Source organism: Ochrobactrum sp. Marseille-Q0166, assembly GCF_014397025.1.
GTDB lineage: Bacteria > Pseudomonadota > Alphaproteobacteria > Rhizobiales > Rhizobiaceae > Brucella.
Genome location: NZ_JACJUO010000001.1, coordinates 1 through 57,671 on the forward strand (window position 1 = coordinate 1; position 57,671 = coordinate 57,671).

The window sequence follows — 57,671 nt, forward strand, 5'->3', positions numbered from 1 at the left end:
TAAACGTCGGCGCGCACGTTCTGCTTCTGCGAGCCGAGGCCTTCGATGCCGAGTTCGACAACGTCGCCAGCCTTGAGATAACGCGGTGGTTTCATGCCCATGCCAACGCCCGGAGGCGTGCCGGTGGAGATGATATCGCCCGGCTGCAATGACATGAATTGCGAGAGGTAAGAAACCAGATGACGAACGCCATAGACCATGGTCTTGGTCGAGCCATCCTGCATGGTTTCGCCATTGACCTTGAGCCACATTTTGAGATCCTGCGGATCAGCAACTTCGTCCTTCGTCACCAGCCATGGGCCGGTCGGGCCGAATGTGTCGCAAGACTTGCCCTTGGTCCACTGGCCGGCACGTTCGATCTGGAAAGCGCGTTCTGAGACGTCATGCAGCGTGCAATAGCCAGCAACATAATCAAGCGCGTCCTCTTCCGAGACGTATTTTGCGGTCTTGCCGATAACGATGCCGAGTTCGACTTCCCAGTCGGTCTTTTCAGAGCCGCGCGGGATCAGCAGATCATCATTCGGGCCGACGATGGCCGAGGTGGCCTTCATGAAGATGACCGGCTCCGGTGGCACAGCCATGCCGGATTCTGCTGCGTGATCGGCATAGTTGAGGCCGATGCAGATGAATTTACCAGTACCTGCAACGCATGGGCCAAGGCGTGGATTGCCTTCGACCTTTGGCAGCGCATTGACATCCAGCGAACCGAGCTTGGCGAGTGCTTCAGGGCTGAGAACGGCACCCGACAGATCGCTGACATGGGCAGACAGATCACGGATATTGCCGTCGGCATCGAGAAGGCCCGGCTTTTCCTGACCGGTTTCGCCATAGCGAAGAAATTTCATGAGTTTACTCCTTGTGGGGATGCTGAATTGGTAACGATGGGGCGAATGAGGGTGGTTGAGATTCTGGTTATGGCGTGCCGAAAATGGTGTTTTTCGAGAACCGGAGCGGAGTGTACTTAAAGGTACATGAGCCTAGGCAAGCGAAGAAGAATACCGTTTGCAGGCCGCCAGAGCCTGAATATCCACTACCCTAGATCGTCCAGCCACCGTCGATATTGTATGCCTGACCGGTCGTATAAGTTGCACCTGCGAGATAGACCGCGAGGTCGGCAATTTCTTCCGGCTGACCGATACGGCCAATTGGCTGACGCGCGATGAAGGCTGCACGCTGCTCTTCATAATCGCCCTGCGCGCGCAGACGGTCCTGCAGCGACGGGCTTTCAACCGTACCCGGGCAGATGGCGTTGCAGCGGATGCCTTTGGCAACATAATCGGCAGCAACCGCCTTGGTCAGACCGATGACAGCCGCCTTGGTGACGCCATAGGCGAAACGGTTCGGCACGCCCTTCACGCTCGATGCAACGGAAGCCATGTTGACGATGGAGCCGTCCTTGCGCTCCAGCATGCCCGGCAGCACAGCGCGGATGGTGCGGATCATTGCCTTGACGTTGAGATTGACGGCGAAGTCGAGGTCTTCGTCCTTCATTTCGAGGATGGAACCACCATGAACGACGCCTGCGCAGTTGAACAGGATATCCACCTTGCCGATTTCGGCTACAAGTGCATTCACTTCCGCCTCATCAAGCACGTTGAGCTTGCGAGTGATGATACCCGAAACGCCTTCGAGTTCCTTCAGCGCTGCTTCGTTGATGTCGGTCGCATAGACCTTGGCACCTGCTTCTGCAAAAGCCAGTGCACTTGCACGGCCAATGCCCTGAGCGGCCGCCGTCACCAGTGCGGTTTTTCCATCAAATCGTATCGTCATAGTCATGCCTTCCGTTCAACAAGCAGGATGTGGTCGCAAGCCAGCACCACTTCGTCCCGCTGATTAAGCACTTCGCACCGCTCCGTAACGCGGCCCAGATTTGTCCGTTTCGGGTCGTCTTCTTTTGCGCTGATCGTCACGCGCGCGCGGATCGTATCGCCGATATGCACCGGACGCACGAACCGAAGGCGGTCATAGCCGTAGGAAAACGCAACAGGGTTAATCAGCGTTGCCGTGAGGCCGACGCCGATTGCAAAGATCATCGTGCCATGTGCAATACGCTGACCACCCGGCAGGGTTTTTGCAAATTCCGCATCCATGTGGTGCGGAAAAAAATCACCCGTATGACCGGCGTGAACCACGAAATCCGTTTCAGTGATCGTGCGGCCATAGGTTATGCGCTGGTGGCCCAGCTCATAGTCTTCAAAATAGATCGCCTGTTCAGACATGATCAAAACTCCGGTTTTGCAGCAAGCGGCATGGCGGGCGCAGCGCTCGACTGATAAGCGGCTTCAACCAGCGCCATGGTGTGCCATGCATCTTCGACCGAGCCGATCAGCTCTGCATCTTCACAGCAAGCGAAACGCTGCAATTGCGCCATGCGGTTTAAGAATGCGTCCGGGAACCAAGCGCCTTCAAGCGCGATCTGCACCCAATCGTCCCCGCCCTTTGGCTTGATCCAAAGCTCGTCCGGTTCGCCGCGTGGATAGTCGAGATTGACGCCGAGTTTCACATAGGCAGCCCCTTCGGTGCCGCAAATGCGGAACTCGCAGGCCTGAAACTTGCGGCCAAAATCATGGTCGTGATTGATCGACAGTGCACAACGCACGCGGTTGCCATAATCGAGGATTGCGGCCGTGCGGGTCTGTGCGACTTCATGGTTCGGATGGCCAATGGTCTTGGCGTGAACGCCTTGCGGATTGCCGAGCAGACCACGCACGAAATCGAGATAATGGATCGAATGCATGGCGATCTCGATACGCGGCAGACCTTTCAGGAACGGCCACAGACCCCAAGGGGTTGCCAGCGCCAGCCATGCGTCGAAATCCACCACTTCGCCAAGCAAGCCTTTATCGACGGCGTCGTAAAGTGCCAACATCATCGGCGCGAAACGCAGCTGGAAATTCACGGCAGCTTTCAGATTGCGTGCACGGCAGACTTTCAGTATTTCTGTCGCGGCTGCCAAATCGCTGCCCATCGGCTTCTGGATCAGAACAGCAGCGCCTTCGGGCAATTTCGACAGGATCGAAGCATGGGCTGAGGGCGGTGTCGCCAGATCGAAGATCGGGTCTTCAACGGCAAGTGCCTCTTGCAAGTTTGCGAAAGCTTTCACGCCCCATTGAACAGCAAGCGCTGAAGCCTTGTCCAGATTGGGGTCGAAAATGCCTGCAACCGGAAAGCCGCCCTGCTTATAGGCTGGCAGATGCGCATCGCCGACAATGCTGCCCGCGCCGAAGATAACAATCGGCTTTGGCTGCGTGGGCTTCGCCCACCATTGGCGCAGGCTTTTCGGATCGAAAGCTTCAGTCATGATGGAAAACCTCCTCCATCATGGCCCACCACTCACCCTCTTTACGGGTTTCAAATGGCTTCTGGCAAGGCATACAGACTGACCACCATTCCTGATTTTTAGGATTATCGGCCATCTTCTTCATGTCAGCTCCAAAGTCCGTGCCGACATATTCCCATGTGCCAAACAGCAGGTTTTCAGGCTCTTTGAGAAAGATCGTGTAATTGGTGATGTTGCACTCGGAAATGAGCGCAAGAATCTCCGGCCACACGCTCGCGTGCAGCTTCTTATATTCTGCGATCTTCTCAGGCTTCAGCCCGATCACCATGCCCATTCTTTGAACCATTACGACCTCACGATCTCGCGCGTGAATTCAGCGATGGAACGGGCGCGCACGGCATCCCAATCCCACGCAATACCAATGCCCGGTTCCGATGGTGCAATGGCGTGGCCATCACGAATTTCCATTCCCTTGGTGGTCAGATCATCAAGCTGCGGAATATATTCGACATAGCGCCCGTTCTGCACGGCACAGGTGAGGCTGACATGCAGTTCCATCAGGAAATGCGGGCAAACCGGAATGTCGAAGGCTTCCGCAGCGTGCGCCACTTTCAGCCATGGCGTGATGCCGCCGATACGCGCCACATCGACCTGCACGATAGAGCAAGCGCCCTTCTGCATATATTCGCGGAAATGGCGGATCGAATAGATCGATTCACCCACTGCAATCGGCGTCGGGGTGGAACGGGTCAGGCGGATATGGCCGTCGAGATCATCCGCCGGAAGCGGTTCTTCGATCCACGCCAAATCAAGCTCTTTCAGGCGCTCGGCACGACGGATTGCTTCGTCCACGCTAAAGCCCTGATTGCAGTCGGTCATGATTTCAAAGCCGTCACCTACGGCTGCACGAACAGCTGAAAGGCGCGCATAATCTTCCGAACCATGTGGCTTGCCGATCTTTGCCTTCGACCCGGAGAACCCCTTGGCCTTGGCAGCTAGCGCGTCCTCGACCAACGCTTCTTTCTCGATATGCAGCCAGCCGCCTTCGGTCGTGTAAAGCGGGCACCGGTCCTTGGCACCACCTGCAAGTTTCCATAGAGGCAGGTTTTGTTTTTTCGCACGCAAATCCCAGAGGGCTGTATCGATTGCGGCAAGCGCTAAGGCCGTAATCGCACCAATGGTTGTGGCGTGGGTCGCAAATTCGAGCTTACGCCAGATCGCCTCAATGCAATCTGCATCCTCATTGATAATCAGCGGCACGAGATGGTCGCTCAACAGGCGCATGACGGACGAGCCACCAGTGCCGATGGTATAGCTATAGCCCGTACCCACCGCACCATCACTGTCGGTGATGGTGACGATTGGCGTTTCCTGACTGACGAAGCTCTGGATCGCATCGGTACGCTTGACCTTCGGTGGAAGGTCGACCATGCGCAGTTCCACTTTTTCAATCCTTGCCATATCTACACCGCCAGACTTTTACCGCTCACCGCATCAAACAGATGCGCCTGCGAGAGATCAAAATGCATGGAGATCGCTTCACCGGATTGAAGCTGACGCGGGTTGAGCATCCGTGCCACCCATTCCTTGCCGGCAAATTCGACAAAGACCAGCGTTTCATTGCCGAGCGGCTCGGTGATCGAAACAGTCATAACCTGCTCATGCGATGTACCGGCATCACCCGAAGACAGGCCGTGGCCGGTCGGAAAAAGATCATCTGGACGCAGGCCGAATGTGACCTTCGCGCCATCCGTGACCTTTGCTTTGAACTGTGCAGGAACTGGCAGACGGTCGCCATTGGCAAAGACCAGTTCCGAACCCTGCACCGTTGCCTCAGCCATATTCATCGGCGGCGAGCCAATGAAGCCAGCGACAAACTGCGTTGCCGGACGTTTGAACACTTCATCCGGTGTTCCGACCTGTTCAATATGGCCATCGCGCATGATGACAATACGGTCGGCCAGCGTCATGGCCTCGACCTGATCGTGTGTTACATAAACAACGGTGGACTGCACCTTGGCATGGAGTTTCTTGATCTCGGTGCGCATCTGCGTGCGTAGCTTCGCATCGAGGTTGGAAAGCGGCTCATCAAACAGAAACACTTCCGGGTTGCGCACAATAGCGCGGCCCATGGCAACGCGCTGGCGCTGACCGCCCGAAAGCTGTGCCGGACGACGTTCCATCAGTGCTTCAAGGCCAAGAATGCTTGATGCTTCATTGACGCGGCGGTCGATTTCCGCCTGTGGCTGCTTGGCAATTTTGAGCGAGAAGCCCATATTCTCACGCACCGACATATGCGGATACAGCGCATAGGACTGGAACACCATGGAGATATTGCGATCGCGCGGCGGCAAATCGTTGACTTGCTTGCCGCCGATTTCGAGCGCGCCGTCGGAAATGCTCTCTAAACCTGCGATCATGCGCAGCGTCGTGGACTTGCCACAACCCGAAGGACCAACAAGCGCTACAAATTCCTTGTCGGCGATTTCAAGATTGATGCCATGCACCACTTCGACAGAGCCATAACGTTTGACGAGATTTTTAATGGAAAGCTGAGCCATTTTATATCAACCTTTAACCGCGCCGAACGTCAGACCAGCAACAAGATGCTTCTGAACGATGAATGTGAGGGTCAGCGCCGGGATAATCATCACAACCGCCAGCGCGCACATGCCACGCCAGTCGATGGTGAATTCAGCGGTGTAATCGAGAAGACCGACAGGAAGGGTCTTGGAGTTGACGGAACGGGTGAGCTGGGAAGCCAGCGCATATTCATTCCAAGAGGTGAGAAAGGCGAAGATCCCTGCGGTCGCAATCCCGGGACCAGCCAGCGGAAACTCCACCTGCCAAAAAGCCTGCCAGCGGGTGCAACCATCAATCTGGGCTGCTTCCGCCAAGTCCTTCGGCACCTGACGGAAGAAGCCGTCGATCAACCAGATCGTGAAAGGCACATTGAGCGCCACATAGGTGATGATCAGGCCGAAATGCGTGTCGATGATGCCAATGCGCGAATAGAGCATGAACAATGGTAGCGAAAGCGCAATGCCCGGCACCGAACGCGTCAGCATCAGGCCGAGAAAGGTCGTCGACTTGCCCCAGAAGCGGAAACGCGCAAAGGCATAGCCACCCGAAACGCCGACGATCAACGCGATGACGGTCGATGTAACCGAGATAATCAGCGAGTTGCGGAAATAATCCCAGACCGGAATGCCGCCACCACCCGCGCCTGAGAACATCGCATAATAAGCATCAAGCGTGATTTCCTGCGGAATCCAGACCGGCGGTTTTGCCATAATTTCAACCGGCGGACGCAGCGAGGACAGCACGATCCACAGACCGGGCAGGCAGATGATCGTCATCGCGAGAAACAGGCCGATGAGGTACGCGACTTTCTTGACGCGGCGCAGCAGGCGATGCTGATCATTAGAGAGGGTTTTGGAAGCCATGATTACCACTCCGCTCCGATTTGTGCGCGTGCGGCTGCAAGCTTGCGGAAGAACATTACGGTGAAGAGGATCGAGAGCAGGATCGCGACATAGGCCATGGCATTGGCCAGTCCCATCTGCGCATCCGAATAGGCGGTGCGTCCGACCAGCGTCCAGATCAGCTCGGTTCGGCGTGCCGGGCCACCATCGGTCATGATTTTCACAATGTCATAGGCGCGCGCCACATCAAGCGAACGAATGGTCATCGCGATGAAGGCAAAGGGCATCAGATAAGGCCAGATGACATAGCGGAAGGTCTGCCATGGCGTGCAGCCATCAACCCGCGCGGCTTCAACCGGATCCTGCGGCATGGACAGAAGGCCGCCCAGAATGAGGATCGCGAACACCGAAGTCGACATCCAGACTTCCGCAAGCAAAATCGCGAACAGCGCGAGATTGCCATCGATCAGCCACGGGATAGCCTGATTGGTGATACCCAGCGATTGCAGTGCATTGTTCACCAAACCAATATTGTCATTGAACATGAACTTGAACTGGAAGCCGACGAGAACCGGCGAAAACATCATCGGGAACATCATCAGCGTACGTAAAACGCGCTGGCCATGGGTAGCCTTGTTGATGAGCAACGCCAGACCGAGGCCGAGCAGCATTTCCAGATTGAGCGCAATGGTCAGGAAGATCACTGTACGGATGAATGCAGCCCAGAACACCCAATCACCCATAATGCGCTGATAATTGCGCAGACCGATAAAGTTGAACAGACTGTCTGGGCGCGTCAGCCGGAATGGCGTGAAGCTTGAATAAAGCGAAAGTGCGAGGGGAAACAGAACCACCGCAGCAAGGATGATAAAAGCCGGAAGCAGAAGCAGAACCGGCGGGGAAATTCGTTTAAAAATTGTTCTTCCGAAGCGGGAAAACCAGCATCAAGGCGCGCGCATCTTGGCCAAAAAGCTGCTGTGCACTTTTTGGGATGTGCTTGGAATGACCCGCCCCTGTTCAGAACGGGTCATGAAATCACAGGTTTCAATCAGACGAAGCGCTTACAGCTCGCCGGCATCTTCAAGGATCTGCGTCGCCTTCTTGGCTGCATCATCAAGCGCCTGCTGTGAGGTCTTATCACCCAGAATTGCCGCTTGAAGTTCAGGATAAACAGCGTTGGAAATTTCGATCCAGGATGGGGTCTGTGGAACCGGAAAAGCGGTCTTTGCCGTTTCCTGGAATACTTCCAGCACTTCCTTCTTATAAGGATCGGAAGCGGCCTGTTCGATGACATAATCCCAGACAGCGGTGCGGGTTGGAAGCGTGCCGGCAGCCGATTCCTGCTTCTGCGAATCCTCGTTGGTCAGGAACCAGATGAGCGAAGCGGCTGCATCTTTGGTGCCGCAGGATTCAGTCACCGAGAAGCCATGATGACCAGACCAGCCTGTGCGCTTGCCAGCAGAACCTTCCGGAGCAACCACAACGCCGACATTGCCTGCGACCTTCGAGGACTTTGGATCGTTGAAATAGGTCGCCCAGCCCGGCCAGTCCAGATTGAGCGCAATGGTGCCCGATGCAAAGCCAGCACCCAGCTCATCCCAGAGATAGTTGGTTGTGCCTGCAGGAACCGCCTTGTCCTTGTAAAGATTGACGAACCAGTCGAGCGCTCGGACACCGGCTTCAGAATTGAAAGCTGGCTTGCCTTCGCTGTCGAGATATTCGCCACCTTCAGCGACCAGCATTTCATAGAAGCGGCCATTGATGGCTTCTTCCTTGCCCGCAAACTGCGTACCGTAGAAATTTGGCGGATCCGCAAAGAACACAGCCTGATCGGACACTTCTTTCCATGTCTTTGGCGGCGCCAGATCGTAGCCGTATTTCTCCTTGAAGGCCGACTTCTTCGCATCGTCTTCGTAAAGGCTCTTCTGATAATAAAGTGCCGAAACGTCATACTGCGCACGTGGAAGCATAACCAGCTTGTCATTCAGCGTTGAAGCTTTAATCACTGATGGAACGAAACCCTGGAGTTCTTCCTTCGGCAGCAAGCTATTAAGATCAGCATAAAGTTCAGGATATTGCGGCGCGAAAGATGAGTGGTTTGAACCAACGCACCAGTTGATGGAACCCGAAGCAATGTCCGACTTGATTTCCTTATCCAATTCGAAATGGTTCTTCTTGGACAGAATGTTGACCTTGGCACCGGTCGCTTTTTCCCAATCAGCAATGCGCGAATACAGCGCTTCGTACTGCTGGCCACCAATAAGCTTGGCATTGATGGTAACGCCTTCAAATTTGCCCGGAAGGTCAGCCGCCCCCGCGGAAACCATGCCAAATGCCAGCAGAGCAGAACCAGCCAGCACTGATGTCGTGAAATTCCTCATGCTTCCTCCTCATGACGGACACTCCCATATCCGTAACCGATTGTGAATTTTATATTTATATGCAAACATAATATTCACACAGGGTCAAGGCGATTTCGATGTGCTCCTGTCTTTCATCACCGGCGGTATTCGCATATAAATTGAAATATTCATAAGGGGATTGAACTTGGAATCAGACGATCGTTATCGCGCGCCCGCACTGGACAAGGGGCTGGATATTCTTGAATTGCTGGCAAGTGTTGATGGCGGATTAAGCCAGGCCGAAATTGCCAAACATCTCGACCGCAGCCCTAATGAGTTTTACCGGATGCTGGACCGTCTGGTGAAGCGTGGTTACGTGACCAAGCTCGAAGGCGACCGTTATTCGCTGACGCTCAAGCTATTTGGCCTGGCACATCTTCATGCGCCGGTGCGTCGGCTTGCTTCTTTCGCCACTCCCATCATGCGCGAACTTGCCGACCGCTCGAAGCAGGCCAACCAGCTTGCCGTATTTGACCGAGGCTCCGTTGTGGTTATTGCACAGCAGGAAGCCCCGGATTACTGGGGCATTTCGATCCGCGTTGGCTCACATATCAGCCTGTTCGACACAGGTTCCGGCCATGTGCTTCTCGCCTTCCGTACACCGGAAGAGCGCAAGATGATGATCGCCGAATATGTCAAACACGGCGAAAGCGGCAATCTCGATCAAAGCTTCTATGAGCGGCTCGATCAAATCCGTGAACGCGGCTACGAAATGATGCCCAGTGCACAGGTCGCCGGCGTCTATAATCTCTCGGCACCGATTCTCGGCCCTGACGGCTCCTGCATTGCAGCGCTCACCTGTCCTTATGTGACGCTCGTCAATTCAGCCTCCGCGCCCGACATCACACAGACCATCAGCCTGTTGCAAAAGACCGTCAAAGACCTCTCAAAGCTGGTCGGGTCCGATATTGGCACTGCTGATGAGGGTAAAGAATAAATTCGTATTTGAAAACTCTCTTCTTTTTTGAAATCATGTCATGGGAGGAGATTTTTATGATTATCGATACGCATCTGCACCTGATCGACAAAAGGGTGCTCAACTATCCCTGGCTTGGGGATGTGCCTGCACTCAACCGTGACTTTCTGTTTGAAAGCTACAAAAAACAGGCGGAACGCTGCGGCATTAAAGCGGCACTTCATATGGAAGTGGACGTTGCGGCGGATAATATTCAAGCCGAAACAAAACATGTTCAGGATATTTCGATTGCCAATAGTGGCTTCATCAAAGGTGCAATAGCCTCCTGCCGCCCTGAAGAGCCAGGGTTTGCCGCGTATCTCGAACAGAGCCTGCGCAATCCTTTTATCAAAGGCTTTCGACGTGTGCTGCATGTGGTCCCGGACGAACTGTCCGAAGGTGCTTTGTTCCGGGAAAATATCAAACGTCTGCAAGGCACTGGACTGACCTTTGATCTTTGCACGCTCCCGCATCAGATCGACAAGGTGCTTGCGCTGGCCGACCTCGCGCCGGACCTGCAATTCGTACTTGACCATTGCGGCGTGCCAGACATCAAATCGGGCGCTCTTGAAAGCTGGCAGAACGGCATTACCGAGATTGCGCAGCGGGATAATGTGGTCGCCAAGATTTCAGGCGTGGTCGCTTATGCAGAGCCTGCAAGCTGGACGGTGGAGACCATCCGCCCTTATGTGGAGCATGTCATTCAGTCATTTGGCTGGGATCGGATTGTGTGGGGCAGCGACTGGCCGGTCTGTACTTTAGCGAGCAATATCGATGCAGGGCTTTCCACATGGGTAGCGACAACCCATGCACTGCTTAAAGGATGCAGCGATGACGAAAAATCGCTGCTGCTCGCAGACAATGCAGCGCGCCTGTGGAAACTATAAAACTGGTTTGGCTGGCGGCAAATCCGCCAGCCAAACCATATTGATCAGAAGCTTTCGCGGAAAAGCCGATTGAGATCGGCGACAACATTTTCCGCCTTCTCGTTTTCCTTTAAGCCCTTATTGATACGCTCGGATGCCGCTTCCTGAAACGGCATATAGCCATCGTGACGCGGACGCACCCATGCGCCTTCCAGCGTCGCTCGGGTATCGCGATAAAAGCCCAACGTCGCAGCATTTACACCGTCATCTTCCCATGCGTCGGCATGTCCCGGCTGGCCGTTTGAAGCCGCGTAAAGCCCTTTCTGTACGGCGCCGCTTGCAATCCAGTACGCGAAATCAATCGCTGCTTCAGGATGTTTGCTGAAGGCTGAAACAGCAATGCCGGTGCCGCCCAATGCGGAGCCCGCAACACCGGATGCGCCCGATGGAATATCAGCAAAGCGGATCAGCCGATCCCGGAAGCCCGGCATGGCATAATTCACATAACCGTAGATCAGCGGTGAACAGGCGATTTGGGAGCCCGGCTCAGCCATTTCTTCAAACACGGCAATCGGGTCCATGCCGAAACATTCGGGCTTCACCAGCGAAGCAATCTCGCGCAGTTGCTCAAAAGCTTGTGAGCCATCCTCAAGCGAGATCAGCTCACCTTCCACCGAACATGGTGTTCCGGCATTGGCTACAAGTGTATAAAAGCACATTAGCGAATGTGGCGAGCGCAGTGGCAGCAGAACTTTGCCCGTACGGGCAAGACGCAGCACTTCGCCCCACGAGGTTGCTGGCTCATCCACCAGGTCCGGGCGCCATGCCTGAACCTGCGTTGCAGCATCCAATGGAAATGCCCATTGCCGCCCCTGCCAGTTGTAGCTTGAGAAGGATTGCCCCACAGAGCCCGCGGCAAGCGCCGCAAGTTCCGTTTCGCGGCCCGGCACATCAAGCGCCAGCAGACAGCCCTCTTTGGTGATCTGGCCGACATGCGGATGGTCGATCACGATCATATCGAAATTGCGCGCCAGTTCTTCGACCGGAAAGGTCTCGAAATCCTGTAGCGACCGCTTTTCCCACTCTATTTCGACGCCCTTGTCAGCAAGCCATTGCTGAGCACCCGCAACCATCGGATCATAGCCGCGCGGATGGCTCCAGGTCATGCCTTTAAGCTTGATCGCACTCATAGTCCGAATTCCTCGCGAATTTCCTTGCTGTTCTCGCCAATGCGCGGTGCGGCGCGGGCCACCTTCGGGCGCTGCCCGTTGATGCGCAGCGGCGAACGTGTGGTGGTGATGGAAACATCATCCGCGCGGGTGACTGTTTGCAACATGTCGAGGGTCGCAAACCCTTCGCTTTTGAGCAGTTCTTCCCAGTTGAGAACGCGGGCACACCAGATGTCGGCAGGCTCCAGAATGGCAAGCCATTCATCAACGGTTTTCTCTGCAATACGCGCCGCAATCAGCCGCTTGATCTCATCGCGCTTTTCGAATGCGGTCCTCGGATCGTCAATAAAAGGCGCAAGCGTATCTGTTTCAAGCAAGGGTGCGAGTTTTGCAATCGGCATCATGGCAATCGCCAGATAACCATCGGAGGCGGGGTAAACACCGTAGGGTGCGGCAAGATAGGCGTGGGCACTGCGGAACTCAGAACGTTTTGGCAGGCGACGACCATCGTTCAAATGAGTGGTCAGCACTTCAAACTGGAAATCGACCAGCGCTTCGAGCAAGCTGGTTTCGACATGCGAGCCTTTGTTGGTGATGCCACGGCGCACCAATGCTGCGAGAATACCTTGTGCTGCCGCTGCCCCTGCCAGCATATCCGCGACAGCAAGACCGAAAGGCACCGGCCCCTGCCCTTCATCACCATTGAGCCACATCAGGCCCGAACGCGCCTGCGCCAATAGATCCTGTCCGGGACGCCCGACCCATGGACCTTCTTCGCCATAGCCGCTGATCGATGCGTAAACGAGGCGCGGATTGATTTCTTTGGCTGCCTCGTAATCAAGACCAAGACGCTTGATCACACCGGGGCGGAAATTCTGGATCAGCACATCAGCCTGTGTGAGAAGCTTCTTCAATGCAGCCAGATCGTCGGGATTTTTGAGGTCAATCGCAAGGCTGTCCTTGCCGCGATTGATCGCATGAAAAATCGTGGAATCGCCGCCAATTTCCGTGTCACTCAGATAAAGTCTGCGGGAAAGATCGCCGCCATCGGGCCGTTCAATCTTGATGACACGCGCTCCAAGATCCATCAGACGCAACGAGCAATAAGGCCCCGACAGAAACTGGCTCATATCGACCACGACAAGCCCGCTAAGCGGCAGTTCGCTTTCCGACATCGGGAAATTCCCTCCTCATGAATTTCTTATGTGAATATAGTCTTCACATATGGATTTATAGAAGGCAAGGCTGAAATTGGGATCAGAATGCAAAAACGCCGCCCGGTGGGGCGGCGTTTTTAAGGAAATCGGATCAATCAGACCGTCAATTCGACTTCATTGCTGACCATCTCCAGCAAGGTCCACACATGATCCGCGAATGAATTCCAGACTTCGATGCGGTAATGATCGGCATCCCATTTCAACAAAATGATCTGGGCATGATCAAAGATGGTGCGCGCGGCACCCGGAGCCTTCATTTGCGAAAGGTCAAGCGGAGAAGCGGCATTCAACAACCATTCGGCCTTGGGACCGGAAATATCGATGCCGGTTTCGCGGTGACTGACCTCTGTCAGGCTATGCGGTTCGGTTTCATAAAGTTTCGCGAAAGCCTGCGTGATGGCGATGCCTTTGCTTTCGTCTGCCCAGATATACCATTCATCTGGTCCAAGACAGGCAACGGCAATATCATCCGTGCGGATAAGATCGCCGATCTTTGCCGGAAGTTTGGCGCCAAGCGCCTTTTCAGCCGAGCCAAGTTTTTCCGGTGCAATGCGCAGGATGAAACGCGCGGCATCTTCTGCCGCGTGGATTTCCAGACGACCGGGAATGACAACCTTGCGGTTCGAATAAGGTTTTGTCTCAACAAGCATGGTTCAATCCTTATCCGTTCAATTTCTTGCCTTCAGGGTCATAGAAGACCATGCCCGAAACAACCGCCTCGTGCACGCTGCCATCCGGCATCGGCATATAAAGCGTTTCGCCCATACGATCCTTCCCTCCTGATACCAGTGCCATGGCGATAGACCGTCCCAGCGCCTCACTCCAATAGGACGAAGTAACATGGCCAAGCATGGTCATCGGAACAGCTTGTTTTGGATCGGCGACAATCTGCGCACCTTCTTCCAGCACCAGCTTCGGGTCTTTGGTTAGAAGGCCGACCAGATGCTTGCGATCCTTTTTCAGCATGTCGGGGCGTGTCAGCGAACGCTTGCCGACGAAATCCGGCTTTTGCTTGCCAATAGCCCAGCCAAGGCTTGCATCGTCCGGTGTTACAGTGCCGTCCGTATCCTGACCGACAATGATATAGCCTTTTTCCGCGCGCAGAACGTGCATGGTTTCGGTGCCATAAGGCGTAATGTCATATTGCTGACCGGCCTCATAAAGCGCCTTCCACAGCGACAGACCATAACGGGCGGGCACGTTGATTTCATAGCCCAGCTCACCGGTGAAGCTCATGCGGAACAGACGCGCTGGCACGCCAAGGAATTTGCATTCCGCCACCGACATATGCGGGAAGGCTTCATCGGAGATATTCAGACCTTTAACCATTGGCTCAATCAGCTTGCGTGCATTCGGACCGTTGATTGCCACCACTGCCCACTGTTCGGTGGTCGAAGTAAGCCGCACTTTCAGGTCCGGCCATTCGGTCTGGAGATAGTCTTCCATCATATTGAGAACACGCGCGGCACCGCCGGTTGTGGTTGTCACATGAAAACGATCCTGTGTCAGACGACCGACAACACCATCATCGCGGATGAATCCGTCTTCTCCAAGCAACAGACCATAACGGCAGCGCCCGACACCAAGCTTTGTCCATGGATTGGTATACATGCGGTTCATGAATTCGGCTGCATCCGGGCCGACCACTTCGATCTTGCCAAGGGTAGATGCGTCGAACATGCCGAGCGACTGGCGGGTTGCCTTGCATTCACGCGCCACAGCCTGATGCATGTCTTCGCCAGTTTTCGGGAAGTACCATGCGCGACGCCACAGCGATACCGGCTCGAAAGCTGCGCCATGCTGCTCGGCCCAAGCGTCAATTGGCGTCTTGCGCGTGACATCAAACAATTTGCCGCGATTGTAACCGCAGAAAGCGCCAAAGGTCGTCGGCGTATAAGGCGGGCGGAAGGTCGTGAGGCCAACCTGCGGCGTTGGGCGCTTCAACGCATCGGCTGCAACAGCCAGACCGTTGATGTTCGAGGTCTTGCCCTGATCTGTCGCCATGCCATTGGTGGTATAGCGCTTGACATGCTCAATGGAGTGGAAGCCTTCGCGCACAGCCAAACGAATATCCTTCGCGGTCACATCGTTCTGGAAATCGATGAAAGCCTTGGCTTTGCCAGGATCGCGATCCGTTGGCAATTCGCGCACGCTCACACCATCGCAGACGAAATCACCGGCAACCGCATATTCAGATGCCTTGGCCTTATGCCCGGAATCATTGGCAGCAGCGGCACCCGCGTCCGCGCCCTCGCGAAGAGCGGCCTGTAGATCAAAGTTGCCATTGCCTGCGCCGGCACAGCGGCTTTCCTCGGTACGTTCGCCCGGCAGATAGATCTGGCGCGCCTCATCCCAGATTAGCGAGCCCTTTGTGTGCGAGAAAAGATGCACGCTCGGATTCCAGCCGCCAGACATCAACAGCACATCGCAGACGATCTTGCGCGCAGCACCGACAGAGCCGTTAGAAACCGGATTAGCCCGCACGGACGATACGCGGTGGCGACCAGCCGTGTCCGTCACAGTCCAGCCAATGAGCGTTTCAATGCCGAGCATTTTTGCGCGATTGATAAGGCTGTCGGCAACGCTTGAACGCAAATCGATAATGGCAGGAACCTTGACGCCGGCCACTGCAAGATCGAAGGCTGCAAGCCATGCGCTGTCATGCGATGTGACGACGACCGCCTGATTGCCGACCTTGACGCCATAGCGGTTGAGATAGGTGCGTGCCGCGGAAGCCAGCATCACGCCGGGGCGGTCATTGCCTGCAAAGACCAGCGGCTTTTCAATCGCGCCCTGCGCCAAAACCACCTGCTTTGCACGCACGCGCCACATACGTTCACGCGGCGCATTGGTGGCGGGCTTTGCCTGATGATCGGTCAGGCGTTCGCAAAGGCCGACCATATTCTGATGATAGTAGCCAATGGCCGTTGTGCGCGGCAAAAGCGTGACATTCGGATTGGCTTTGAGTGCAGCGATGGTCTCACTGAGCCAATCCCAGCTTGCGCGGCCATTGATAACCGGCTCTGGTTCCGACAAAAGCGAGCCACCAAATTCGGCCTGTTCGTCAACGAGAATGACTTTCGCACCACTTTTTGCCGCCTCTAAAGCAGCCGCCAGACCGGCAGGTCCGCCACCCGCAATCAGTACATCGCAGAAAGCATAGCGGCTGGCATAGGTGTCTGGATCGGGTTCGGATGGCGATTTGCCAAGACCAGCAGCACCACGGATGAAAGGCTCGTAGACCTTGTTCCAGAAGCTTTTCGGCCACATGAAGGTCTTGTAGTAAAAGCCTGCCGAAAAGAACATATAGAGCGCATCATTGATCGCGCCGACATCGTGCTTGAGAGACGGCCAATGGTTCTGCGTTTCGGCATTGAGGCCGTCATAGAGTTCCAGCACCGTTGCGCGGGTGTTCGGCTCGTAACGACCCGGCCCACGAGAGACGCCCATCAGCGCGTTCGGTTCTTCGGAGCCAGCCGAAAGAATGCCGCGCGGGCGGTGATATTTAAACGAGCGCCCGGCCAGATGTTCGCCATTGGCAAGCATGGCGGATGCCAGTGTGTCGCCTTCAAAACCGGAATAGGTCTTGCCGTTGAAGCTGAACCGCACGGACTTGGCCTTGTTGACACGGCCTTTGTTGTGAATGCGCATATCGGTCATTATTTCGTCTCCGCAGCCGGAGTTTCTGCCAAAGCAGGACGGGGTTCACCGGCCTTGTAGGTGGTGACAAACTTGTCGCTCACCGTATCGCGCACCGCATTGAAGAAACGGCCGCAGCCATTGATATGCCGCCAGCGTTCATAATGGGTGCCACGCGGATTGGAACGCGTGAATAGAAAATCACGCCATTCTTCGTCGGTGAGTGCCGATGGATCAGCCGGACGCGCAATATGCGCTTCGCCCGCATAGGAGAATTCCAGTTCAGGACGTTCCATCTCGCAATAAGGGCAACGGATAAGAAGCATTGTGTGTTTCCCCTATTTCTTTAGTGCGCAACAGCAGCAGCAGCCGCTTCATCGATCAGACGACCGGAGGTGAAGCGTTCCAGCGTGAACGGCGCGTTGATCCAGTGTGGTTCGTCGCGGGCAATCGTATGCGCAAAGACATGCGCTGAACCCGGCGTCGCCTTGAAGCCGCCTGTGCCCCAGCCGCAATTGACAAACAGGCCCGGAACCGGCGTCTTGCCAATGATCGGCGAACGATCCGGCGTAACGTCAACAATACCCCCCCATTTGCGAAGCATCCGCATACGGGTGAAGATCGGGAAGACTTCGCAGATAGCCGCCAGTGTGTGCTCGATCAGGGGCAGACCTCCGCGCTGGCTGTAGGATACATATTGGTCAGTACCGGAGCCGATCACCAGCTCGCCCTTGTCGGACTGGCTGATATAGGCGTGAACCGTGTTGGACATGACCACGCAAGGAAAGATCGGCTTGACCGGCTCGGATACAAGCGCCTGCAGCGGATAGCTTTCAAGCGGCATGCGTACGCCTGCCGTATCCATGACAATCGACGTGCTGCCAGCGGCAGAAACAGCCACCTTCTTCGCCTTGATGAAACCGCGTGGTGTATCAACACCGGTTACGCGGCCCGACGCATCGCGGCGAATGGCTGTGACCGGACAATTCTGGATGATATCAACGCCGCGTTCCGTCGCACCGCGCGCATAGCCCCATGCAACCGCATCGTGACGGGCCACACCGCCGCGCCGCTGCAAGGTGGCACCAACAACCGGATAGCGCGCATTGGCTGAAATATCGAGCGGCGGACAATATTCCTTCGCCTGTTCCCTGCTCAGCCATTCATTGTCGATGCCATTGAGACGATTTGCATTGATATGACGCTTGAAGCTCTGCACATCATGCACCGTATGCGCCAGCATCATCACGCCGCGCTGCGAGAACATGACGTTATAATTGAGGTCCTGGCTAAGCCCTTCCCACAGTTTCATCGCATGTTCGTAAAGATGCGCGCTCTCATCATAGAGATAGTTGGAGCGGATAATGGTGGTGTTGCGCCCGGTATTGCCGCCGCCAAGCCAACCTTTTTCGATCACCGCGACATTGGTGATGCCATGTTCCTTAGCCAGATAATAGGCGGCGCCCAGACCATGCCCACCAGCGCCGACGATGATCACATCATATTCGGCCTTGGGTTCGGCATTGGGCCATTGCGGCTTCCAGTTCTTGTTGCCGGTCAGCGCATTACCAACGATAGAAGCTAACGAAAAGCGGGACATATATAAACCACCAGTCTTACGGTTCATGCTCTCCTGTGACGCATGAAAACCTTTACCCATATTAGTATTGGGTAGCGCGCGAAATCGACAGCAGACTTGCGTCAAAAGACGACACAAATACGACATCGACACCATTTCGCGACATCATTATCAGGATCAGTAAGGCTGTCTTACAGATGTAATATCAGCACCAAGTAACATTAGAACAAATACAAAACATATCTGCAAAATAGGACAATATTGTTGTCCTTTTCTCTTTCCTTTTATTGCGTGAAGCGCTACTCAAGCGTTCATAAACCGCCCTTTAAAGAGGGCTAAAAGCAAGAAAGGTGATTTGATGACTAAGGAGAATCTACTCGAAAGCGCACTCGTTCGTCTGGACGAGGCCGCAAGCCACATCAATATCGATCCGGATGTTATCGAAAAACTCAAATACGCCCGTGAAACGATGAAAGTGCGCTTGATGATCCGTATGGATGACGGATCGCGCAAATCCTTTCTTGCATGGCGTTGCCGTTATGACGACACGCGCGGCCCAACCAAAGGCGGCATTCGCTACCACCCTGAATCCACCGCTGAGGAAGTCGAAACGCTTGCTTTCTGGATGACCTTCAAATGTGCAGTGATGAACCTGCCTTATGGTGGCGGCAAGGGTGCTATTCAGGTTGACCCGCGCCAACTCTCCAAGGCCGAGCTTGAGCGCCTTTCGCGCGCTTATATTCAAGCTTTCTCCGGCATCATCGGCCCGGACCGCGATATTCCAGCGCCGGATGTTTACACCAACTCCATGATCATGGGCTGGATGGCAGACGAATATTCGCAGATCGTCGGCCAGTCTTCACCTGGGGTCATAACAGGCAAACCACTGGCGCTAGGTGGCTCCCTAGGCCGAAATGATGCGACTGCACGTGGCGGCTTCTATCTTGTGCGTCATCTGTCGGAAGATCTCGGGCTTGCCTCAACGCTTCGCGTCACGGTTCAGGGTTTCGGCAATGCCGGCCAGTTCATTGCAAAGCTCATGGCAAGCGATGGCCACAAAATCGTTGCTGTATCGGATTCATCAGGCGCGGTTTACTGCGCAAACGGTCTTGATCTCGACGCGCTTCTGGACGCCAAGGCAAACAACAAGTCGGTTGTTTCCACGGCTGGCAAGAATGGTCATGAAGCGATTACCCCGGATGAACTGGTCGCAGCCGAATGCGACGTTCTCGTTCCAAGTGCTATGGAAAACATGATCCATGTCGACAATGCAGCCTCCATTAAGGCAAAGCTGATTGTCGAATTGGCCAATGGACCAATCACGCCAGAAGCCGACGAAATCCTGGCGAAAAACGGTGTCATCGTTCTTCCAGACATTCTGGCGAATGCTGGCGGTGTGACTGTGTCCTATTTCGAATGGGTACAGAATCGTCAGGGTTATTACTGGACGCTCGAAGAAATCCATGAACGCCTGAAGACCATCATGGAGCGTGAAGGCCGCGCAATCTGGAACCACGCCAAAGAGCACAAGGTCACTGTCCGCTCCGCGGCTTATGTGCACGCCCTGCAACGACTTGCGCAGGCGATCGAAGCCCACGGCACGCAGAGCGACTTCACTGCTTAACTAGAGGCCGTGCGCCCTCTTGGGCGCATAAAGGTCGCTCTAAAGCCTTAAAAGTAGAGCAAAAAGTACCGTTTTCGCCGGATTTTCCGGCGGAAACCTCTTTGAATGAATATCTCTCGTTCCTATATACGAAGCTCATAGTTTGCGAGGAACGGCATGAATATCGGCCAGGCAGCAACCGCATCAGGCATATCGGCGAAAATGATTCGCCATTATGAGACTATCGGGCTTATCGAGGCCGCCGACAGGACCAGCTCCGGCTATCGCGTTTACACCCAGAAAGATGTCGAAACGCTACGCTTCATCCGCTCCAGCCGCGACCTTGGCTTTCAGGTTGAACAGATTAAAGCGTTGCTCACGCTCTGGCGTGATCGCAACCGTGCGTCATCCGACGTGAAAAAAGTTGCGCTGCAGCATGTTCAAGACCTCGAAGCCAAAATGAAGCAATTGCAGAACATGGCCGACACGCTGCGCCACCTCGCCCATAATTGCCATGGCGACAACCGGCCAGACTGCCCGATCATTCATGAGCTTGCGAATAATAAAGATCATTCTTCATCGCCGCGAAAGGGCGAACTGCTGCACGGCAAGATTTAAAACCCACCAATAAAAACGCCGGGAAATTCCCGGCGTTTCTTTTTAACAAGCCAATTTATTTCCCAAGTTTGTAGGCAATCACGTAATCGCCCGGCTTGGTGCCAACCGAGCCATGTCCACCCGCAACCATCAGGACAAATTGCTCATCATTGACGGTATAGGTCATCGGTGTTGACTGACCGCCCGCAGGCAAGCGTGCTTCCCAAAGCACTTTGCCATTGGTGAGATCATAAGCACGCAGATAATCATCCACGGCTGCACCAAGGAACACTACACCACCAGCCGTAATCATCGGTCCTCCAATACCGGGAACACCAACTTTAAGCGGCAGGGGAACAGGGGCCATATCCTCAATCGTACCATTGCGATGCTTATAGGCGATTTTGCCAGTACGCAGATCAACACCCGCAACAAAACCCCACGGCGGTGTCTGGCACGGAATGCCCAGCGGGCTGACGAATGGTCCCATAAAGACACCATAGGGTGCGCCGTCATTACGATTCAGACCCTGTTCGCTCCCCTTTTCATCCTGACCGCGTGGCGGAACATCCGCACGGGGAACAAGCTTTGAGGTGAAAGCCAGATAAGTCGGCATACCGAACATAACCTGACGCACAGGATCGACCGCCACGCTGCCCCAGTTGAAGACACCGAAATTGCCCGGATAGACAATCGTGCCCTTTAAGGAAGGTGGCGTATACCGGCCTTCATAGAAATGCTGGCGGAAAGCAATGCGGCATGCCAGTTGATCAAACAGTGTCACGCCCCACATGCTGCTTTCTGTAAGCGGTGCCGGGCTGAATGTCAGATCAGAAATCGGCTGCGTCGGGGATGTATGATCTTCCGGGATTGCACCGGTCGGCGCCGGAATTTCACGAACCGGAATAATCGGTTCACCCGTGCGGCGATCAAGCACATAAATGTCACCCTGCTTGGTTGGTCCAACCAGTGCCGGAACGCCATTGATTTCAAGCAGCACAGGCTGTGCGGGCACATCCATATCCCACAGATCATGATGCACCGTCTGGCGTACCCACCGGGGCTGTCCGGTATTCACATCAAGAGCGACGATAGACGACGAATATTTCTCAACATTTTCGCTTCGGTTCATGCCGAGCTGATCGGGAACCTGATTACCCAGCGGGATGAAGATCAGACCAAGGCCCTCATCAACACTGGAAACCGACCAGCTATTCGGTGAGTTGGTCGTATAGTGCTGACCTTCCGGCAGCGGCGTGGTTACATCAGGATTGCCGGAATCCCAGTTCCACAGCAAATCACCGGTACGAATGTCGAAAGCGCGGATAACGCCCGACTGCTCTTCAGTCGAATAGTTATCATTGACCGCACCGCCAACGATAATCTTATCGCCGACAACTGCCGGTGGCGAGGTCGAATAGTAATAACCAGCCGGGTTGTACTTCATGCCATGACCGAGATCGAGCGTACCACCATTGGCAAAGTCGGTGCAGATTTCGCCTGTCTGAGTGTCAAGCGCGATCAGACGTGCATCCGAGGTTGGCAAATAGACACGTTCCGAGCATTTGGCACCGGCAGTAGCAGTTGAATCCTTCCAGTAGCTCACCCCACGGCAGGTCTGGTGCTGACGGTCGGTATTAAAACCGACCTTTGGATCGAACTTCCACTTTTCCTTGCCGGTCGCCGCATCAAGCGCAATAGCCCAGTTATGCGGCGTACATAGATAAAGCGAATCGCCAATTTTCAGCGGTGTGACCTGATAGGTCGTTTCACCGACATCTTCCGGCTGCTTCACATCACCGGTCTGATATTGCCAGGCAACCTTAAGCTTGGAAACATTTTTAGGTGTGATTTGCGTCAGCGGCGAATAGCGCTGCCCGTAAGGTGTGCGGCCATATTGATGCCACTCCCCATCGGGAACATTGCCGCCCAGATCAGGTGATGAAACCACTTTTTCGGTGGGCAGGTCACCCGAAATATTCCATGGATCCTGCGTCATCGAATAACCGGCGACCACCAGAGCTGCCAGAGTGGCAATAGTCAGCGGCAAGCCGCCGCCATTGAGCGGCTTTCTTATCCATGGCGTCAAGAGCCACAGGCCGAGAAGAACGATCACGCCGCCGGTCGAACCAAGGCCCCACCAGTCGAAACCGACTTCAGAGACAGCCCAACCAAGCGCGCCAAGAATGACGAGCGCGTAAATCCAGAGCGCAATTGCACTTCTTTTGAAAAGGAAGATGCCCGTCAGCAGAAAGCCAATGGCAGCAATGACGAAAAACCAGCTGCCGCCCAGTGTGACAAGGTAGATGCCCGCGGCACCGAGTCCAAGACCAATCAATAAAAGTAAAATAGCCGTCAGAGAAACAAGCAAGACATTACCCCCTTCGAGTAGTGACCATGGCCCTGCCGTGCATTGCAGTTCAGCTGCCAAAAGCCGCAAGGATAGAGAAAATCGAGGTATTCCTGAGTTTGGTGGAAATATTGCAGCAAACGGCTTCGCAAACAACAAAACACTGCCTGCTCAAACAAATAGGCGGCGAAATGAAAAATCCAGAGGGGTTATGTAAAAGAAATAAAGACGTATCGGCAATCAGGTGGATTGCCGATACGTGGTAAAAATCAAGCCATCGGGCTTTTGAACCCACGCAGTCGCAGCGCGTTGCTCAGCACAAAAATACTGGAAAGCGCCATGGCGCCGGCCGCCAGCACCGGCGACAAAAGCGTGCCTGTGAACGGATAGAGAATACCGGCTGCAACCGGGATCAGCGCGACATTATAGGCAAATGCCCAGAACAGGTTTTCGCTGATATTGCGAATGGTGGCTTTCGAGATTGCAATCGCATTGACCACGCCACGCAGATCGCCCGACATCAGCACAACATCCGCACTTTCAATCGCAATATCTGTGCCGGTGCCAATCGCGATACCCACATCGGCAGCCGCAAGTGCGGGTGCGTCATTGATACCATCGCCCACGAAGGCAATGCGATTTCCACCAGCCGACAGACGCTTCAACGCCTCGACCTTACCATCGGGCAGCACTTCCGCAACGACTTCATCAATGCCAAGGCGCTTGGCAATCGCCTGTGCAGTGCGGCGATTATCGCCCGTGATCATCGCCACTTTCAGACCCTGCTCATGCATGGCAGCAATGGCGGCAGGCGTAGTTTCCTTCATCGGATCGGCAACCGTGATGATTGCTGCAAGCTTTCCATCGATTGCGGCATAAAGCGGTGTCTGGCCTTCATCACCCAAACGGCTGGCATCATCCGCAAAGACTGAAACATCAGCCCCAAGCTTTTGCATATAGCGATCAGCCCCAATGGCAACTTCATGGCCGGATACTTTGGCTTTCAGCCCGAAGCCAGGGACGGATTCAAAATCGGAAACATCAGCAAGTTTCAGACCCTGTTCCTTTGCAGCGCTCACAATCGCATCGGCAATTGGATGCTCGGAACGCGCTTCCACCGCAGCAACCAGCGCCAGCGCTTCATCTTTATCGATACCATCAACAACAGCGAAATGCGCCAGAGCGGGCTTGCCCTGCGTCAATGTACCCGTTTTGTCGACCGCAATCACCGATGCGTCGCGCAAGGTTTGCAGTGCATCACCACGACGGAACAGAACGCCGAACTCGGCAGCCCGGCCGGTGCCGACCATGATTGAAGTCGGCGTTGCAAGACCCATGGCGCATGGACACGCAATGATGACAACCGCGATAGCATTCACCAGCGCGTAGCCCATCATCGCCGTACCGCCGATTAAAAGCCATGCAATAAAGGTGATGAGTGCAGCACCCAGAACGGCAGGTACGAACCAGCCGGTGACCTTATCGACCTTGGCTTGAATGGGCAGCTTGTCGGCCTGCGCATCCTCAACCATCCGCACGATCTGCGAGATGACCATATCGCGCCCAACTTTGGTTGCGCGGAAGGTGAAAGCACCGGTCTTGTTGATCGTGCCTCCGACAACTTCTGCGCCTGCTTCCTTGGCAACAGGCACAGGCTCGCCGGTAATCATCGATTCATCCACGTAAGACGAGCCTTCGATCACTGCACCGTCAACCGGAACCTTCTCGCCCGGACGGACCTGAACGATATCACCTGCGCGAACATCTTCCAGCGGCACATCGATTGTTTCACCATTACGCATGACGCGTGCTGACTTTGCCTGCAAGCCAACGAGACGGCTGATTGCAGCCGAAGTGCGCCCCTTGGCGCGCGCTTCCAGATAGCGGCCAATCAGGATCAGTGTGACAATGACGGCTGCAGCCTCAAAATAGACATTGACGGTTCCTTCAGGCAGAATGTCAGGCCAGAAAGTCGCAACAACCGAAAAGCCCCACGCCGCCGTTGTACCGACCACAACCAGCGAATTCATGTCGGGGGCTGCGCGCAACAAAGCCGGAATGCCTTTTTTGAAAAACCGCATGCCCGGACCAAACAGCACAAGCGTTGTCAGCACAAACTGGAAATACCAGCTGTTCTGCATCCCGATCGTTTCCATGACAAACATGTGCAAAGCCGGAACGAGATGTGATCCCATTTCAAGAATAAAGACCGGCAGCGTCAGAACCGCTGCCAGAATGACATTCTTTTTCAGCTCAACCGCTTCCGCATCGCGCTTTTCAGATTGCGTTTCAGGCTTTGCAACGCTGCCGGCTTCCTCGAGCGAACGGGCTTCATAACCAGCCTTTTCAACTGCCCTGATCAGATCAGAAAGCGGCACCTGCCCAGCCAGTTCAACATGGGCACGCTCGGTTGCGAGATTGACGCTTGCACGCGTCACGCCGGGTACTGCATTCAATGCCTTCTCAACATTGCTCACACAGGAAGCGCAACTCATACCCTCAATAGCAAGATCAGCACTTGATGCTGGTACGTCGTAACCAGCTTTGCGGATAGCATCGATAACCGCAGGCATGTCGGGGACTGCCTTGAAGGTCACATCGGCGCGTTCAGTCGCCAGATTGACAGACACCTTTTCAACACCCGGCACTTTTGCGACAGCTTTCTCAACGGAAGATACACAGGAGGCGCAGCTCATGCCCTCAACCGGAATGGCAAAACTTGTTTTATCGGATTTGACTGGCTTGTTCATGGCAATCCTTTTCCGCCCCATTTTGGGAGCGACTTCATGAGTTGCATGACAGATAACCCTTCCCACCGTTGGAAGGTCAAGCCTCATAATAGGATGAAACAGTCAGAGCGACATTTCTCTTTCAGACCCAATCATTTCAAGAATTAAGCCGCATCGCGTCTGAATGAAATCAGTCACTTCACTGGCAGGCATGGGGCGGCCCATCAGAAAGCCCTGCACCTCACCAAAATTCTGTTCGCGCAGGCAGTCGAGCTGCTGCTTGGTTTCTACACCTTCGGCTGTCGTGACAATCCGAAAACCAGCCCCAAGCGTAGCAACAGCCTGAATGATCGCCAGATCGCGGGTATCGACTTCAATACCCGATACAAAACTCCGATCCACCTTGATTTTGTCAAACGGGAATGAGCGCAGATAGCTAAGAGATGAATAGCCCGTACCAAAATCATCCATGGCAATCCGAACACCCAAACGGCGCAGTTCAAACAGCTGTTCGGTATTATGTTTGCTGTTTTGCAGAAATACAGATTCCGTGATTTCGAGCTCAAGGCGCTCGGGGCAAAGGGACGCCGCTTGAAGTGCTCCAGTGACAGAATCGAGCAGCGTCGTTTGATTGAACTGCACCGGCGAAAGATTGACTGAAACCTTGATCCCATGCGGCCAGGAAGCTGCCTCAAGGCAGGCTTGTCTGAGCACCCAGTCGCCAATAGTTCCGATCAAGCCTGCTTCTTCAGCAATCGGAATGAAATCTGCGGGCGACACCAGACCCAAAGTGGGGTGCCACCATCGAAGCAGGACTTCAAAGCCGGATATTTGACCTGTTTTCAGATTGAAGATGGGCTGATAATGCAGTTCGAATTGTTCCGATGCCAATGCAATACGCAGATCTGTCATCATAGCATGGCGTTTTTCGACAGCCAGACGCAGGGACTGTTGATAGAAGCTGAATGTCCTCCGGCCATTGGCCTTGGCCGCATAAAGCGCCAGATCGGCATTGCGCATCAGCACATCCGTACAATCGCCATGCAGTGGCGCTTGAGCAATCCCGATACTGCAAGAGATAAACTCTGATGTCGCCCCCAATTCAAACGGGTCCTCAAATGCAGACAAAAGCCTGTCCGCAAACATGGCAATATGGGAAACAGTATCGCTGCGAAAAATCAGGGCGAACTCATCGCCACCCAGCCGCGCAAGAAACTGGTCGCTATTGGTGAGACACTTGAGACGTTCAGCAGTCTGTTGCAGCAACTGGTCGCCAATCTGATGACCTCTGCTGTCGTTGATATTTTTGAAATGATCAATATCGAGATAAAGAAGTGCAAATGCCGGGGCGCTTTCGCCCTTTTTCAACATGGCTTCAATGTGTTGAGAAAAATAGGCACGGTTCGGCAAATCCGTGAGGCTGTCATGCATTGCGATATGCGCCATGCGCTGTTCAGTTTGTCGCCGTTCAGTAATATCCTCAACTATTCCGATCAGATAACGCGGATGATCGCTACCGATTGGGGGAATGGGACGCTTGACAATCCGCATTCTGCGTGGCGTTCCGTCTATAAATCCAATATCGCGTTCTATCGTCAGCACATCGCCCCGGCGCATGGCCAGACGATCCTGCTGCGTCAGAAGCTTTGCCTCTTCGACAGGAAAAATCTCTGCATCGAGAGAACCTACAACCTGTTCAATGCGATGGCCACAAATGGCAGCGGCAGCTTTATTATAAAGAACATAGCGCCCCTCATCGTGCATATCTTTAACGAAAACACCCAAAGGCATGTTGTCAACCAGACCATCAAGCAGTGACTGCGTATGGTTAGCCTGCCGGGTGATCTGGGTAAGTTCAGTCAGATCCTGAATGATCGCAAGGATGGCATTTTTTCCATTGAACAAAACCTGCCGCCCATAAGTTACGACCTCAATTATATCGCCATTGGCTTTGATATGCTGCCACTGTCGGGGGCGCTCAAGGTCGCTCTTGTCGCGTATTGCAGCGAGCATTTGCTCATGTTCGCTCTTGGGACGGATATCGAGAACCGTCATTGCAGGTACGTCATCTGGCGAATAGCCATAGAGCGCACATGCAGTTTCGTTCATTACGACAAAGCGCAATGTTTCAGGATCATAAACCCACATCGGCGTGGGGTGTGTCGTGAACAGGACGCGAAAATCCTCATCTGAGGTTCGCACCACCGCATCACCCGCGTAAGCCTCTCCGGCTTCTCGCTTTGCCATTTGCGCCCCCTCATCAGACTGAACCTGATCCAAAACTCCTCGCCCCCACGAGATAATCGTTCCCAAGAATCAGATAAATCGTCTGCACCGGGACGACAGTTTCCCTGCATTGACTAATGCATGCTAACCCAAAGAATAATATAAAAATCTAACTATTCTTTAAATTTATTCCTGATCTTGCGTTAACGAGGCAGCTTGACCCCAACCTTGTTCCGGCCTATGCCTAAAGCACAAAATTCGTTGGGGTGCCTCAAGACGCAATATCAGGAAAAGTGCAAAGCGGTTTTCCGTCCGATATTACGATCATAAGAGGCTGAGAGACGCGATAGCGTTAACCCATTGAACCTGATCCGGGTAATACCTGCGTAGGGAACGGAGTTTGGCGCGTCGCGAACAAGGAGGAACTCATCCTCCATGGGGCAAAACCCAAAATCAAGTTCATGACGTCTCAATTTTCCGTTCGGAATGAGAGACGACATGACAGACGTAAGACAAAGCCTCTCCCGAACAATAGCTAGCAACAGCAATGGTGCATCCGTGCCCATCTGCGTAACCATTGCAGGCTCCGACAGCGGCGGCGGTGCGGGTATTCAGGCCGATATCAAAACCTTTTCGGCGTTGAACGTCTACGGTGCGAGCGTGATCACGGCGATTACCGCACAGAACACATTAGCGGTCACGGCTGTCCATGACATTCCGTCCGAAATCGTTGCTGCACAGATTGATGCTGTCTTCAGCGATATTAATGTGGCTTCGGTCAAGATCGGCATGGTGTCGGTGCCGGAAACCATTCAGGCAATCGCCAAAGGCCTTAGGCATTTCTCTGGCCCGGTGGTTCTTGATCCGGTGATGGTGGCGAAATCCGGCGACAGGCTTTTAAGCGAAGCGGCAATCTCGACATTACGCGAAAGACTGATCCCGCTTGCAAGCCTCCTGACGCCAAACCGGCCGGAAGCTGCCTGCCTGCTCGATTGTGCAATCGCCTGCAATAATGATGAGGCGGAAGCACAGGGTCGCGCCCTGCTCGGCCTTGGTGCAAAGGCCGTGCTGATGAAAGGCGGACATGCTGAGGGCGATATCTGCACTGACCTCCTCATCCGCAAAGACCTGCCGACTATTAAGTTGGAAGCGCCACGTATCGACACACAGCACACTCACGGCACCGGCTGCACCCTGTCATCGGCAATTGCAGCGGGTCTTGGCAAAGGTCGTTCGATGGAACAGGCACTGCGCGAGGCTCACACCTATCTGCAAGCGGCCATCCGCTCGGCAAACAAATTGCACGTCGGAAACGGACATGGCCCCGTGCACCACTTCCACGCGTTATGGGAGACAGAATAATGCGCGTCACCATCATCGGCGCAGGTGTTGCAGGCCTTGCCTGTGCTGCAGAATTTAACAATCAGGGACATGCTGTCACCGTGATTGCCAAAAGCACTGCAATCGGCTCCGACAGCTGCTCATGGTTTGCAGGCGGAATGCTGGCCCCATGGTGCGAAGGCGAGAGTGCGGAAGAGCCGGTTGTCAGGCTAGGACAAGAGGCGATTGGTTGGTGGGAACGGCATGTTTCGACGGTCCACCGCAAGGGCACGCTGGTGCTCTCGCATACGCGCGATGCGACTGAGCTTCGCCGCTTTGCTCGCCGCACACAAGCCTTTGAAACAATCGATTGTGAACAGATCGATGCACTGGAGCCGGACCTTGCAGGCCGTTTCCGGCAGGGGCTTTTCTTTGCTGAAGAAGGCCATCTCAACCCACGCGACACGTTGATCGAGCTTGCAGAAAACCTGCAAAAGAAAGGAGTCATCTTTCATCTCGATCAAGATGCGAAAGAGGTGAAAATCGACAGCGATATCACCGTCGATGCGCGTGGCCTTGCAGCACGCGATCAGTTGCAGGATTTGCGCGGCGTTAAGGGCGAAATGCTGATCGTTCGCTCCCGCGACATCAATCTGTCACGTCCTGTGCGCCTACTACATCCGCGCATCCCGCTTTACATCGTGCCGCGCGGCGACGGTATCCACATGATCGGCGCTACCATGATCGAAAGCGATGAGCGGGGCGGCATCAGCGTTCGCTCGACGCTGGAAATGCTCAGCGCCGCCTATGCGCTGCACCCGGCATTCGGTGAGGCGGAAATTCTGGAAACCGGCGTCGATGCCCGCCCGGCCTTCCCCGATAATATGCCGCGTGTGCGTAAACGCGGCCAAACAATCTATGTCAACGGGCTTTACCGGCACGGCTTTCTGTTGTCACCAGCGGTTGCACGCATGGCGGTTGCTGCCGCGACTGCATCGGAACAAAAGCTCGAATTTGTGGAGGAAATGGTATGACCATTGTTCTTAACGGCGAGGTCTTTGAGACCACGAGCACCAATCTTTTCGCTTTGCTTGCAGAAATCGAACTTGATGAAGCGGTGGTGGCAACCGCGCTCAACGGTGAATTCATTGCAGGCGACGAGCGCGAACAAACCCTGATCACCGAAGGCGACCGTATCGAAGTTCTCGCACCCATGCAGGGAGGTTAAGATGCTGGAATTTTATGGAAAATCATTTGAAAGCCGCCTGTTATTGGGCACAGCGCAATATCCATCACCCTCTATTCTTGCCGACAGCGTTCGCGCATCAAAGACGGAAATTGTGACAGTTTCGCTTAGGCGCGAGAGCGGAAACATGCGTGCTGGCCAGGACTTCTGGACCCTCATCAAGGATTTGGGGGTATCGGTTCTGCCCAATACTGCCGGCTGCCATACCGCACGCGAAGCGGTCACAACGGCAAAAATGGCGCGCGAAGTTTTTGGCACCAACTGGATCAAACTTGAAGTCATCGGCGATCACGACACATTACAACCCGATCCTTTCGGGCTGGTCGAAGCAGCCCGTATTCTCTGCAATGAAGGCTTTGACGTCTTTCCCTATATGAATGACGATCTGGTGGTTGCAGAAAAGCTGCTCGAAGCAGGCTGCAAGGTGTTGATGCCTTGGGGTGCGCCAATTGGCTCGGGTCGCGGCCTCAACAATCCTTATGCGCTTAAAACCATGCGCGCACATTTCCCCGACATTCCTCTGGTGGTTGATGCTGGCATTGGCGTGCCATCGCATGCTGCAACCGCCATGGAGCTTGGCTTTGATGCCGTATTAATCAACACCGCCATCGCCAAGGCGGGTGATCCGTCAGCAATCGCCCGTGCTTTTGCGCTCGCTGTTGACGCCGGTCGGATCGCCTATGAAGCGGACCCGATTGAAGCCCGCGACATGGCGGCGCCATCCACTCCTTTGCTCGGAAAGGCATTTGTGTAATGGCCCTTGATCCGTTCTATCCGATCTTTGACAGCGCAAACTGGTGCGAGCGCATGGTGCCGCTTGGCATCAAACTTGTGCAGCTGCGCATCAAGGATAAGAGCGCCACCGAATTACGCACTGAAATCCGTGCAGCCCGCGAAATCTGCGCCCGACATGAGTGTCAGCTCATCGTCAATGACTACTGGAAACTGGCGATTGAGGAAGGCTGCGATTTCATACATCTCGGTCAGGAAGACCTTGATGATGCTGATCTTGATGCGATCCGGGCGAGCGGCGTCAAGCTCGGTGTGTCCAGCCACGACGAAGCCGAACTTGATCGCGCGTTAGCTCTAAAGCCAGCCTATATCGCGCTCGGCCCTGTCTATCCGACCATTCTCAAAAAGATGAAATGGCATGAACAGGGACTGGACCGCGTCAGCCAATGGAAAGCCGCCCTTGGCGATATTCCGCTCGTTGGCATTGGCGGCATGAATGTGGAGCGAGCGCCGGACGTCTTTAAAGCAGGAGCCGACATTGTTTCGGTTGTCACTGACATCACTCTCAACCCCGATCCCGAAGGCCGCGTGCGCCAATGGATCGACATGACGCGTGCCTATGTAATTTAGTTTCAGGAGGAAACATTGAAAAAACTGATTTTTGCTGCGCTTTTCAGCGCCACGGCTTCGTTTGCCCTGATGTCGGCTCAGGCAGCATATGCAAATGATAAATTCAAACTCATACTCGACTGGTATGTAAACCCTGACCATGGCCCGATTATCGTGGCCGACAAGCTCGGTTACTTCAAGGATGCTGGTCTCGATGTGGAAATCATTGCACCTGCGGACGCATCCGTGCCACCAAAAATGGTAGCCGCGGGACAGGCCGATCTGGCAATTTCCTATCAGCAGCAGGTGCACCTCGACGTTCATGCGGATATTCCGCTGATCCGCGTTGGCACTCTGGTCGACTCCCCGCTCAACTGCCTTATGGTGCGTGACGATGGTTCGGTCAATTCAATTGCCGATCTCAAAGGCAAGAAGATCGGCTTTTCGGTTGCTGGCGTTGAGGAGGTTTTGCTCGACTCCATTCTCAAAAAACACAATGTTCCGCTTTCCGAGGTTGAGTTCATCAATGTGAATTTCTCCCTCGCACCCTCGCTGATGTCCAAGCAGGTTGACGCCGTGATGGGTGCCTACCGCAATATTGAACTCAATCAGATGGCGGTTGAAGGAGTGGCTGGCAAATGTTTCTTCGTCGAGGAGGAAGGTGTGCCGGTCTATGACGAGCTGGTCTATGTCGCCAATGCAAACAAACTCGATGCTGCGGAAAAAGAGCGAATCTCTCGTTTCCTCGCAGCGACAGAAAAGGCCGCGCAATTTATCGTCAATCATCCTGTCGAGAGCTACGACGTTTTTGCATCTTATAGTTCGGAACTCAAAGATGAGCTTAACCAGCGCGCATGGAAAGACACGGTTGCCCGGTTTTCACGCTCGCCTGCAAGCCTCGATTACGGACGCTGGAGCCGCTATGAGACCTATCTCAAGGAAAATGGTCTCGTACCTTCGATCCTGCCTGTCGAGAAATTTGCAATTGATGTGAATGCGAAAGGAGACAAGTCGTGACGACCACTCAACCGCATTATTCATCTGTCCTTTTCAGCCGCCTGCGAGCAGCAACGCTTGATGACTGGAAGTCCTATATCGATCATGAATTTGTGCATAGGCTTGGGGATGGGACGCTGCCAAAATCGGCGTTCCTGCATTATCTCAGGCAGGATTATGTGTATCTGCACCACTACGCCCGCGCCTTTGCACTTGGTGTTGTCAAAGCAGGAAGCCTTGAGGAAACGCGGCTTTGTGCCGAAATCATGCATGGGCTGACTGTCACCGAGCTGCCGCTGCATGTCGGCATCTGCGCACGCGAAGGGATTAGCGAAGATGATCTTTACAACACGCGCGAAGAACCGGAAAACCTCGCCTACACGCGTTATGTGCTCGATTGCGGGCAGGCAGGCGATTTCCTCGACCTTTTGACCGCACTTGTTCCCTGTGCGCATGGCTATGGCGAGATCGGTGTCAATCTTGCAGCCTCGGCCAAAGCCGGAACTCCCTATCAGGAGTGGATCGACGCCTATGCGGGGGCTGATTATCAGGAGATATGCCACAAGGTCGGCAAGCTTTTTGATCAAGCCGCGATGAACCGCCTCGGCCCGGATTTCGAGAGCAGTCCACGCTGGCCAAAGCTCTGTCAGATTTTTGCAACGGCGAGCAGGCTTGAAGCAAACTTCTGGAGCATGGGTCTCAAAGGAGCATGACGAGGCCCCCTTCTCGTTCTCGCACAAAGCGCATCGCCGACGGGTTTCTGTCGGCGTTTGCTGTGCTGATACTGTGGCAAGCCGTGGTCAGCATCTGGCAGATGCCGCGCTTTATCCTTCCCGGCCCGCTCGACGTCATGCAATCGCTCATCACCAATGCACAGTTGATCGCCGATAATGCAGTCGTGACCTTTGGCGAAGTGCTGGGCGGGCTGTTTCTCGGCTCTGCCATTGGCGTTCTCACAGCCATCGGGCTGATGATGTCGCCGCTTGCGCAGCGGCTGGTCATGCCCGTGATGGTATTCTCTCAAGCGATCCCGATCTTTGCACTGGCCCCGATCCTCACACTCTGGCTCGGCTATGGACCGGCATCAAAAATCGCTGTCACCATTTTGATGATCTTCTTTCCAGTCGCTTCCACTTTCCTTGATGGAATGCAGCGCACCGACCAGACACTGATCAATGCTGCCGAAAATCTCGGTGCCAAACGCCTGCAAATTCTGTTCCGCGTGCGCATTCCCGCAGCTTTCCCGTCACTCGCCTCGGGTTTAAGCTTAGCTGCCGTCTATGCCCCCATTGGTGCTGTGGTGGGTGAATGGGTGGGCGCATCAAAAGGGCTTGGCTATCTGATGCTGCTCGCCAATGGCCGCGCCAAGGTCGATCTGATGTTTGCAAGCCTGTTTGTGCTGGCCGCTTTCACCATGGTTTTACACGCAACAATCGCGCATTTTGCGCGCAAGCTCGCAGCATGGCCCAAAAAGCTGTAAGACAGCATTTTTGTCACACCCACTGTCTTACAAACAAATTTCTGAACTTACGACTTGGCAAATAGATTTGCTTATTTATTGTGCATCCATCTGAAACACTGGCAAGAGGTATGAGATGCGATCCTATCCATTTCCGTCGGTGCCCGGTGTTAATGCGGGCGCTTCCAAGATTTAAGTCCTTGGCCCGCAATAGAGGCTAAGGCCTCACTGTCCTCCACAAAGGGCACATTTCTAAAACACTTCCAAATTTGCCGCAGCTATCAACTGCTGTTTGTTTTGTCTTCGTTTTCACGCATGGCCGACGCCACCCGCATCGCACCTTTGCTGGAAATGCTTTTACAGGAACCAGAATCCGCACTTGTGTGGGCTGGTATTATTCATATGACTCGGTTTCGTATCAATTTCCGGGGGCCTGCTTTCCGCAAAGTCCTCGGCTACACCTTCAGCCATTGGCGAAGTCAGCCTCTGCGGCTGACGCTGATCATTATCAGCATGCTGCTTGCAACGGCCGCAGACGTCCTCACCCCACTCTATTCAGGAAAACTGGTCGATGCGCTTTCGATCGGTCAGGATGGCGCATGGGATGCAGCCATTCATGCGCTGATCATTCTGCTTGCACTGGGAGCACTGGCGCTTATCACGCGTCAGCTGACATTTTATGTCATCACGGACTTCACACTGAAGATCATGAGCGACATGGCAGCCAGCGCGTTTCACAAGCTGCAACGCTTTTCGACCGACTGGCACGCCAATGCCTTTGCCGGATCAACAGTGCGGAAGGTCTCGCGCGGCATGTGGGCGCTTGATCTGCTCAATGACACGTTGCTGATTGCGTTATTGCCGTCTATCCTCATGTTGCTCGGCTCGGTTGCACTTCTCGCATGGTACTGGCCGATGATGGGCCTGTTGGTTGCCATCGGCTCGGTGCTTTTCATCGTCTGCACGATTGTGATTTCGCTCGGCTTTGTTGCGCCTGCGGCAACGCTTGCCAACAGTTGGGACACTCGTATGGGCGGCGCTTTGGCCGATGCCATTTCGTGCAACGCAGTTGTCAAGGCATTCGGTGCTGAAGCGCGTGAAGATGGGCGTCTTGCACGCGTCGTCACCAAGTGGCGCTCGCGCACACGCCGCACATGGTTGATCGGAACGCTGAACGGCTTCATTCAGGGTGCAAACCTGCTCCTCATGCGCGGTGTGGTGATTGGCTTTGCGCTCTATCTCTGGAGCCAGGGACGAGCAACGGCGGGTGATATCACCTTCGTTCTGACCGCGTTCTTCATGTTGCAGGGATATCTGCGTGATGTGGGTATGCATATCCGCAATCTGCAGCGTTCGGTCAACGACATGGAAGAGCTGGTTCAGATCGAAGCCGAACCTTATGGCATTGCCGACAGGCCGGGTGCAGGCACGATTAGAATCGAAAACGGTGAGATCACGTTTGATAATGTCACCTTCCATTACGGTAATCATGATGCAGCGCTCTATCGCGACTTTTCGGTCAAGATCGAAGCGGGCGAACGGGTTGGTCTGGTTGGTCACTCGGGGTCGGGCAAGACGACCTTCGTCAAGCTTATCCAGCGTCTCTATGATGTGAGTGGCGGTGCCATCAGGATCGACGGACAGAACATTGCCGATGTCACACAGGCGTCGCTCCGATCGCAAATTGCTATCGTGCAGCAGGAACCTATCCTGTTTCACCGGACACTGGCCGAAAATATCGCCTATGCCCGCCCCGGTGCGACGCAGGCCGAAATCGAACATGCAGCCATGCTTGCCAGTGCGCATGACTTTATCATGCGTCTACCAAAGGGCTATGCAACGCTTGTCGGCGAGCGAGGTGTGAAGCTTTCGGGTGGTGAACGTCAGCGTGTGGCAATTGCGCGTGCGTTTCTGGCTGATGATCCAATCCTTATTCTGGACGAGGCAACATCGAGCCTTGATTCAGAATCGGAAGTGCTGATCCAACAGGCAATGGAACGGCTGATGATCGGTCGGACCACGCTTGTCATCGCACACCGGCTTTCGACGGTTCGGGCGCTTGACCGCCTGCTGGTGTTCGACAAGGGGGAAATCCTTGAAGAAGGCGACCATGATGCACTTATCCGCAAGCCCGGCGGCATCTATCGCCGCCTGTTTGAGCGGCAGGCACTGGAACTGACCAAAGGTCTGGAATTGCCATAAATAGAGTGGGCCGGGAAACCGGCCCACTTTTATCCAGAAGCTTTGGCTGATGATTGCCGGATAATCAGCTTGTAATCGATCTGCCGCGAAGGTGATGCTTCGCCAGTTTCAATCTGGCTGAGCAACATATCCACCGCATCATAGGTCATTTCGCGGATCGGTTGATGCACGGTAGTAATCTGCGGCGAAACCATGCGCGAAATCGCACTGTCATCGAAACCTACGATTGTCAAATTGTCAGGCACGGCGATCTTATAATCATAGGCAATCTGAAGAACCGCCGCCGCCATATCGTCATTGGAAGCAAAAATAGCCGTCGGCCTGTCTTGGAGCGATAAGAGCTTCCGCCCTGCTTTCAGCCCGCCTGCAAAGCTGAAACCACCTTCTGCCTCATAAGCAGAATTGTGCGGAATGCCTGCCTGATCCAGCATCTTGCGATAGCCCTCAACGCGCAACTGCGCCGAGCGATGCGTCGGATCGCCAATGATGATTGCAATCTTCCTGTGACCCAGATCCAGTAGATACTGCATGAGATCGCAGGCCGCCTTCTCATCATCAATCGCAATGCTGTCTGTAGGATGCACGCCAAAATCGCCCGCAACACGGGTGAAGGGCATTGCCGATGCAATCAGCTCCTGCAAAATTTCAGGATCGTCCGACATGGGCGGTGTCACAATAATCCCATCAAGACCGGACGCGTGAGCAGTCTCAATGAGCGAGCCGCGAATATCTGCGCGGTTCTCAACCGGGAATATCAAAAGCCGGTAGCGCGTGCCACGCAAACGGTCCAAGGCGCCGATCTGCAATTCGGTGACATAACTCTGGCTGGGATTTTCAAAGAATAGCCCTATGAGATGCGAGCGCCGCTCAACCAGATTGCGCGCCGCAGCATTGGGACGATAGCGTAATTCAGCACCCGCCTCCTTCACCTTTTCTCGGATCGTATCGCGGACATTCGGTTCGTCATTATAAACGCGTGAAACTGTCTTGATCGACACGCCTGCCAGACGCGCCACATCATGGATCGTCGCTCTCTTATTGGATGCGGCCATGGCCGTTAAGCACTCTCTCCCCAGTGATATGCGTAATTTACTAGCTGCTTTGCTGTTTAACGCAAAGAGTTAAATCGAACATATCCTGGAGCGGGTGAGAAAGCGCTTTTCGCGGCCATTATCGAGCGAGAACATACCGCCGCGCCCCGGCACGACATCAATGATCAGTTCAGTATGCTTCCAGGCCTCATATTGAGAACCGCTGATGTAGAACGGTGCGCCGCCGATTTCACCCAGCTTTACATCCGCATCAGACAGCAGCAGGTCGCCCTGCGGATAGCACATGGGTGATGAACCATCGCAGCAGCCGCCAGACTGGTGAAACATGATCGGGCCGTATTCAGCCTGCAATTCAGCGATCAGCTCCAAGGCGGCATCAGTTGCCGTGACCTGCTCTTGTTGCGCGACTTGCGGCATGGTTTCTCCTCCCATGGCAACAGCCGCCGCATCACTACGGCGACTTTAATTCTTTGTATATGCGCATGTCTCCCAAAACGTGTTCCCACTTTTGGGAGACATGTTTTATTATCGCAGCATTACTGCGTCAGGTCCATCACGACGCGGCCTTCGATCTGGCCCGCGCGCATTTCATCAAAGATCGAATTGATATTGTCGATCTTGTCGGTGCGGATCGTTGCCTTGACCTTGCCGTCGGCTGCGAAGTCCAGCGATTCCTGCAAATCAAGACGCGTGCCGACGATGGAACCGCGCACTGTGACGCCGTTCAGCACCATATTGAAGATCGACAGCGGAAATTCGCCAGCAGGCAGACCATTGAGCGCAATCGTACCGCCGCGTGCCGCCATACCGATCGCCTGTTCAAAAGCCTTTGGTGAAACAGCCGTGACAAGCACGCCCTGCGCGCCGCCATCGGTTTCCTTCTTGATATAGGCTGCCGGATCATTATGCGTCTTGGCATTGACCGTAACTGTCGCACCAAGCTTGCGGGCGAGATCGAGTTTCTTGTCATCAATATCGACGGCAGCCACATTGAGGCCCATGGCCTTGGCATATTGCACCGCCATATGGCCAAGACCGCCAATACCGGAAATGACAACCCAATCGCCCGGCTTGGTATCTGTGACTTTGAGGCCCTTATAAACCGTCACACCTGCGCAAAGGATCGGTGCAATTTCGTTGAACTCAACATTTTTCGGAAGATGACCGACGAAATTCGGATCGGCGACAACATAATCTGCAAAGCCACCATTTACAGAATAGCCCGTATTAAGCTGCTCTTCGCAAAGCGTTTCCCAGCCGCCAAGGCAATGCACGCAATGACCACAAGCTGTGTAGAGCCATGGAATGCCGACGCGATCGCCTTCCTTCACATGCTTTACGCCTTTACCAACCGCAGACACAAAGCCAACGCCTTCATGACCCGGAATAAAAGGCGGGTTTGGCTTTACCGGCCAGTCGCCTTCGGCAGCATGAAGATCAGTATGGCAGACACCGGACGCGTGAATTGCCACCTGAATCTGGCCATCGCCCGGAACCGGAATCGGCACTTCATCAATGGTCAGTGGCTTGCCGAATTCGCGAACCACGGCAGCTTTCATTGTCTTAGCCATTACGAAAACATCCTTCTGTTTGTCGCGCGCAGTTACCGAAAATCGTTTTGTAGTTTTCGGATGCGCTGTCATGGGTCGGATTGGCAAGCATAACGTCCTGCCGACCCGACCCTTTCCTGGGAGGAAACAGGGCGGGAAAGCGGCCTCATCCAGATCAAATCTGAAGCCGCCGTGGAAAGTGAACTAGCGGCCCGAAGCTCGAGGGCAACAGGCCGCTTTCTCTTTTTAGAAGAAGCCAAGCTTCTTCGGGCTGTAGCTGACCAGCATATTCTTTGTCTGCTGGTAATGGTCGAGCATCTTGAGGTGGTTTTCGCGACCGATACCCGACTGCTTGTAACCGCCGAATGCCGCATGGGCCGGATAGGCGTGATAGCAGTTGGTCCAGACGCGACCAGCCTGAATGGCACGACCAAAGCGATAGGCGCGTGTTCCGTCACGCGTCCAGACGCCCGCACCAAGACCGTAAAGCGTATCATTGGCAATCGCGAGCGCTTCGGCATCATCTTTAAAGGTAGTGACCGACACAACAGGACCGAAGATTTCCTCCTGGAAAATCCGCATCTTGTTGGTCCCCTTGAACACGGTAGGCTTGACGTAATAGCCACCGGCAAGATCCCCTGCCAGTTCGTTGCGTGCCCCGCCTGTGAGAACTTCTGCACCTTCCTGCTTGCCGATATCGATATAGCTCAAGATTTTTTCGAGCTGTTCGCCGGAAGCCTGCGCACCAACCATTGTCGACGGATCAAGCGGGTCACCCTGAATGATCGCTTCAACCCGTTTCAAGGCACGCTCCATGAACTTGTCATAGATCTTTTCATGGATCAGTGCGCGGCTCGGACAAGTACAAACTTCACCCTGATTGAACGCAAACATGACAAAGCCCTCGATGGCCTTGTCAAAATAGTCGTCATCGTGGTCAGCAACGTCGGAGAAAAAGATATTTGGCGATTTGCCGCCCAGTTCCAGCGTGACCGGAATAAGGTTCTGGCTGGCATATTGCATGATGAGACGACCGGTCGTCGTTTCACCGGTAAAGGCGATCTTGGCAATGCGCGGGCTTGATGCCAGCGGCTTGCCAGCTTCGAGACCAAAGCCGTTGACCACGTTCAAAACGCCTGCAGGCAGAAGATCGCCAATGACTTCCATCAGAACGAGGATGGAAGCAGGTGTCTGTTCAGCAGGCTTCAGCACCACACAGTTACCCGCCGCAAGGGCTGGTGCAAGCTTCCACACCGCCATCAGCAGCGGAAAATTCCATGGAATAATCTGACCAACCACGCCGAGCGGCTCGTGGAAATGATAGGCAACGGTATCGTGATCGATTTCAGAAATGCCGCCTTCCTGCGCACGGATTGCGCCAGCAAAATAGCGGAAATGGTCGATTGCCAGCGGCAGGTCGGCATTGGTGGTTTCGCGGATCGGCTTGCCATTGTCCCATGTTTCTGCCGCCGCAAGCTTTGGCAAGTTTGCTTCGATCCGATCTGCGATCTTGTTGAGGATTACAGCGCGTTCAGCCGGGCTGGTCTTGCCCCAGGCCTCTTTCGCAGCATGAGCCGCGTCAAGCGCTGCATCGACATCCGCTGCATCGGAACGGGCGACCTCGCAGAGCACCTGACCATTGACCGGCGATGTGTTTTCGAAATAGCGGCCCGACTTGGGTTCCACCCATTTGCCGCCGATAAAATTGCCATAACGTTTGGCAAACTCCGGCTTGGCGGAGCGATGAAATTCAACCTTGTTCATGGTATTCCTCCCGAAATTCAACGCCGCTCCTACGGCGTTTCAGACACAATGTGGCGCGGCTCTTGGGAGGAGTCATCCAGCGCTCGATAATATGCTGCATCAATGTGTCTCAATAATGAGACACATTTGAAAAACTAATTCGGGCGAGTGATTTTAAGGCGATTGAGCTTGCGATGAAGCGTGGCCCGGCTGATGCCGAGAAGTTTGGCAGCAGACGAAACATTGCCTTCAGCGCGTGCTATGGCGCGGAGAATGACGCTTCGTTCAGACTCTGCCATATCCTCACGCGGATCAGCATTCCAGCCAAGAAGATCAGCCGCAGGCAATGCTGTTGCAAGGGAATCATCGGTCAGATCAAGAGAGAGACGAGCCGCGCGGGTCGCGCCGATCACAAGATCATCCTTATCAACCGCAATCAGTGCACCGCCGGTGCGATCAGCACTTGGGGCCAGCACGATGCGCGCATCGGGAAATGCCTGCCGAAAATTTTCAGCCTCAATCCGCCGTGCGGCGTCAATGACAGCAACCGAAATCAATTGCACGAATGCTTCCGTGAGATCACTGCGGCAGGATGAAACATCAAGCGCCGCCATCAGTCTTCCCTGATGGTCATGAATGGGCGCGACGGTGCAGGAAAGCCCGATATTGCGTGTGTGAAAATGCTGGTCACGATGGATGGTCAGAGCACGCTGTTCGGCAAGGCAGGTGCCGATACCATTGGTGCCTTCGACCGCTTCGCTCCAGACGGCACCCGTCCACAATCCCCAGTCGTAGAATGTATCGTCATCGCCGGCAGCACCGCGACGCTCAACAGGCACGCCATCACTGTCTGCCAGAAGTACGCAACATCCGACGCCACCCACCGCCATATAAAGCCGGTCCATGCTGGCTTGAGCAATGCTGATGACACGTTCCATGCGCTGACGTGCCGTGCGTAACTCATGATCAGAAAGCGTTTGAACAGACCCCACTTCTGCAGGATCAAGCCCATAGAGGCGGGAAGACCGTCGCCACGAGGCAACCAGCGCCGAACGCGCTGCGCCGCCTGTATCTATCGCAGATTGAATACGCTCGGCATGAATTCTGTCCTGCGGCACGCCCATGTTTTCCTCCCAGAAAGGCTGGAAACCGCCTATTAGAGCGCATTTCGAAATGATTTCATCAGATCAGCGCTCTAACTCTTTTTACTTCAAGCATAATCTTATCGATCCTCGCTTCATCCGGTCGGATTATGCTCTGGTCGGATAATGACTTTTTATAAGACAGGTTGCAAGCGAAGCGTTACAAGACCCCGGCAGGTTCGACCAAAGTCTCAAGCGCTGCCACTTCCATTGCATTCATGCGAAGGCCAAGCTTGGTACGGCGCCAGAGAATATCTTCTGCCGTATGTGCCCATTCATACTCCATGAGATAACGCACTTCAGCCTCGTAAAGATCGGCACCCAGATGCTGTCCAAGCTCTTCCAAGGATTGTGATTTACCAAGCAACACGCGTGCGCGTGTTCCATAGAGTTTGAAAAGGCGGCGGGCATGGATGGGTGACAAGAATGGATAATCTGCTTTCAGCTTTTCCAGTTCCCGCTCGAAAGCCGTTGCCTCAAAATCACCACCCGGCAGAGACGCAGCATGTGTCCACGGCGCACCTTTCTTGCCAAGATAGTGCTCGATCTTTTCCAGCATATGCTCTGCCAGCCTGCGTGCGGTGGTCAGCTTGCCGCCGAACACATTGATGAGCGGTGCAGCGCCCTGCGGCGCATCATCCTTCAACACGTAATCGCGGGTTGCTTCCTGTGCCTTGCTTGCCCCATCATCATAAAGCGGACGCACGCCCGAATAGGTCCAGACAATATCCTCTCTGCGGACCGGTTCGCGGAAATACTCGCTCGCCGCAGCGCAGAGATATTCGGTTTCCTCGTCGCTGATCGCAACTTTCGCCGGATCGCCTTTGTAATCCTGATCTGTGGTGCCGATCAGCGTGAAATCATCTTCATAAGGAATGGCGAAGATAATGCGGCCGTCATTGTTCTGGAAGAAATAGGAACGCGGATCGGAGAACTTTTTGCGCACCACGATGTGGCTGCCCTGCACCAGACGCACATTGTGCAGCTGCCGATCACCTTCGAAACCTTCCAGCACCTTATCAGCCCAGGGACCGGCTGCATTGACCAACAGACGCGAACGAAATTCTTCGCGCGATCCTGTATCAATGTTTTCGAGCGTTACCGTCCATGCTTCATGATCACGGCGGGCGGAGACAACTTTGGTCCGCGTACGGATCATCGCACCACGATCCGCCGCATCGCGTGCCGTCAACGCTGTAAAGCGCGCATCATCCACCCAGCAATCCGAATATTCGAAAGCCTTGGTGAAAAGCGGCTTCAGCGGTGCACTCGAAGGATCTGTGCGCATATCAAGCGTGCGCGTGGCTGGCAGTTTCTTGCGGCCTCCGAGATGATCGTAAAGGAACAGGCCAAGGCGCAAAAGCCAGGCCGGACGAACACCGCCCTTGTGATAAGGCAACACAAAACGCATCGGGTGGATCAAATGCGGTGCATTGGCCCAGAGCACTTCACGCTCCATCAGCGCTTCGCGCACCAAGCGGAACTCATAATGCTCCAGATAGCGCAGGCCACCATGAATGAGTTTGGTGGCACGCGACGAGGTACCACTGGCAAGATCGTTCATCTCGGCAAGACCGACAGAAAAGCCGCGACCAACCGCGTCGCGTGCAATGCCGCAGCCATTAATGCCGCCACCGATTACGAAAATGTCGAATATTTTATGCTGCGCCATGGTGAACCCTGAAGATCGTCTCCAACCACCAAAACGAATATAATTTATTTAATACGAAAGCAAAACGAAAATGAAACGAAACTACGATTCTTTCTCTTTGGCATTCCGTTCAGGAACAGTTTCAATCAGCGCAACTTCATTTTTGTGGCATAAATCGCGCAGTTGCTGCGATGGACAGCGATCTGTGATGAAGGTGTTCACCTGAGATATATGGCCAAGACGCACAGGAGCGGTGCGTTCCAGCTTGGTCGAGTCGCTCACCAGAATAACGTGGCGCGCATTGGTGATGATTGCCTGTGCAACCTTCACTTCGCGGAAATCGAAGTCGAGCAGAGCACCATCTTCATCCATTGCGGATGCACCAATGATTGCATAATCGACCTTGAACTGCCGGATAAAATCTACGGCTGCCTCACCCACAATACCGCCATCAGATGCACGCACGACACCGCCAGCAATGATGACTTCAATCTCGGGATAGACACGCAGTGTATTGGCTACATTGATATTGTTGGTGATGACCATCAGATTGTTATGGTCGATGAGGGCGTGACTAACGGCTTCGGTCGTCGTGCCGATATTGATGAACAGCGATGCACCGTCGGGGATGATTTCAGCCGCAGCACGTCCGATCAGTTCCTTCTCATGCGCAGCAATCCGTCGGCGCGCCTCATATTCCATATTCTCGACACCAGACGGATAGAGCGCCCCGCCATGGATGCGGCGCAACAAGCGCGCCTTGCATAGGTCGTTGAGATCCTTGCGCACCGTCTGCGGCGTTACATCGAAAGCGATCGCAAGATCATCCACCAGAACCTGCCCCTGTCTGCGGGCGATATCCAGAATTGCATTGTGACGTGGGGTAAGCTGCATTGTGTTCCCGGCAATAGTATTATTCTAATAACAATTTCGTAATTTCTCTGTTTTGCAAGAGAAAGCAACCACTTGATGACAAAACAGGCAGAGGCTGCCTCTTTTGCCACCCGAAAAATCAGCCGATATTATTCGAACGCATTTCCCTTTGTCGTCCATTCATAAACTTTCGCTTACGTCTCGATCAAAGGTAAATATTCTTCATACATAAGATGGATGATAGTCACAAATCCAGATTAACAATAATAAACCGGATAAACTTAATTTAGAAAATTCAATAAAAATACAATATTCAAACTATTAAAATAAAAAATCATACTCCTCCTTGCAAATAAATAGAAAATTCAGCAAATTGAAGGGGTTTGCCATGTCTAAACTGGGTATCGTTTGCTTATCTGGCGCCATTCTTCTTCTTGGAGGAGGCGCATTCGCTCAAACTGTCAACGTCGACAATAACACAAACTCGTCAGCACAGGCCGGAGCAACAGCGATTGCTGTCGGCGGTGGAAATACTTCGCCCAATAAGATCAAGACAACAGTCCCTGCCTTCGCACCCGGGCTTGTTGCAGCAGGTGTCCATTCCTGCGCGGGCTCAACGAGCGTTGGGGTCGGTGCCACCGGTTGGGGTTTTGGCTTCGGCAGCACTTATGAAATGCGAGAGTGCAACAGGCGTGCTTATGCCGCAGCACTGCTCGGCATGGGACAGCGAGGAGCCGCACTTGATCTGATCTGCCTCAACAAAGAAGTTCGCTCTTCTTTGAACGCGACCGGCGTGTTTTGTCCATCACAGGCTGTATCGTATCGTGCCGCAGCCCCGGCACGGCCGGCACGACAAACCTTGTTTATGAGTTCGGCAGAAGAGAGCCAAGCTGTTGCCACTCCAGTCGCAGCGCCACGAACAAGAGCTGCCCAAGCAGTCACGGGGCGCAACCGCACCTATTCGGCAAAAGCATTGGGGCTGAGCGCGAGTGAACTGCGCGCAAAGGGATGCACCCTGCGCAGTTCAGGCAATGGACGAGCATGGCACTGTTCTCGTCCAATCATGTGAGTGCACAAGAAGGGAATAGCACTGGCCCGCTTATCTCGGACCAGTGCTCCCTCAAAGATAGCGACAAATCGATCAAACATCTTGCCGATACAGCCTTTCATTCATGGCGGGTTCAGTCCCTGCAATGAGCGGCGGGGTATATCGTCGATGTACCGACACCTGCAGGTGCGCACATGCATCTGCTCAAATTGGAGGAGTCAAATCATGAAAAAGATCATTTTTGCATCCATAGCACTGATTGCTGCAAGCGCCTTGCCCGCAGCCGCACAAACCATCAACTGGGGTGGCAATTATGGCGGCACGAGCGGCGCCGGCTCTGCTGTTACCGGAGGTTTCGTGTTTGGTGCAGGTTCCACTGCAGCAGGTCAGGCAGCGACAACAGGTTGGGCTACAGGAAACGGTGCTGTCGTTGGTGTCGGCGGGACCGTTGGCCCGTTCGGAGCAAGTGCCGGGATCGGCACTGGTAACTTTTCCTCGGGCGCTGCCGGTCAGTCAGCAGCTATGGCTCAATCCGGCACCGGGTTTCTCGGTGGCAGCTCGGCGGGCACAGCCTATGGCACAACGTCTGGCGGATCATCCGGCAGCATTAGCCTTCGACCCTAAATGGAGCTGGGGCTTAAATCTGCTGTACGAGAACAATCGCCCCCGAGGCACAACGGACGATACAGCCCTCTCTGATGATATCCGCGGGAGATTTATGCATTTTCTCCCGGCAAAGGTAGAATGAGAGCCTACCCTTTTGGATACCCACTCTCATTCGGTAGGGGCAGATGAAAATCTGCCCCTACACATAGGGACGGGTAACAACACTATTGATCAGTAAATCTCTGACCGTACATCTTGTGGAGCTTGCAGACCACTTCGGTTCTGTTCGCGGCACCAATCTTGCGCATAATATTATGAACATGCGCCTTGACAGTGCCCTCGCTCATTCCGAGCTCAAAAGCGATAATTTTATTCGATTTACCAACCCTCATCGCATGGACGACTTCGACTTCACGGATGGTGAGCAACTCTCCAAGCACATCATCATTCAAATGATGCGAGATCGGCCTCATCAAAGTGGAGGCTGGGATATACATACCGCCAGCCAGAGCCAGATGCATTGCTTCAACACAGACCTTTATATCAACGGAAGTTGGAATATACCCCCGCGCACCAATCTCCATGGCACGCGCCACTTGAGCCCATTCTTCACATTCCCCGAGCAAAACAATGGGAATCAAAGGGAGAGCCTTGATCATTGCCTGAATTTCCTCGGCAAAAAACGGATCGGCCAAACGTTTGGAACCAATATGCATCAGGATTACGCTTGCCGACGACAAGGATACGTCTTTATTGACTGAAGCCTGGCCGACAACCGGCAACTTAAGACCGTTCATGATGAGGCCATTATAGAGGCACTCGCGCTCCAGATTGCTTTTGCAGACAAGCAACAAATGACACCCCATCTGCAAAGACAATCTGGCTGTGTAGCCTTCAGCTTTTAAAGCCTCATCTACGCAATTGGCCTCCCCATAAATAAAATTCCCAGGTGTTTCCCATGCATAACGCTCTGCAACTTCGACCATTATTTACTTCCCCTGTTACTCATGTTTATTTTGAAGCAAACCTCTATTGAGGGCCACAAAAACACAACTTTATTGGGATTTTCACTTCGTAATCCGGCAGTTTCAGGCGTGAATATTGCTATCGCCAAATAATCGTGTCATTAATTTATGTTAGTGATTTAAAAAAAATGTGCTCACAATAACAATAACTTCGGGAACGAAAGTTTTAAATTTATAACTTTCGTTGAGCATAGGCAGAAAATGCATAGCGGGAACCAGCATATCACCGCTTTTTTGATCGACGGCTTGGTTAAATTGTTGGAATCAGCTCCAATTCTTGCCAGGCTGGACTCGCACGAAAAAGAGGCCATGCGAACTCTTGCCATTTCCGAGACCAGCTACCCCGCAGATACCATCATCATTGATCAAGGTGCATCAATCCGCAGCATCCATCTTGTTCGCTCAGGCTGGGGATGTGTCTATCGCGATCTTTCCAGCGGCGAGCGCCAGGTCATCGATTTCCCAATGCGATGCGATTTCGTTGGCTTGAGAACGGCTGACGGTTATAGCTACAACACAATCACCACTATCACGCCGATGTCAGTATATGAAATACCGCTGGCGTCGCTTGAGCAGACAATAAAACAAATGCCGCGGCTGGGACTGCTTTTCATCGAAATGCTATCGCGGCAAAGATCAATGCTTATTGAGCATTTAACCAATGTCGGCTGCCGCAGTGCATTTGTTCGAACGGCGCACTTTTTGCTTGAATTGTCCGATCGGGTTAAATCCTGTGGAATGGGCGAGCCGGACTCATTCTACTGCCCTCTCACCCAGTACCAGTTGGCGGATGCGTTGGGTCTTACGCCCATTCATCTCAATCGCATGATCCGAGAACTGCGCGAGGACGGGCTGGTGATGTTCAAAAATTACAAGGTCGAAATTCTCAATCGACGACGACTAGTCGAAATCGCTGAATATGACGGTGCATTTATGCACATGTCAGTTTTCGACAAGTCTATCTGATTATTTTTCTGGAGAAAATGGTCGGAGCGAGAGGATTCGAACCTCCGACCCCCTGATCCCAAATCAGGTGCGCTACCAGGCTGCGCTACGCTCCGTAACCATAAAACCAAGACTCTGTCGTCCCGGTGTGAGCGGCTTATAGCGCCGCTCTTTTGAACCCGCAAGGGGAACATTCTGCTTTTTTTCAGCTATTTTACAGGATCACCTGTTTAGCTGGCTTATCTATACGAAAACAGGCGCTTCCCCCGCCCCGAAAGCCACGAAATCCGGGTTGGCAAAGCCTTTCACGCTTCCGTCAGAACGCATGCCGTAGATCATAGGCTTTCCGTCGAGAGTCGTCGTCATGCCACCAGCTGCACGCAGAACAGCGTCACCAGCCGCCGTATCCCACTCCATCGTCGGGCCGAAGCGTGGGTAAAGATCGGCTTCGCCGCGTGCGATCATGCAGAATTTAAGCGACGATCCGACAGAAACGCATTCGCCGATCTGATTGTTTTTGAGAAATTGTTCGGTCTCGGGTGTGATGTGTGAGCGGCTGCACACCACCACCTTCTCAGGCGGCGCAATGCGAGCGGCAATCGACCGCCTGCTTATGATGTGATGGTCGGCAGATGTCGCCACTTCCTGCGCGCCTTGGCGCCCCCCCACATAAAGCACATTGCGCACCGGGGCATAGACAAGGCCCAGCACCGGCACTCCATCTTCAATAAGCGCGATATTTACCGTGAAATCGCCATTTCGCAGCAGAAACTCGCGCGTACCGTCAAGCGGATCGATCAGAAAAAACTTCCGCCCCAGATGAGCCGGCAGACGGCCTGCTGCGGCTTCTTCTTCCGCCACTACCGGAATGTCCGGTGCGAAAGACGCGAGGGCAGAAAGGATGATCGCTTCTGCTGCCTGATCCGCGTCGGTTACTGGCGACTGATCCTCTTTCGAATGAACAGCACAACCATCGGTGTAATGTTTGATAATGACACTACCAGCCTCAAGGGCTGCATCCTCAAGGATGGCGAGCAAAGCTTTGTCGTCTGGATCGGCTTTAGGGAAGGCTGCTGTTGTCATTTCTCAAATTGACCAGGAATCACTGCCGTAGCTGCCGATAACACCGCGCTCGGCCAGATACTTTTCCACTTCCGCAACCAGTTCGTCAATGTCGCGACCTGCGGTGTGAAGATGCAGCTCCGGCGAAAGCGGTGCTTCGTAGGGCGAGTCTATGCCAGTGAAAGCCTTGATTTCGCCGCGTAGTGCCTGCGCATAAAGCCCCTTCGGGTCACGCGCCATGCATTCTTCAATCGGTGTATCGACGAATATTTCGATGAATTCACCGTCCGGCAGACGCGACCGCACACGGTCCCGCTCGGAACGAAACGGCGAAATGAACGACACCAGCGTAATCAACCCGGCATCGGCCATGAGACCCGCCACCTCGCCAACACGGCGGATATTCTCAGCCCGATCCTCATCGGAGAAGCCAAGATCGTTGTTAAGGCCATGGCGGACATTATCGCCATCCAGCAGATAGGTGTGTTTGCCCAGCGCATGAAGCCGCTGTTCAAGCCGGTTGGCGATAGTGGATTTGCCCGAGGCGGAGAGGCCTGTGAACCAAAGCACAGCCGGTTTCTGGAACTTCTGTGCTGCACGTGCCTGCTTATCGAGATCGAAAGCCTGCAAATGCACATTTGTCGCCTGACGCAAGGCGCTGTCGATCATACCTGCGCCCACCGTTGCGTTGGTGAGGCGATCGATCAGCACGAATGCGCCCGTCACGCGGTTGTCCGAATAGGGATCGAATACAATCTGATCGGCTGTTTGAAGATGGCAGAGACCCACTTCATTGAGGTCGAGCCGTGTCGCTTCTTCCCGCGCAAACGTATTGACGTCGGTGCGGTATTTGATGTCGCTGATCGTCACCGGCGTCTGATCGGTTTCGGTGCGCAGCAGATAGGAGCGCCCCGGCTGCAAAGCTTCTTCGCCAAACCAGACGATATGAGCGCTGAAACGATCTGCCACTTCCGGGCGCGCTTCTGCACCCACCAGTATGTTGCCACGAGAGACTTCGATCTCGTCTTCAAGAACCAGCGTAACCGCCTGCCCTTCGGTGGCACGAGCCAGGTCACCATCATAGGTGACGATGCGTTTAACCTTCGATTGCTTGCCTGACTTTGCAACCACGACGGTATCGCCTTCAGCAATCGATCCAGACGCAACGGTGCCGGAAAAGCCGCGGAAATCGAGATTTGGCCGGTTCACATATTGCACCGGGAAGCGGAACGGCTTGCCAAGCGCATCCGCATCCAGACGCACGGTTTCCAGGTGTTCAAGCAGATACGGCCCTTCATACCAGCCGATACGCGATGAACGACTACTGACATTATCGCCGAAGCGTGCCGAAAGCGGGATTGCCTGTATGCTGGCAAAGCCAAGATCTTTGGCGAAACTCATATAATCAGCAACAATGCGGTCAAATGTGCTTTTCGAAAAATCAACAAGATCGATCTTGTTGACGGCAACAACAATGTGCCGGATGCCCAGAAGCGAAGCGATGAAGCTGTGACGGCGCGTCTGTGTCAATACGCCCTGCCGCGCATCGATGAGCACGACCGCAAGATCGGCCGTTGAAGCGCCCGTCGCCATATTGCGCGTATATTGCGCATGGCCCGGCGTGTCGGCCACGATGAACTTGCGGCGCGGAGTTGAAAAAAAGCGGTAGGCCACATCAATGGTGATACCCTGCTCGCGTTCGGCTTCGAGACCGTCGACCAGCAGCGCGAAGTCAAAATCGTCGTCGGTGGTGCCGAATTTGCGGCTGTCATTTTTCAGCGTCGCCAGCTGATCTTCAAAGATCAGCTTGGTGTCATAGAGGAGCCGCCCGATCAGCGTGGACTTGCCATCATCCACCGAACCGCAAGTGAGAAAGCGGAGCATCGTCTTGCGTTCCTGATCGGCGAGAAAATCGCTTACAGTTGCACTGGTGACAGAGGGCTTCAATATAGCGTTCATCAGAAATAGCCCTCACGCTTCTTCTTTTCCATGGAACCAGCCTCATCGCGATCAATGGCGCGGCCCTGACGCTCGGAGGTGCGGGCGATCAGCATTTCCTCGACAATATCGGAGAGATTGGTGGCGTTTGATTCAATGGCACCGGTCAGCGGATAGCAGCCAAGTGTGCGGAAGCGCACCAGTCGTTCTTCCACCTTTTCACCAGCGCGAAGCGTCATGCGGTCATCATCGACTTTGATCAACATGCCATCGCGCTCGACAACCGGACGGGGAGCTGCAAAATATAGTGGCACAATCGGGATATTTTCCTGCAGGATATACTGCCAGATGTCGAGTTCGGTCCAGTTGGAAAGCGGGAAGACTCGGATCGATTCACCAGCGGAAACACGGGTATTATAGAGCTTCCACATTTCCGGACGCTGGTTCTTCGGGTCCCAGCCGTGTTGCGCATTGCGGAATGAAAAAATGCGCTCCTTGGCGCGCGATTTTTCCTCATCGCGACGCGCACCGCCAAATGCGGCATCAAACTTGTATTTATCAAGCGCTTGCCGGAGGCCAACCGTCTTCATAATATGGGTATGGACGTTCGAGCCGTGCGTGAATGGGCCAACACCATCGCGCACACCATCTTCATTGATATGAACCAGCAACTCAAAGCCCTTTTCGCGGGCCTGTGCATCGCGAAATTCAATCATCTCGCGGAACTTCCAGGTTGTATCCACATGCAGGAAAGGAAATGGCGGAGGAGCCGGATAAAACGCCTTCATCGCCAGATGCAGCATCACGGATGAATCCTTGCCCACCGAATAAAGCATGACCGGATTTTCGAAGGTCGCGGCAACTTCGCGGAAAATATGAATTGCTTCTGCTTCCAGACGCTGCAGATGCGTCAGGTTTTTAGTCAGGGATGCATGATGCACGTCGATAACTCCGGGAGGCCAGCTCAACTGGTTGCGATGACGCGCATTGTCATGAAAGGCAGGGCAAAAGGAAAAGTATACTATCGCGTATTGTGAAGGCGTTAAGCCAAAACGTGCCTGATTTAAGCCCGATGGGGGAAGAAACTTGCGCCAAATCGAAAAGCCGTATTTTCGCTCAAGCCACGGAAAATACTACTAAAATTGTAGAATTAAACTCAAATTGAAGGGGTAAATTGTCCTTCGGTCCAAACCGCCGAAGGCATAGCCACCACTATAGGAGGCCAAAAGTTTGCGCCTTCGCGACGGCCTGCACCTTGTTTACGGCAACGAGCTTGGTGAGAACATTGCTGATATGAAAGTTAACAGTGCGGGTCGAGATACTGAGGATTGCCCCAATAATTTCCGCCGTCTTGCCTTCGCTTGTCCAGCGCAGAATTTCGCGTTCCCGTGCCGTCAGGTTAACTTCAGACACACAGTTGATTCTTGGAACATCAAGATGTTCGTACATAGCGAGGTGCAAAAGATTGGCCACAATCTGCATCTGGCGGCGCAGCATCGATATTTCACCTTCTGAAAGAGTGGGCTTCTCTCGCAGAAATGTAAGAATCCCAAAAACGCCTTGTGCTGCCCAGCAGGGCTGCGAAATGCCGACGCGAAGCCCGAATTCCTGTGCATCCCCCCATATTTGCGGTGTCTCGGCAAAAAGCCTTTGCGACCATATTAGCGGTTCGATACTGTTTATTCCCTTGCGCACAACGGGATCAATTTCGACATATTTTTTGGCAGCATATTGTTTTTGCCAGGCAGCGGGCGTTGTCTCAAAGCGAATCCAGCGCGAAACACTATCCAGTGATGGCACGCACATAGCGTAAGACACATACGCAAAGCCCAGCTTCGTCGCATAAGACTTGATCTGTTCGAACAGTATCTCTGCATTATCGGATGATTGAAGCGTATCGTAAAAATCTTCCCATTTCATAGCTGGAATCCTAAATATTGTTTCGATGAACCAGATATTTCGATTAGAGCGCATTTTGATCTAATTGGATCAGCGCTCTAATCATCTGATTTAAGACGCATCTTTGTCCGAAAGCCGTTTCACGCCTTTCGGGATGCACTCAAATTTTGGTCAAACAGGTACAACATTGGCCGTATGAAACGACCAGACAAACAAACAGAAATTTTTAGGATTCTATGGCGCCGGAACCCGAGTGTTTTGTTTAAAGACCACCAAACCGTGAGCCACCTGTATTATATAACATATGTTTCACGGACCATCTACACTTAATAATTATATCATACTTCTATAATAACATAAAACACATATTTATGACAGGTATTATCTAAATTTAGTAATTACAAATAAGGACCTGCAGAGCAGATCCTTATTTAATATATTATTTATATTTACTTATGCAGCAGCTTCAACCGGCTCCGGCGTCTGACCGGGAATGTAATTGAGGATCGGCCCAAGCCAGCGCTCCACCTCCTCAACGCTCATGCCCTTGCGGTGCGCGTAATCTTCGACCTGATCACGCTCAACCTTCGCAACGCCGAAGTAATAACTTTCCGGGTGGCCGATATAAAGGCCCGACACCGACGAACCCGGCCACATGGAATAGCTTTCTGTGAGTTCGACGCCGGTTTGCGCTGTTGCATCCAGCAGCTCGAACAAGGTCTTCTTTTCGGTGTGGTCAGGCTGCGCCGGATAGCCCGGCGCTGGACGAATGCCCGCATAACGTTCGTGGATCAGATCATCATTCGACAGATCTTCACCCGGCGCATAGCCCCAGAACTCGTTGCGAACGCGCTGATGCATCAGTTCGGCGAAGGCTTCAGCGAAGCGGTCAGCCAGTGCCTTCACGAGAATGGACGAGTAATCGTCATTGGCCCGCTCGAAACGTTCGGCAATTGCCACTTCCTCAATACCCGCCGTGACGACGAAGCCACCGACATAATCCTGCTTGCCGCTATCGGCTGGTGCCACGAAATCGGACATGGCGACATTCGGGCGGCCATCACGCTTCGACAATTGCTGGCGCAGCGTGAAGAAGGTTGCGAGTTCTTCCTTGCGGCTTTCATCGGTAAAGAGACGGATATCATCACCCACCGTATTGGCAGGCCAGAAACCGATTATGCCACGCGGCGCAAACCACTTCTCGTCAATGATCTTTGCGAGCATAGCCTGCGCATCCGCCCAAAGCTGACGCGCCGCCTCACCCTGCTTTTCATCTTCGAGAATCGCCGGATAGCGTCCCTTCATCTCCCATGTCTGGAAGAATGGCGTCCAGTCGATATAACGCGCAATCTCTGCGAGATCGTAGTTCTCGAATGTTCTGGTGCCAAGGAAGGTCGGCTTCGGCGGCGTGTAGTTGTCCCAGTCGAGCTTGTGGGCGTTTTCGCGTGCGCGAGCCAGCGGCAGACGCTTCTTTTCCGCCTCATTGCGCGCGTGGGCCGCCGCAACCTTGGCATATTCCTCACGAATACCCGCAACATAATCCGCCTTGTTTTCAGGTGAAAGCAGATTGGAAACAACGCCCACCGCACGGCTGGCATCAATCACATAGACCGCCTGCCCTTGCTCGTAACGCGGATGGATTTTTACCGCAGTATGCACCCGGCTGGTTGTCGCCCCGCCGATAAGCAGCGGCACGTTGAAGCCTTCGCGCTCCATTTCAGCCGCCACATGAACCATCTCATCGAGCGACGGGGTGATGAGGCCGGAGAGGCCGATAACATCGACATTTTCAGCGCGAGCCGTATCGAGAATTTTCTGCGTCGGCACCATCACGCCAAGATCGATGATCTCGTAATTGTTGCAGGCGAGAACCACACCGACAATGTTCTTGCCAATGTCGTGCACGTCGCCCTTCACAGTTGCCATCAGCACCTTACCGGCGCTCTGGCGACCTTCGCCACCGTTCTGACGCTTTTCTTCTTCCATATAAGGCAGAAGAACAGCCACAGCCTGCTTCATCACACGCGCAGATTTGACCACCTGCGGCAGGAACATCTTGCCCGAGCCAAACAGATCGCCAACCACATTCATCCCAGCCATCAGCGGGCCTTCGATGACGTGCAACGGACGCGCAGCCGCTTGACGGGCTTCTTCCGTATCGGCTTCGATATATTCGGTAATGCCGTTGACCAGCGCATGTTCAAGACGTTTCTCAACCGGCCATTCGCGCCAGCTCAAATCCTGAGCCTTGGCCTCCTTGGTGCCACTGTCACGAAAACGCTCGGCGATTTCAAGCAACCGCTCGGTCGCATCATCGCGACGGTTCAGCACCACATCTTCGCAGGCTTCGCGCAGTTCTGGGTCAATCGTGTCATAAACCGCGAGCTGCCCGGCATTGACGATGCCCATATCCATGCCGACCTGAATGGCATGATAGAGGAACACGGCGTGCATTGCTTCGCGCACCGGCTCATTGCCGCGGAACGAGAAAGACAGGTTTGATACCCCGCCCGAAATATGAACGTGCGGCAGTGTTTCGGTGATCTTGCGCGTGGCTTCGATGAAATCGACGCCGTAATTATTATGCTCGTCAATGCCGGTTGCGACCGCAAAAACGTTCGGATCGAAGATGATGTCTTCCGGCGGGAAGCCAACCTGCTCGGTCAGGATCTTGTAAGCGCGGGTACAGATTTCGACCTTGCGCTCTTCCGTGTCGGCCTGTCCGGTTTCGTCAAATGCCATGATGACAACCGCCGCACCGTAAGCGCGCACCAGACGCGCATGATGCAGGAAGGCTTCTTCGCCTTCCTTCAGAGAGATCGAGTTGACAATCGGCTTGCCCTGCACACATTTCAGGCCAGCTTCGATCACGTCCCACTTGGAGCTGTCGATCATTACCGGAACGCGCGCGATATCCGGCTCTGCCGCGATCAGGTTGAGATATTCAACCATGATCTTCTGGCTGTCGATCAGACCTTCATCCATGTTGATGTCGATGATCTGCGCGCCGTTTTCCACCTGATCACGCGCCACATCAAGCGCTGTCGAATAATCGCCGGCCTTGATCAGCTTACGGAAACGGGCAGAGCCTGTAACGTTGGTACGCTCGCCGACATTGACGAAAGGAATATCCTTGGTCAGCGTGAAAGGCTCAAGGCCCGACAGACGCATCAGCGGCGGCACCTTTACCGGCTTGCGCGGTGGATGCTTGGCAACAGCAGCGGCTATTGCACGGATATGTTCCGGCGTCGAACCACAGCAGCCACCCACCACATTGACGAGGCCTTCACGGGCGAAGTCCTCGATTTGCGCGGCCATGGCTTCCGGGCTTTCGTCATACTGGCCGAACTCGTTTGGCAGGCCAGCATTCGGATAGGCGCAGACAAATGTATCGGCAATGCCAGCGATTTCCGCGAGATGTTCGCGCATTGCATTGGCACCGAGCGCGCAATTAAGCCCGATGGTGAAAGGCTTGGCATGGCGCAGCGAATACCAGAACGCCGTGGGCGTCTGACCGGAAAGCGTACGGCCCGAAAGGTCGGTGATCGTGCCGGAAATCATCACCGGCAGATGCACGCCCTTCTCAATGAACACTTCTTCGGCCGCAAAGACAGCGGCCTTGGCGTTCAGCGTATCGAAGATCGTTTCAATGAGAATAATGTCGGATCCACCATCGATCAGCCCACGGATCTGGTCGGCATAGGCAACGCGCAGATCATCGAAGGTGACGGCACGATAACCGGGATTGTTGACATCCGGCGACAGCGAAGCGGTACGGTTTGTTGGTCCGAGTGCACCTGCAACAAAGCGACGGCGACCATCTTTCTGCTGCGCACGGATTGCCGCGCGGCGGGCCAGGCGCGCGCCATCACGGTTCAGCTCATAGACCGCATCTTCCATGCCGTAATCGGCCTGCGCGATGGTGGTCGAAGAGAATGTGTTGGTTTCGAGAATATCAGCGCCAGCGATTGCATAGGCATAGTGAATTTCTTCAATCGCCTTTGGCTGAGTGAGCGTCAGCAAGTCGTTGTTGCCCTGAAGCTGGCAATCGCACGCACCGAAACGCTCGCCGCGAAAATGCTCTTCGTGAAAGCCCAAGCCCTGAATCTGCGTACCCATGGCCCCGTCGAGAATCAGAATGCGCTCACTTGCGGCTTTGGTGAGTGCTGCGAGCACTTCCGAACCGTCTGGCTTGGCTGCCGTTGAACCAAAAAGATTATCGAGGGAAGACGTCATAGGGGATTACCGCCTGTATTATAGAGCATTTCCAGCTTATTTTAGGTCGTTAGAAATGCTCTATCTATTTGTTCAACGCACATCTTGTTCCGAAAACCGTTTTACACTTTTCGGGATGCACTCCAATACGCTTCATCGCTGCAGCACCGCCCGAAATCCGCAAAAGATTTTCTAAAAACGCGATGCGCAGATTGCTTTATTGAGCGTACGGCGATCGCTCTCCGCGAACGCGTAGCGCACAAGAGCCGTTTAATGACATAAACATATCTTTATGTCAATTCTGATGAAGCATTGCCGATT

General features: G+C 54.0%; 49 protein-coding genes, 1 tRNA gene and 1 riboswitch. Of the genes, 17 read left to right on the forward strand and 33 right to left on the reverse strand.

The window, feature by feature from the left end:
• The 10 genes from H5024_RS00005 to H5024_RS00050 all read right to left on the reverse strand — a co-directional run.
• The coding region (locus H5024_RS00005; RefSeq protein ID WP_187543400.1) for a fumarylacetoacetate hydrolase family protein at nucleotides 1-845 on the reverse strand (845 nt) is incomplete at its 3' end.
• Nucleotides 846-1,035: 190 nt separating this feature from the next.
• The gene (locus H5024_RS00010) at nucleotides 1,036-1,770 is read right to left on the reverse strand and encodes an SDR family oxidoreductase (RefSeq protein WP_187543401.1); all 735 of its coding nucleotides are present in this window, start codon (nucleotides 1,768-1,770) and stop codon (nucleotides 1,036-1,038) included.
• A 2-nt stretch (nucleotides 1,771-1,772) separates the two neighbouring features.
• The gene (locus tag H5024_RS00015) at nucleotides 1,773-2,219 is read right to left on the reverse strand and encodes a MaoC/PaaZ C-terminal domain-containing protein (RefSeq protein WP_187543402.1); all 447 of its coding nucleotides are present in this window, start codon (nucleotides 2,217-2,219) and stop codon (nucleotides 1,773-1,775) included.
• 2 nt (nucleotides 2,220-2,221) lie between these two features.
• Nucleotides 2,222-3,301 carry a Gfo/Idh/MocA family oxidoreductase gene (locus tag H5024_RS00020; protein WP_187543403.1) on the reverse strand — a complete coding sequence of 360 codons (1,080 nt, stop codon included), beginning with the start codon at nucleotides 3,299-3,301 and terminating at the stop codon, nucleotides 2,222-2,224.
• Nucleotides 3,294-3,626 carry an L-rhamnose mutarotase gene (locus tag H5024_RS00025; RefSeq protein WP_187543404.1) on the reverse strand — a complete coding sequence of 111 codons (333 nt, stop codon included), beginning with the start codon at nucleotides 3,624-3,626 and terminating at the stop codon, nucleotides 3,294-3,296. Before H5024_RS00025 ends, H5024_RS00020 begins: the two co-directional genes overlap by 8 nt.
• Nucleotides 3,626-4,741 carry a mandelate racemase/muconate lactonizing enzyme family protein gene (locus tag H5024_RS00030; RefSeq protein WP_187543405.1) on the reverse strand — a complete coding sequence of 372 codons (1,116 nt, stop codon included), beginning with the start codon at nucleotides 4,739-4,741 and terminating at the stop codon, nucleotides 3,626-3,628. The genes H5024_RS00025 and H5024_RS00030 overlap by 1 nt, the downstream gene beginning before the upstream one ends.
• A 2-nt stretch (nucleotides 4,742-4,743) precedes the next feature.
• The gene (gene ugpC / locus H5024_RS00035) at nucleotides 4,744-5,841 is read right to left on the reverse strand and encodes a sn-glycerol-3-phosphate ABC transporter ATP-binding protein UgpC (RefSeq protein WP_187543406.1); all 1,098 of its coding nucleotides are present in this window, start codon (nucleotides 5,839-5,841) and stop codon (nucleotides 4,744-4,746) included.
• 6 nt (nucleotides 5,842-5,847) lie between these two features.
• Nucleotides 5,848-6,726 (reverse strand): carbohydrate ABC transporter permease, encoded by an 879-nt coding sequence (locus H5024_RS00040; protein WP_187543407.1) that lies wholly within the window; start codon nucleotides 6,724-6,726, stop codon nucleotides 5,848-5,850.
• A gap of 2 nt (nucleotides 6,727-6,728) precedes the next feature.
• A complete protein-coding gene (locus H5024_RS00045) occupies nucleotides 6,729-7,622 on the reverse strand; it encodes a sugar ABC transporter permease (protein ID WP_187546449.1) in 894 nt (297 codons plus the stop codon).
• Between the two features lie 144 nt (nucleotides 7,623-7,766).
• Nucleotides 7,767-9,086, reverse strand: a complete 1,320-nt coding sequence (locus tag H5024_RS00050) for a sugar ABC transporter substrate-binding protein (RefSeq protein WP_187543408.1) — start codon at nucleotides 9,084-9,086, stop codon at nucleotides 7,767-7,769.
• A 151-nt stretch (nucleotides 9,087-9,237) separates the two neighbouring features.
• Here H5024_RS00050 and H5024_RS00055 point away from each other — a divergent pair, with 151 nt between their 5' ends.
• Complete coding sequence (locus H5024_RS00055; protein ID WP_187546451.1) at nucleotides 9,238-10,044, forward strand: IclR family transcriptional regulator; 807 nt, start codon at nucleotides 9,238-9,240, stop codon at nucleotides 10,042-10,044.
• A 56-nt stretch (nucleotides 10,045-10,100) separates the two neighbouring features.
• A complete protein-coding gene (locus H5024_RS00060; protein WP_187543409.1) occupies nucleotides 10,101-10,949 on the forward strand; it encodes an amidohydrolase in 849 nt (282 codons plus the stop codon).
• Between the two features lie 44 nt (nucleotides 10,950-10,993).
• On the opposite strand, the gene H5024_RS00065 is transcribed toward H5024_RS00060, so the two are convergent.
• From H5024_RS00065 to H5024_RS00090, 6 genes are all read right to left on the reverse strand, one after another.
• Nucleotides 10,994-12,118: an extracellular solute-binding protein gene (locus tag H5024_RS00065; protein WP_187543410.1), complete on the reverse strand. Its 1,125-nt coding sequence runs from the start codon at nucleotides 12,116-12,118 to the stop codon at nucleotides 10,994-10,996.
• Entirely contained in the window at nucleotides 12,115-13,272 is a 1,158-nt protein-coding gene (locus H5024_RS00070) for a CaiB/BaiF CoA-transferase family protein (RefSeq protein ID WP_187543411.1), read from the reverse strand. Before H5024_RS00070 ends, H5024_RS00065 begins: the two co-directional genes overlap by 4 nt.
• Before the next feature lie 137 nt (nucleotides 13,273-13,409).
• Nucleotides 13,410-13,964, reverse strand: a complete 555-nt coding sequence (locus tag H5024_RS00075) for a sarcosine oxidase subunit gamma (RefSeq protein WP_187543412.1) — start codon at nucleotides 13,962-13,964, stop codon at nucleotides 13,410-13,412.
• 10 nt (nucleotides 13,965-13,974) lie between these two features.
• Nucleotides 13,975-16,974, reverse strand: a complete 3,000-nt coding sequence (locus H5024_RS00080; protein WP_187543413.1) for a sarcosine oxidase subunit alpha — start codon at nucleotides 16,972-16,974, stop codon at nucleotides 13,975-13,977.
• Nucleotides 16,974-17,279 carry a sarcosine oxidase subunit delta gene (locus H5024_RS00085; RefSeq protein ID WP_187543414.1) on the reverse strand — a complete coding sequence of 102 codons (306 nt, stop codon included), beginning with the start codon at nucleotides 17,277-17,279 and terminating at the stop codon, nucleotides 16,974-16,976. Before H5024_RS00085 ends, H5024_RS00080 begins: the two co-directional genes overlap by 1 nt.
• Before the next feature lie 20 nt (nucleotides 17,280-17,299).
• On the reverse strand, nucleotides 17,300-18,553 hold the full coding sequence (locus H5024_RS00090; RefSeq protein ID WP_187546454.1) for a sarcosine oxidase subunit beta family protein: 1,254 nt from the start codon (nucleotides 18,551-18,553) through the stop codon (nucleotides 17,300-17,302).
• Nucleotides 18,554-18,890: 337 nt separating this feature from the next.
• Between H5024_RS00090 and H5024_RS00095 the strand changes: the two genes are divergently transcribed.
• Together H5024_RS00095 and cueR are read left to right on the forward strand one after the other, a co-directional pair.
• Nucleotides 18,891-20,156 (forward strand): Glu/Leu/Phe/Val dehydrogenase, encoded by a 1,266-nt coding sequence (locus H5024_RS00095; protein ID WP_187543415.1) that lies wholly within the window; start codon nucleotides 18,891-18,893, stop codon nucleotides 20,154-20,156.
• Between the two features lie 156 nt (nucleotides 20,157-20,312).
• Nucleotides 20,313-20,753, forward strand: coding sequence for a Cu(I)-responsive transcriptional regulator (gene cueR, locus H5024_RS00100; RefSeq protein WP_187543416.1), 441 nt, complete (start codon nucleotides 20,313-20,315; stop codon nucleotides 20,751-20,753).
• Nucleotides 20,754-20,808: 55 nt separating this feature from the next.
• On the opposite strand, the gene H5024_RS00105 is transcribed toward cueR, so the two are convergent.
• Nucleotides 20,809-23,103 carry a glucose/quinate/shikimate family membrane-bound PQQ-dependent dehydrogenase gene (locus H5024_RS00105; protein ID WP_187543417.1) on the reverse strand — a complete coding sequence of 765 codons (2,295 nt, stop codon included), beginning with the start codon at nucleotides 23,101-23,103 and terminating at the stop codon, nucleotides 20,809-20,811.
• Between the two features lie 26 nt (nucleotides 23,104-23,129).
• On the opposite strand from H5024_RS00105, the gene H5024_RS00110 reads away from it, so the two are divergent.
• Nucleotides 23,130-23,348 carry a hypothetical protein gene (locus H5024_RS00110; protein ID WP_187543418.1) on the forward strand — a complete coding sequence of 73 codons (219 nt, stop codon included), beginning with the start codon at nucleotides 23,130-23,132 and terminating at the stop codon, nucleotides 23,346-23,348.
• A gap of 3 nt (nucleotides 23,349-23,351) precedes the next feature.
• On the opposite strand, the gene H5024_RS00115 is transcribed toward H5024_RS00110, so the two are convergent.
• Both H5024_RS00115 and H5024_RS00120 read right to left on the reverse strand, forming a co-directional pair.
• Nucleotides 23,352-25,832 (reverse strand): heavy metal translocating P-type ATPase, encoded by a 2,481-nt coding sequence (locus H5024_RS00115; RefSeq protein ID WP_187543419.1) that lies wholly within the window; start codon nucleotides 25,830-25,832, stop codon nucleotides 23,352-23,354.
• Nucleotides 25,833-25,934: 102 nt separating this feature from the next.
• Nucleotides 25,935-28,058 carry a bifunctional diguanylate cyclase/phosphodiesterase gene (locus H5024_RS00120; protein WP_187543420.1) on the reverse strand — a complete coding sequence of 708 codons (2,124 nt, stop codon included), beginning with the start codon at nucleotides 28,056-28,058 and terminating at the stop codon, nucleotides 25,935-25,937.
• Between the two features lie 231 nt (nucleotides 28,059-28,289).
• Nucleotides 28,290-28,447: riboswitch (TPP riboswitch) on the forward strand.
• Nucleotides 28,448-28,535: 88 nt separating this feature from the next.
• Between H5024_RS00120 and thiD the strand changes: the two genes are divergently transcribed.
• The 9 genes from thiD to H5024_RS00165 all read left to right on the forward strand — a co-directional run bounded on the left by thiD (nucleotide 28,536) and on the right by H5024_RS00165 (nucleotide 36,601).
• Nucleotides 28,536-29,399, forward strand: coding sequence for a bifunctional hydroxymethylpyrimidine kinase/phosphomethylpyrimidine kinase (gene thiD / locus H5024_RS00125; RefSeq protein ID WP_187543421.1), 864 nt, complete (start codon nucleotides 28,536-28,538; stop codon nucleotides 29,397-29,399).
• Complete coding sequence (locus H5024_RS00130) at nucleotides 29,399-30,391, forward strand: FAD-dependent oxidoreductase (protein WP_187543422.1); 993 nt, start codon at nucleotides 29,399-29,401, stop codon at nucleotides 30,389-30,391. Before thiD ends, H5024_RS00130 begins: the two co-directional genes overlap by 1 nt.
• Nucleotides 30,388-30,585, forward strand: coding sequence for a sulfur carrier protein ThiS (gene thiS / locus H5024_RS00135; RefSeq protein WP_187543423.1), 198 nt, complete (start codon nucleotides 30,388-30,390; stop codon nucleotides 30,583-30,585). Before H5024_RS00130 ends, thiS begins: the two co-directional genes overlap by 4 nt.
• A gap of 1 nt (nucleotide 30,586) precedes the next feature.
• Nucleotides 30,587-31,357 carry a thiazole synthase gene (locus H5024_RS00140; RefSeq protein ID WP_187543424.1) on the forward strand — a complete coding sequence of 257 codons (771 nt, stop codon included), beginning with the start codon at nucleotides 30,587-30,589 and terminating at the stop codon, nucleotides 31,355-31,357.
• Nucleotides 31,357-31,965 carry a thiamine phosphate synthase gene (locus H5024_RS00145; protein ID WP_187543425.1) on the forward strand — a complete coding sequence of 203 codons (609 nt, stop codon included), beginning with the start codon at nucleotides 31,357-31,359 and terminating at the stop codon, nucleotides 31,963-31,965. The genes H5024_RS00140 and H5024_RS00145 overlap by 1 nt, the downstream gene beginning before the upstream one ends.
• 15 nt (nucleotides 31,966-31,980) lie before the next feature.
• Entirely contained in the window at nucleotides 31,981-32,961 is a 981-nt protein-coding gene (locus tag H5024_RS00150) for an ABC transporter substrate-binding protein (protein ID WP_187543426.1), read from the forward strand.
• Entirely contained in the window at nucleotides 32,958-33,653 is a 696-nt protein-coding gene (gene tenA / locus H5024_RS00155) for a thiaminase II (RefSeq protein WP_187543427.1), read from the forward strand. The genes H5024_RS00150 and tenA overlap by 4 nt, the downstream gene beginning before the upstream one ends.
• Entirely contained in the window at nucleotides 33,650-34,420 is a 771-nt protein-coding gene (locus H5024_RS00160; RefSeq protein ID WP_187543428.1) for an ABC transporter permease, read from the forward strand. Before tenA ends, H5024_RS00160 begins: the two co-directional genes overlap by 4 nt.
• 381 nt (nucleotides 34,421-34,801) lie before the next feature.
• Nucleotides 34,802-36,601, forward strand: a complete 1,800-nt coding sequence (locus tag H5024_RS00165) for an ABC transporter ATP-binding protein (RefSeq protein WP_187546457.1) — start codon at nucleotides 34,802-34,804, stop codon at nucleotides 36,599-36,601.
• 29 nt (nucleotides 36,602-36,630) lie between these two features.
• On the opposite strand, the gene H5024_RS00170 is transcribed toward H5024_RS00165, so the two are convergent.
• The 7 genes from H5024_RS00170 to H5024_RS00200 all read right to left on the reverse strand — a co-directional run bounded on the left by H5024_RS00170 (nucleotide 36,631) and on the right by H5024_RS00200 (nucleotide 44,633).
• Nucleotides 36,631-37,653: a LacI family DNA-binding transcriptional regulator gene (locus H5024_RS00170; protein ID WP_187543429.1), complete on the reverse strand. Its 1,023-nt coding sequence runs from the start codon at nucleotides 37,651-37,653 to the stop codon at nucleotides 36,631-36,633.
• A gap of 69 nt (nucleotides 37,654-37,722) precedes the next feature.
• A complete protein-coding gene (locus tag H5024_RS00175; RefSeq protein WP_187543430.1) occupies nucleotides 37,723-38,070 on the reverse strand; it encodes a DUF779 domain-containing protein in 348 nt (115 codons plus the stop codon).
• Between the two features lie 119 nt (nucleotides 38,071-38,189).
• A complete protein-coding gene (gene adhP, locus H5024_RS00180; RefSeq protein ID WP_187543431.1) occupies nucleotides 38,190-39,224 on the reverse strand; it encodes an alcohol dehydrogenase AdhP in 1,035 nt (344 codons plus the stop codon).
• 225 nt (nucleotides 39,225-39,449) lie between these two features.
• Nucleotides 39,450-40,967, reverse strand: coding sequence for an aldehyde dehydrogenase (adh, locus tag H5024_RS00185; protein ID WP_187543432.1), 1,518 nt, complete (start codon nucleotides 40,965-40,967; stop codon nucleotides 39,450-39,452).
• 134 nt (nucleotides 40,968-41,101) lie between these two features.
• Entirely contained in the window at nucleotides 41,102-42,070 is a 969-nt protein-coding gene (locus H5024_RS00190) for a GAF domain-containing protein (protein ID WP_187543433.1), read from the reverse strand.
• Between the two features lie 178 nt (nucleotides 42,071-42,248).
• Complete coding sequence (gene glpD, locus H5024_RS00195; protein WP_187543434.1) at nucleotides 42,249-43,760, reverse strand: glycerol-3-phosphate dehydrogenase; 1,512 nt, start codon at nucleotides 43,758-43,760, stop codon at nucleotides 42,249-42,251.
• A gap of 81 nt (nucleotides 43,761-43,841) precedes the next feature.
• The gene (locus tag H5024_RS00200; RefSeq protein ID WP_187543435.1) at nucleotides 43,842-44,633 is read right to left on the reverse strand and encodes a DeoR/GlpR family DNA-binding transcription regulator; all 792 of its coding nucleotides are present in this window, start codon (nucleotides 44,631-44,633) and stop codon (nucleotides 43,842-43,844) included.
• 367 nt (nucleotides 44,634-45,000) lie between these two features.
• Here H5024_RS00200 and H5024_RS00205 point away from each other — a divergent pair, with 367 nt between their 5' ends.
• Together H5024_RS00205 and H5024_RS00210 are read left to right on the forward strand one after the other, a co-directional pair.
• Nucleotides 45,001-45,681, forward strand: coding sequence for a hypothetical protein (locus tag H5024_RS00205; RefSeq protein WP_187543436.1), 681 nt, complete (start codon nucleotides 45,001-45,003; stop codon nucleotides 45,679-45,681).
• A 204-nt stretch (nucleotides 45,682-45,885) separates the two neighbouring features.
• Nucleotides 45,886-46,284 carry a hypothetical protein gene (locus H5024_RS00210; RefSeq protein ID WP_187543437.1) on the forward strand — a complete coding sequence of 133 codons (399 nt, stop codon included), beginning with the start codon at nucleotides 45,886-45,888 and terminating at the stop codon, nucleotides 46,282-46,284.
• A gap of 206 nt (nucleotides 46,285-46,490) precedes the next feature.
• Here H5024_RS00210 and H5024_RS00215 read toward each other — a convergent pair whose 3' ends face one another.
• Nucleotides 46,491-47,132 carry a response regulator transcription factor gene (locus H5024_RS00215; RefSeq protein WP_187546459.1) on the reverse strand — a complete coding sequence of 214 codons (642 nt, stop codon included), beginning with the start codon at nucleotides 47,130-47,132 and terminating at the stop codon, nucleotides 46,491-46,493.
• Nucleotides 47,133-47,492: 360 nt separating this feature from the next.
• Here H5024_RS00215 and H5024_RS00220 point away from each other — a divergent pair, with 360 nt between their 5' ends.
• Nucleotides 47,493-48,257: a Crp/Fnr family transcriptional regulator gene (locus H5024_RS00220; RefSeq protein ID WP_187543438.1), complete on the forward strand. Its 765-nt coding sequence runs from the start codon at nucleotides 47,493-47,495 to the stop codon at nucleotides 48,255-48,257.
• An 18-nt stretch (nucleotides 48,258-48,275) separates the two neighbouring features.
• Here the strand turns inward: H5024_RS00220 and H5024_RS00225 are convergent.
• The 6 genes from H5024_RS00225 to metH all read right to left on the reverse strand — a co-directional run bounded on the left by H5024_RS00225 (nucleotide 48,276) and on the right by metH (nucleotide 57,371).
• Nucleotides 48,276-48,352, reverse strand: a tRNA-Pro gene (locus H5024_RS00225).
• A gap of 127 nt (nucleotides 48,353-48,479) precedes the next feature.
• A complete protein-coding gene (cysQ, locus tag H5024_RS00230; protein ID WP_187543439.1) occupies nucleotides 48,480-49,319 on the reverse strand; it encodes a 3'(2'),5'-bisphosphate nucleotidase CysQ in 840 nt (279 codons plus the stop codon).
• A gap of 3 nt (nucleotides 49,320-49,322) precedes the next feature.
• Nucleotides 49,323-51,257 carry a sulfate adenylyltransferase subunit CysN gene (cysN, locus tag H5024_RS00235; RefSeq protein ID WP_187543440.1) on the reverse strand — a complete coding sequence of 645 codons (1,935 nt, stop codon included), beginning with the start codon at nucleotides 51,255-51,257 and terminating at the stop codon, nucleotides 49,323-49,325.
• On the reverse strand, nucleotides 51,257-52,177 hold the full coding sequence (gene cysD, locus H5024_RS00240) for a sulfate adenylyltransferase subunit CysD (protein ID WP_187543441.1): 921 nt from the start codon (nucleotides 52,175-52,177) through the stop codon (nucleotides 51,257-51,259). Before cysD ends, cysN begins: the two co-directional genes overlap by 1 nt.
• A 271-nt stretch (nucleotides 52,178-52,448) precedes the next feature.
• A complete protein-coding gene (locus H5024_RS00245; protein ID WP_187543442.1) occupies nucleotides 52,449-53,156 on the reverse strand; it encodes a LuxR family transcriptional regulator in 708 nt (235 codons plus the stop codon).
• 432 nt (nucleotides 53,157-53,588) lie between these two features.
• The gene (gene metH, locus H5024_RS00250) at nucleotides 53,589-57,371 is read right to left on the reverse strand and encodes a methionine synthase (protein ID WP_187543443.1); all 3,783 of its coding nucleotides are present in this window, start codon (nucleotides 57,369-57,371) and stop codon (nucleotides 53,589-53,591) included.
• Nucleotides 57,372-57,671: the final 300 nt, after the last annotated feature.

Bases quoted from the DNA above. Each gene is read 5' to 3' on its own strand.
- H5024_RS00085 (WP_187543414.1), bottom strand. From the start codon at position 17,279: ATGCTTCTTATCCGTTGCCCTTATTGCGAGATGGAACGTCCTGAACTG.
- thiS (WP_187543423.1), top strand. From the start codon at position 30,388: ATGACCATTGTTCTTAACGGCGAGGTCTTTGAGACCACGAGCACCAAT.
- H5024_RS00120 (WP_187543420.1), bottom strand. From the start codon at position 28,058: ATGGCAAAGCGAGAAGCCGGAGAGGCTTACGCGGGTGATGCGGTGGTG.
- ugpC (WP_187543406.1), bottom strand. From the start codon at position 5,841: ATGGCTCAGCTTTCCATTAAAAATCTCGTCAAACGTTATGGCTCTGTC.
- H5024_RS00110 (WP_187543418.1), top strand. From the start codon at position 23,130: ATGGCCCTGCCGTGCATTGCAGTTCAGCTGCCAAAAGCCGCAAGGATA.
- H5024_RS00205 (WP_187543436.1), top strand. From the start codon at position 45,001: ATGTCTAAACTGGGTATCGTTTGCTTATCTGGCGCCATTCTTCTTCTT.
- H5024_RS00200 (WP_187543435.1), bottom strand. From the start codon at position 44,633: ATGCAGCTTACCCCACGTCACAATGCAATTCTGGATATCGCCCGCAGA.
- H5024_RS00070 (WP_187543411.1), bottom strand. From the start codon at position 13,272: ATGTCGGAAAGCGAACTGCCGCTTAGCGGGCTTGTCGTGGTCGATATG.
- H5024_RS00030 (WP_187543405.1), bottom strand. From the start codon at position 4,741: ATGGCAAGGATTGAAAAAGTGGAACTGCGCATGGTCGACCTTCCACCG.
- cysN (WP_187543440.1), bottom strand. From the start codon at position 51,257: ATGAACGCTATATTGAAGCCCTCTGTCACCAGTGCAACTGTAAGCGAT.
- H5024_RS00130 (WP_187543422.1), top strand. From the start codon at position 29,399: ATGCGCGTCACCATCATCGGCGCAGGTGTTGCAGGCCTTGCCTGTGCT.
- H5024_RS00215 (WP_187546459.1), bottom strand. From the start codon at position 47,132: ATGGGGTGTCATTTGTTGCTTGTCTGCAAAAGCAATCTGGAGCGCGAG.
- H5024_RS00115 (WP_187543419.1), bottom strand. From the start codon at position 25,832: ATGAACAAGCCAGTCAAATCCGATAAAACAAGTTTTGCCATTCCGGTT.
- adh (WP_187543432.1), bottom strand. From the start codon at position 40,967: ATGAACAAGGTTGAATTTCATCGCTCCGCCAAGCCGGAGTTTGCCAAA.
- H5024_RS00060 (WP_187543409.1), top strand. From the start codon at position 10,101: ATGATTATCGATACGCATCTGCACCTGATCGACAAAAGGGTGCTCAAC.
- H5024_RS00160 (WP_187543428.1), top strand. From the start codon at position 33,650: ATGACGAGGCCCCCTTCTCGTTCTCGCACAAAGCGCATCGCCGACGGG.
- glpD (WP_187543434.1), bottom strand. From the start codon at position 43,760: ATGGCGCAGCATAAAATATTCGACATTTTCGTAATCGGTGGCGGCATT.
- H5024_RS00095 (WP_187543415.1), top strand. From the start codon at position 18,891: ATGACTAAGGAGAATCTACTCGAAAGCGCACTCGTTCGTCTGGACGAG.
- H5024_RS00065 (WP_187543410.1), bottom strand. From the start codon at position 12,118: ATGAGTGCGATCAAGCTTAAAGGCATGACCTGGAGCCATCCGCGCGGC.
- H5024_RS00075 (WP_187543412.1), bottom strand. From the start codon at position 13,964: ATGCTTGTTGAGACAAAACCTTATTCGAACCGCAAGGTTGTCATTCCC.
- H5024_RS00210 (WP_187543437.1), top strand. From the start codon at position 45,886: ATGAAAAAGATCATTTTTGCATCCATAGCACTGATTGCTGCAAGCGCC.
- H5024_RS00245 (WP_187543442.1), bottom strand. From the start codon at position 53,156: ATGAAATGGGAAGATTTTTACGATACGCTTCAATCATCCGATAATGCA.
- H5024_RS00190 (WP_187543433.1), bottom strand. From the start codon at position 42,070: ATGGGCGTGCCGCAGGACAGAATTCATGCCGAGCGTATTCAATCTGCG.
- H5024_RS00090 (WP_187546454.1), bottom strand. From the start codon at position 18,553: ATGTCCCGCTTTTCGTTAGCTTCTATCGTTGGTAATGCGCTGACCGGC.
- H5024_RS00025 (WP_187543404.1), bottom strand. From the start codon at position 3,626: ATGGTTCAAAGAATGGGCATGGTGATCGGGCTGAAGCCTGAGAAGATC.
- thiD (WP_187543421.1), top strand. From the start codon at position 28,536: ATGACAGACGTAAGACAAAGCCTCTCCCGAACAATAGCTAGCAACAGC.
- H5024_RS00140 (WP_187543424.1), top strand. From the start codon at position 30,587: ATGCTGGAATTTTATGGAAAATCATTTGAAAGCCGCCTGTTATTGGGC.
- H5024_RS00015 (WP_187543402.1), bottom strand. From the start codon at position 2,219: ATGTCTGAACAGGCGATCTATTTTGAAGACTATGAGCTGGGCCACCAG.
- H5024_RS00080 (WP_187543413.1), bottom strand. From the start codon at position 16,974: ATGACCGATATGCGCATTCACAACAAAGGCCGTGTCAACAAGGCCAAG.
- H5024_RS00145 (WP_187543425.1), top strand. From the start codon at position 31,357: ATGGCCCTTGATCCGTTCTATCCGATCTTTGACAGCGCAAACTGGTGC.
- H5024_RS00220 (WP_187543438.1), top strand. From the start codon at position 47,493: ATGCATAGCGGGAACCAGCATATCACCGCTTTTTTGATCGACGGCTTG.
- H5024_RS00170 (WP_187543429.1), bottom strand. From the start codon at position 37,653: ATGGCCGCATCCAATAAGAGAGCGACGATCCATGATGTGGCGCGTCTG.
- cueR (WP_187543416.1), top strand. From the start codon at position 20,313: ATGAATATCGGCCAGGCAGCAACCGCATCAGGCATATCGGCGAAAATG.
- H5024_RS00165 (WP_187546457.1), top strand. From the start codon at position 34,802: ATGACTCGGTTTCGTATCAATTTCCGGGGGCCTGCTTTCCGCAAAGTC.
- metH (WP_187543443.1), bottom strand. From the start codon at position 57,371: ATGACGTCTTCCCTCGATAATCTTTTTGGTTCAACGGCAGCCAAGCCA.
- H5024_RS00010 (WP_187543401.1), bottom strand. From the start codon at position 1,770: ATGACGATACGATTTGATGGAAAAACCGCACTGGTGACGGCGGCCGCT.
- adhP (WP_187543431.1), bottom strand. From the start codon at position 39,224: ATGGCTAAGACAATGAAAGCTGCCGTGGTTCGCGAATTCGGCAAGCCA.
- H5024_RS00040 (WP_187543407.1), bottom strand. From the start codon at position 6,726: ATGGCTTCCAAAACCCTCTCTAATGATCAGCATCGCCTGCTGCGCCGC.
- H5024_RS00175 (WP_187543430.1), bottom strand. From the start codon at position 38,070: ATGCCGCAAGTCGCGCAACAAGAGCAGGTCACGGCAACTGATGCCGCC.
- H5024_RS00050 (WP_187543408.1), bottom strand. From the start codon at position 9,086: ATGAGGAATTTCACGACATCAGTGCTGGCTGGTTCTGCTCTGCTGGCA.
- H5024_RS00020 (WP_187543403.1), bottom strand. From the start codon at position 3,301: ATGACTGAAGCTTTCGATCCGAAAAGCCTGCGCCAATGGTGGGCGAAG.
- cysQ (WP_187543439.1), bottom strand. From the start codon at position 49,319: ATGACAACAGCAGCCTTCCCTAAAGCCGATCCAGACGACAAAGCTTTG.